53 protein-coding genes, 1 pseudogene and 1 riboswitch (2 of these 55 cut by a window edge) are annotated in these 56,360 nt (G+C 70.6%); of the genes and pseudogenes, 28 read left to right on the plus strand and 26 right to left on the minus strand.

Annotated elements, in window-relative coordinates; genetic code table 11:
* Window positions 1-2,717, minus strand: partial view of an FAD-binding and (Fe-S)-binding domain-containing protein gene (locus tag VJT49_RS00345; protein WP_324161913.1) — the 5' portion only. Its footprint begins 61 nt before the window's first position; only the first 2,717 of its 2,778 coding nucleotides appear in the window; its start codon is at window positions 2,715-2,717; the stop codon falls past the left edge of the window.
* A 167-nt stretch (window positions 2,718-2,884) separates the two neighbouring features.
* On the opposite strand from VJT49_RS00345, the gene VJT49_RS00350 reads away from it, so the two are divergent.
* The 5 genes from VJT49_RS00350 to VJT49_RS00370 all read left to right on the plus strand — a co-directional run bounded on the left by VJT49_RS00350 (window position 2,885) and on the right by VJT49_RS00370 (window position 11,386).
* On the plus strand, window positions 2,885-3,670 hold the full coding sequence (locus tag VJT49_RS00350) for a 2-keto-4-pentenoate hydratase (RefSeq protein WP_324161914.1): 786 nt from the start codon (window positions 2,885-2,887) through the stop codon (window positions 3,668-3,670).
* Window positions 3,671-3,828: 158 nt separating this feature from the next.
* Window positions 3,829-4,089 carry a hypothetical protein gene (locus tag VJT49_RS00355; RefSeq protein ID WP_324161916.1) on the plus strand — a complete coding sequence of 87 codons (261 nt, stop codon included), beginning with the start codon at window positions 3,829-3,831 and terminating at the stop codon, window positions 4,087-4,089.
* Between the two features lie 488 nt (window positions 4,090-4,577).
* Complete coding sequence (gltB, locus tag VJT49_RS00360; protein ID WP_414635759.1) at window positions 4,578-9,074, plus strand: glutamate synthase large subunit; 4,497 nt, start codon at window positions 4,578-4,580, stop codon at window positions 9,072-9,074.
* Window positions 9,067-10,518, plus strand: coding sequence for a glutamate synthase subunit beta (locus VJT49_RS00365; protein ID WP_324161920.1), 1,452 nt, complete (start codon window positions 9,067-9,069; stop codon window positions 10,516-10,518). The genes gltB and VJT49_RS00365 overlap by 8 nt, the downstream gene beginning before the upstream one ends.
* Before the next feature lie 85 nt (window positions 10,519-10,603).
* Window positions 10,604-11,386, plus strand: a complete 783-nt coding sequence (locus VJT49_RS00370) for a DeoR/GlpR family DNA-binding transcription regulator (protein WP_324161921.1) — start codon at window positions 10,604-10,606, stop codon at window positions 11,384-11,386.
* Window positions 11,387-11,414: 28 nt separating this feature from the next.
* Here VJT49_RS00370 and VJT49_RS00375 read toward each other — a convergent pair whose 3' ends face one another.
* Both VJT49_RS00375 and VJT49_RS00380 read right to left on the minus strand, forming a co-directional pair.
* Window positions 11,415-12,851, minus strand: coding sequence for a cobyric acid synthase (locus VJT49_RS00375; protein ID WP_324161923.1), 1,437 nt, complete (start codon window positions 12,849-12,851; stop codon window positions 11,415-11,417).
* Between the two features lie 61 nt (window positions 12,852-12,912).
* Window positions 12,913-13,827, minus strand: a complete 915-nt coding sequence (locus VJT49_RS00380; RefSeq protein ID WP_324162031.1) for a cobalamin biosynthesis protein — start codon at window positions 13,825-13,827, stop codon at window positions 12,913-12,915.
* Window positions 13,828-13,881: 54 nt separating this feature from the next.
* On the opposite strand from VJT49_RS00380, the gene VJT49_RS00385 reads away from it, so the two are divergent.
* The 6 genes from VJT49_RS00385 to hisS all read left to right on the plus strand — a co-directional run bounded on the left by VJT49_RS00385 (window position 13,882) and on the right by hisS (window position 18,058).
* The gene (locus VJT49_RS00385; protein ID WP_324161925.1) at window positions 13,882-14,496 is read left to right on the plus strand and encodes a bifunctional adenosylcobinamide kinase/adenosylcobinamide-phosphate guanylyltransferase; all 615 of its coding nucleotides are present in this window, start codon (window positions 13,882-13,884) and stop codon (window positions 14,494-14,496) included.
* Window positions 14,493-15,521, plus strand: coding sequence for a nicotinate-nucleotide--dimethylbenzimidazole phosphoribosyltransferase (gene cobT / locus VJT49_RS00390; RefSeq protein WP_324161927.1), 1,029 nt, complete (start codon window positions 14,493-14,495; stop codon window positions 15,519-15,521). Before VJT49_RS00385 ends, cobT begins: the two co-directional genes overlap by 4 nt.
* Before the next feature lie 14 nt (window positions 15,522-15,535).
* Window positions 15,536-16,258 carry an adenosylcobinamide-GDP ribazoletransferase gene (locus tag VJT49_RS00395; protein WP_324161929.1) on the plus strand — a complete coding sequence of 241 codons (723 nt, stop codon included), beginning with the start codon at window positions 15,536-15,538 and terminating at the stop codon, window positions 16,256-16,258.
* Window positions 16,259-16,310: 52 nt separating this feature from the next.
* Window positions 16,311-16,460: a hypothetical protein gene (locus VJT49_RS00400; protein ID WP_324161931.1), complete on the plus strand. Its 150-nt coding sequence runs from the start codon at window positions 16,311-16,313 to the stop codon at window positions 16,458-16,460.
* Window positions 16,461-16,548: 88 nt separating this feature from the next.
* Complete coding sequence (locus VJT49_RS00405; protein WP_324161933.1) at window positions 16,549-16,680, plus strand: hypothetical protein; 132 nt, start codon at window positions 16,549-16,551, stop codon at window positions 16,678-16,680.
* A 100-nt stretch (window positions 16,681-16,780) separates the two neighbouring features.
* Entirely contained in the window at window positions 16,781-18,058 is a 1,278-nt protein-coding gene (gene hisS / locus VJT49_RS00410) for a histidine--tRNA ligase (RefSeq protein WP_324162032.1), read from the plus strand.
* 17 nt (window positions 18,059-18,075) lie between these two features.
* On the opposite strand, the pseudogene VJT49_RS00415 reads toward hisS, so the two are convergent.
* Window positions 18,076-18,486, minus strand: a pseudogene (locus VJT49_RS00415) (SDR family oxidoreductase); the annotation flags it as partial.
* 138 nt (window positions 18,487-18,624) lie between these two features.
* Between VJT49_RS00415 and VJT49_RS00420 the strand changes: the two are divergent.
* Window positions 18,625-19,296, plus strand: a complete 672-nt coding sequence (locus tag VJT49_RS00420) for an alpha/beta hydrolase family protein (RefSeq protein WP_324161935.1) — start codon at window positions 18,625-18,627, stop codon at window positions 19,294-19,296.
* Here VJT49_RS00420 and cobC read toward each other — a convergent pair.
* The 4 genes from cobC to VJT49_RS00440 form a co-directional block, all read right to left on the minus strand.
* Complete coding sequence (gene cobC / locus VJT49_RS00425; RefSeq protein WP_324161937.1) at window positions 19,285-20,301, minus strand: Rv2231c family pyridoxal phosphate-dependent protein CobC; 1,017 nt, start codon at window positions 20,299-20,301, stop codon at window positions 19,285-19,287. The genes VJT49_RS00420 and cobC overlap by 12 nt on opposite strands.
* Window positions 20,294-21,619: a cobyrinate a,c-diamide synthase gene (locus VJT49_RS00430; RefSeq protein ID WP_324161939.1), complete on the minus strand. Its 1,326-nt coding sequence runs from the start codon at window positions 21,617-21,619 to the stop codon at window positions 20,294-20,296. Before VJT49_RS00430 ends, cobC begins: the two co-directional genes overlap by 8 nt.
* 4 nt (window positions 21,620-21,623) lie before the next feature.
* Entirely contained in the window at window positions 21,624-22,226 is a 603-nt protein-coding gene (cobO, locus tag VJT49_RS00435) for a cob(I)yrinic acid a,c-diamide adenosyltransferase (RefSeq protein ID WP_324162034.1), read from the minus strand.
* A 149-nt stretch (window positions 22,227-22,375) separates the two neighbouring features.
* Window positions 22,376-24,292, minus strand: a complete 1,917-nt coding sequence (locus tag VJT49_RS00440) for a putative cobaltochelatase (RefSeq protein WP_324161941.1) — start codon at window positions 24,290-24,292, stop codon at window positions 22,376-22,378.
* A 24-nt stretch (window positions 24,293-24,316) separates the two neighbouring features.
* A riboswitch (cobalamin riboswitch) is annotated at window positions 24,317-24,433 on the minus strand.
* 42 nt (window positions 24,434-24,475) lie between these two features.
* Between VJT49_RS00440 and cbiT the strand changes: the two genes are divergently transcribed.
* Both cbiT and cobM read left to right on the plus strand, forming a co-directional pair.
* Window positions 24,476-25,798 carry a precorrin-6Y C5,15-methyltransferase (decarboxylating) subunit CbiT gene (gene cbiT, locus VJT49_RS00445; protein ID WP_324161943.1) on the plus strand — a complete coding sequence of 441 codons (1,323 nt, stop codon included), beginning with the start codon at window positions 24,476-24,478 and terminating at the stop codon, window positions 25,796-25,798.
* Window positions 25,795-26,601: a precorrin-4 C(11)-methyltransferase gene (gene cobM / locus VJT49_RS00450; protein WP_324161945.1), complete on the plus strand. Its 807-nt coding sequence runs from the start codon at window positions 25,795-25,797 to the stop codon at window positions 26,599-26,601. Before cbiT ends, cobM begins: the two co-directional genes overlap by 4 nt.
* A gap of 290 nt (window positions 26,602-26,891) precedes the next feature.
* Here the strand turns inward: cobM and VJT49_RS34985 are convergent, their stop codons facing one another.
* Window positions 26,892-27,113 carry a hypothetical protein gene (locus VJT49_RS34985; RefSeq protein ID WP_414635764.1) on the minus strand — a complete coding sequence of 74 codons (222 nt, stop codon included), beginning with the start codon at window positions 27,111-27,113 and terminating at the stop codon, window positions 26,892-26,894.
* On the opposite strand from VJT49_RS34985, the gene VJT49_RS00455 reads away from it, so the two are divergent.
* Window positions 27,058-27,189: a DUF3761 domain-containing protein gene (locus VJT49_RS00455; RefSeq protein WP_414635763.1), complete on the plus strand. Its 132-nt coding sequence runs from the start codon at window positions 27,058-27,060 to the stop codon at window positions 27,187-27,189. The two genes, VJT49_RS34985 and VJT49_RS00455, sit on opposite strands and share 56 nt — an antisense overlap.
* A gap of 125 nt (window positions 27,190-27,314) precedes the next feature.
* Here VJT49_RS00455 and VJT49_RS00460 read toward each other — a convergent pair whose 3' ends face one another.
* Window positions 27,315-27,695 carry a hypothetical protein gene (locus tag VJT49_RS00460; protein WP_324161947.1) on the minus strand — a complete coding sequence of 127 codons (381 nt, stop codon included), beginning with the start codon at window positions 27,693-27,695 and terminating at the stop codon, window positions 27,315-27,317.
* A gap of 116 nt (window positions 27,696-27,811) precedes the next feature.
* Entirely contained in the window at window positions 27,812-28,897 is a 1,086-nt protein-coding gene (locus tag VJT49_RS00465; protein WP_324161949.1) for a cobalt-precorrin-5B (C(1))-methyltransferase, read from the minus strand.
* On the opposite strand from VJT49_RS00465, the gene VJT49_RS00470 reads away from it, so the two are divergent.
* The gene (locus VJT49_RS00470; RefSeq protein ID WP_324161951.1) at window positions 28,870-29,646 is read left to right on the plus strand and encodes a cobalt-precorrin-6A reductase; all 777 of its coding nucleotides are present in this window, start codon (window positions 28,870-28,872) and stop codon (window positions 29,644-29,646) included. The two genes, VJT49_RS00465 and VJT49_RS00470, sit on opposite strands and share 28 nt — an antisense overlap.
* A 109-nt stretch (window positions 29,647-29,755) precedes the next feature.
* Window positions 29,756-32,968, plus strand: a complete 3,213-nt coding sequence (locus VJT49_RS00475; RefSeq protein ID WP_414635760.1) for an arabinosyltransferase domain-containing protein — start codon at window positions 29,756-29,758, stop codon at window positions 32,966-32,968.
* A gap of 87 nt (window positions 32,969-33,055) precedes the next feature.
* Here VJT49_RS00475 and VJT49_RS00480 read toward each other — a convergent pair whose 3' ends face one another.
* Genes VJT49_RS00480 through VJT49_RS00490 form a run of 3 tightly spaced genes read right to left on the minus strand, consistent with a single transcriptional unit; the run spans window position 33,056 to window position 36,281 of the window.
* Complete coding sequence (locus VJT49_RS00480) at window positions 33,056-34,543, minus strand: precorrin-2 C(20)-methyltransferase (RefSeq protein ID WP_324161953.1); 1,488 nt, start codon at window positions 34,541-34,543, stop codon at window positions 33,056-33,058.
* Window positions 34,540-35,163 (minus strand): precorrin-8X methylmutase, encoded by a 624-nt coding sequence (locus VJT49_RS00485; RefSeq protein ID WP_324161955.1) that lies wholly within the window; start codon window positions 35,161-35,163, stop codon window positions 34,540-34,542. Before VJT49_RS00485 ends, VJT49_RS00480 begins: the two co-directional genes overlap by 4 nt.
* Complete coding sequence (locus VJT49_RS00490) at window positions 35,160-36,281, minus strand: precorrin-3B synthase (RefSeq protein ID WP_324161957.1); 1,122 nt, start codon at window positions 36,279-36,281, stop codon at window positions 35,160-35,162. The genes VJT49_RS00485 and VJT49_RS00490 overlap by 4 nt, the downstream gene beginning before the upstream one ends.
* A 124-nt stretch (window positions 36,282-36,405) precedes the next feature.
* On the opposite strand from VJT49_RS00490, the gene VJT49_RS00495 reads away from it, so the two are divergent.
* The 4 genes from VJT49_RS00495 to cobN are packed head-to-tail and all read left to right on the plus strand — an operon-like array spanning window position 36,406 to window position 42,001.
* Window positions 36,406-37,323, plus strand: coding sequence for an ABC transporter ATP-binding protein (locus VJT49_RS00495; protein WP_324161959.1), 918 nt, complete (start codon window positions 36,406-36,408; stop codon window positions 37,321-37,323).
* Entirely contained in the window at window positions 37,320-38,171 is an 852-nt protein-coding gene (locus tag VJT49_RS00500; RefSeq protein ID WP_324161961.1) for an ABC transporter permease, read from the plus strand. The genes VJT49_RS00495 and VJT49_RS00500 overlap by 4 nt, the downstream gene beginning before the upstream one ends.
* Window positions 38,168-38,401, plus strand: coding sequence for a helix-turn-helix transcriptional regulator (locus tag VJT49_RS00505; protein WP_324161963.1), 234 nt, complete (start codon window positions 38,168-38,170; stop codon window positions 38,399-38,401). Before VJT49_RS00500 ends, VJT49_RS00505 begins: the two co-directional genes overlap by 4 nt.
* Before the next feature lie 9 nt (window positions 38,402-38,410).
* Window positions 38,411-42,001, plus strand: a complete 3,591-nt coding sequence (gene cobN, locus VJT49_RS00510; RefSeq protein ID WP_324161965.1) for a cobaltochelatase subunit CobN — start codon at window positions 38,411-38,413, stop codon at window positions 41,999-42,001.
* A 37-nt stretch (window positions 42,002-42,038) separates the two neighbouring features.
* Here cobN and VJT49_RS00515 read toward each other — a convergent pair whose 3' ends face one another.
* Genes VJT49_RS00515 through VJT49_RS00530 form a run of 4 tightly spaced genes read right to left on the minus strand, consistent with a single transcriptional unit; the run spans window position 42,039 to window position 44,743 of the window.
* A complete protein-coding gene (locus VJT49_RS00515; RefSeq protein WP_324161967.1) occupies window positions 42,039-43,394 on the minus strand; it encodes a HAMP domain-containing sensor histidine kinase in 1,356 nt (451 codons plus the stop codon).
* Complete coding sequence (locus VJT49_RS00520; protein ID WP_324161969.1) at window positions 43,391-44,137, minus strand: response regulator transcription factor; 747 nt, start codon at window positions 44,135-44,137, stop codon at window positions 43,391-43,393. The genes VJT49_RS00515 and VJT49_RS00520 overlap by 4 nt, the downstream gene beginning before the upstream one ends.
* Before the next feature lie 13 nt (window positions 44,138-44,150).
* Entirely contained in the window at window positions 44,151-44,336 is a 186-nt protein-coding gene (locus VJT49_RS00525; protein ID WP_324161971.1) for a hypothetical protein, read from the minus strand.
* On the minus strand, window positions 44,333-44,743 hold the full coding sequence (locus VJT49_RS00530) for a hypothetical protein (protein ID WP_324161972.1): 411 nt from the start codon (window positions 44,741-44,743) through the stop codon (window positions 44,333-44,335). Before VJT49_RS00530 ends, VJT49_RS00525 begins: the two co-directional genes overlap by 4 nt.
* A gap of 158 nt (window positions 44,744-44,901) precedes the next feature.
* Here VJT49_RS00530 and VJT49_RS00535 point away from each other — a divergent pair, with 158 nt between their 5' ends.
* Window positions 44,902-45,651, plus strand: coding sequence for a 5-oxoprolinase subunit PxpA (locus VJT49_RS00535; RefSeq protein ID WP_324162038.1), 750 nt, complete (start codon window positions 44,902-44,904; stop codon window positions 45,649-45,651).
* Here VJT49_RS00535 and VJT49_RS00540 read toward each other — a convergent pair.
* Genes VJT49_RS00540 through VJT49_RS00550 form a run of 3 tightly spaced genes read right to left on the minus strand, consistent with a single transcriptional unit; the run spans window position 45,635 to window position 47,759 of the window.
* Window positions 45,635-46,258 (minus strand): YoaK family protein, encoded by a 624-nt coding sequence (locus VJT49_RS00540; RefSeq protein ID WP_324161974.1) that lies wholly within the window; start codon window positions 46,256-46,258, stop codon window positions 45,635-45,637. The two genes, VJT49_RS00535 and VJT49_RS00540, sit on opposite strands and share 17 nt — an antisense overlap.
* A gap of 3 nt (window positions 46,259-46,261) precedes the next feature.
* On the minus strand, window positions 46,262-47,494 hold the full coding sequence (locus VJT49_RS00545; protein WP_414635762.1) for a cytochrome P450: 1,233 nt from the start codon (window positions 47,492-47,494) through the stop codon (window positions 46,262-46,264).
* 10 nt (window positions 47,495-47,504) lie between these two features.
* Entirely contained in the window at window positions 47,505-47,759 is a 255-nt protein-coding gene (locus tag VJT49_RS00550) for a hypothetical protein (protein ID WP_324161975.1), read from the minus strand.
* A 128-nt stretch (window positions 47,760-47,887) separates the two neighbouring features.
* Here VJT49_RS00550 and VJT49_RS00555 point away from each other — a divergent pair, with 128 nt between their 5' ends.
* From VJT49_RS00555 to VJT49_RS00565, 3 genes are all read left to right on the plus strand, one after another.
* Window positions 47,888-50,251 carry a Tex family protein gene (locus tag VJT49_RS00555; RefSeq protein WP_324161977.1) on the plus strand — a complete coding sequence of 788 codons (2,364 nt, stop codon included), beginning with the start codon at window positions 47,888-47,890 and terminating at the stop codon, window positions 50,249-50,251.
* Between the two features lie 59 nt (window positions 50,252-50,310).
* Entirely contained in the window at window positions 50,311-50,733 is a 423-nt protein-coding gene (locus tag VJT49_RS00560) for a DUF6401 family natural product biosynthesis protein (protein WP_324161979.1), read from the plus strand.
* A 190-nt stretch (window positions 50,734-50,923) separates the two neighbouring features.
* Window positions 50,924-51,556: an SDR family oxidoreductase gene (locus tag VJT49_RS00565; protein WP_324161981.1), complete on the plus strand. Its 633-nt coding sequence runs from the start codon at window positions 50,924-50,926 to the stop codon at window positions 51,554-51,556.
* A 3-nt stretch (window positions 51,557-51,559) separates the two neighbouring features.
* Here VJT49_RS00565 and VJT49_RS00570 read toward each other — a convergent pair whose 3' ends face one another.
* Window positions 51,560-51,700 carry a hypothetical protein gene (locus tag VJT49_RS00570; RefSeq protein WP_324161983.1) on the minus strand — a complete coding sequence of 47 codons (141 nt, stop codon included), beginning with the start codon at window positions 51,698-51,700 and terminating at the stop codon, window positions 51,560-51,562.
* Complete coding sequence (locus VJT49_RS00575) at window positions 51,697-52,191, minus strand: Lrp/AsnC family transcriptional regulator (RefSeq protein ID WP_324161985.1); 495 nt, start codon at window positions 52,189-52,191, stop codon at window positions 51,697-51,699. Before VJT49_RS00575 ends, VJT49_RS00570 begins: the two co-directional genes overlap by 4 nt.
* A 78-nt stretch (window positions 52,192-52,269) precedes the next feature.
* On the opposite strand from VJT49_RS00575, the gene VJT49_RS00580 reads away from it, so the two are divergent.
* Window positions 52,270-53,274, plus strand: a complete 1,005-nt coding sequence (locus tag VJT49_RS00580) for a Glu/Leu/Phe/Val dehydrogenase dimerization domain-containing protein (protein WP_324161987.1) — start codon at window positions 52,270-52,272, stop codon at window positions 53,272-53,274.
* A 4-nt stretch (window positions 53,275-53,278) separates the two neighbouring features.
* Here the strand turns inward: VJT49_RS00580 and VJT49_RS00585 are convergent, their stop codons facing one another.
* Window positions 53,279-54,391 (minus strand): SPFH domain-containing protein, encoded by a 1,113-nt coding sequence (locus VJT49_RS00585; protein ID WP_324161988.1) that lies wholly within the window; start codon window positions 54,389-54,391, stop codon window positions 53,279-53,281.
* 90 nt (window positions 54,392-54,481) lie between these two features.
* Window positions 54,482-54,718, minus strand: a complete 237-nt coding sequence (locus VJT49_RS00590) for a hypothetical protein (RefSeq protein WP_324161990.1) — start codon at window positions 54,716-54,718, stop codon at window positions 54,482-54,484.
* Window positions 54,719-54,919: 201 nt separating this feature from the next.
* Between VJT49_RS00590 and VJT49_RS00595 the strand changes: the two genes are divergently transcribed.
* Window positions 54,920-55,228 carry a hypothetical protein gene (locus tag VJT49_RS00595; protein WP_324161992.1) on the plus strand — a complete coding sequence of 103 codons (309 nt, stop codon included), beginning with the start codon at window positions 54,920-54,922 and terminating at the stop codon, window positions 55,226-55,228.
* A gap of 2 nt (window positions 55,229-55,230) precedes the next feature.
* Window positions 55,231-55,803 carry an NAD(P)H-dependent oxidoreductase gene (locus VJT49_RS00600; protein ID WP_324161994.1) on the plus strand — a complete coding sequence of 191 codons (573 nt, stop codon included), beginning with the start codon at window positions 55,231-55,233 and terminating at the stop codon, window positions 55,801-55,803.
* A gap of 222 nt (window positions 55,804-56,025) precedes the next feature.
* Here VJT49_RS00600 and VJT49_RS00605 read toward each other — a convergent pair whose 3' ends face one another.
* A protein-coding gene (locus VJT49_RS00605) for an FAD-binding oxidoreductase (RefSeq protein WP_324161996.1) crosses the window boundary here: on the minus strand, window positions 56,026-56,360 show its end. The gene runs 1,021 nt beyond the window's last position; only the last 335 of its 1,356 coding nucleotides appear in the window; the start codon falls outside the window, past its right edge — the gene reads right to left on this strand; the stop codon is at window positions 56,026-56,028.

Raw genomic sequence — 56,360 nt, forward strand, 5'->3', positions numbered from 1 at the left:
GCGATCTGGGTCCGGCAACTGAAACCGTCGGAGACTACCACCGTCTCCTCGCTCGCCGCCCGGATCGCGGGCAGCAGGCGGTCTTCGGCGCAGGCCACCGACACCTCGTAATGCCCACGCTCGAACCCGAAGTTCCCGGCCAGCCCGCAGCATCCGGAGTCCAAAGTGGAGTTTCGGACGCCCGCCCTGGCCATCAGCTGCTCGTCGGCGGCGAAGCCGAGCACCGCGTGCTGGTGGCAGTGCACCTGGGTGATCGCGTCCACCCCGAGATCGTCCAACGGCAGATCCGTGTCCGAGAGCAGTTCGGCCAAGGTCCGCGTGCGAGCGGCCAGCAGTCCGGCGACCGGGTCGCCGGGCAGCAGGTTCCCCAGATCACCGCGGAACAGTGCGGTGCAACTCGGTTCGAGGCCGACCACCTGGTAGCCCGCCTCGAGGTGGGGTCGCAGCACCGACAACGTCCGCCGCAGCACCCGCCGCGCCATGCCGAGCTGGCCGGTCGAGACCCAGGTCAGTCCACAGCAGATACCCTTGTCCGGCAGCAGCGCGTCGTAGCCCGCCGCGGTGAGCACTTCCGTGGCCGCTCGGAGCACGTGCGGGGTGAAGAAGTTGTTGAACGTGTCCGGCCACAGGAGGACCGGCTTGCCGCTCCCGCGCCGGCGCCCGGTCCGGGTGAACGGCCGCGGCGCGAAGGCGGGCAGGTCGCGCTCCGGCGCGATACCGCCGAGACGTTTGAGTTTCGGCGCCAGCCGGTTCGCTGGCCCCGGCGCCACCGCCGAAAGTCGCAGCCACAACGGAAGCCAGCCCATCGAATAGTGCGCGGCGGGGCGAAGGCGTCCTTTGTAGTGCTGGTGGTAGAACTCCGCCTTGTAGGTCGCCATGTCGACGTCGACCGGGCAGTCCGACAGGCACCCCTTGCACGACAGGCACAAGTCGAGCGCGTCGAGCACCTCCGCGGACCGCCAGCCACCAGTGATCAGCTCGCCGTTGACCATCTCGGCGAGCAGGTGTGCCCGCCCGCGCGTCGAGTGCTTCTCCTCCCGGGTGACGCGGTAACTCGGGCACATCACACCGCCACCGCTGGTGTTGCGGCATTTGCCGACCCCGACACAGCGCCGCATCGCCTCGCCGAAGCTGCCGTGGTCCTCGGGATAGCCGAGGAGGGTCACCGACTCGATCTCCCGCGGCGCGCGCCGGACCCGCAGGTCCGCGTCCACCGGCCGCGGGTCGACGAGCACGCCGGGGTTCATCATGCCGCCCGGGTCGAAGATCCCCTTGAACCGCGCGAACACCCGCATCATTTCGGGGCTGTACATCCGGGGTAGCAGCTCCGACCGGGACTGGCCGTCGCCGTGCTCCCCGGACAGCGAGCCACCGTGCGCCGCCACGAGATCCGCGGCGTCCTCCACGAAGGACCGGAAGCCGGCCATGCCGGGTTTCGACAGCAGATCGAAGTCGATCCGCATGTGCAGGCAGCCTTCGCCGTAGTGGCCGTACACCACGGTGTGCCTGCCGTGCCGGGCCATCAGCCGCTTGAACTCGCGGAGATACGCGCCGAGGTTCTCCGGCGGCACGGCGGCGTCCTCCCAGCCCGGCCAGGCCTCGGATCCGTCCGCCATGCGGGTGGCCAGCCCGGCGCCCTCCTCTCGGATGCGCCACAACCGGCGCTGCGCCGCCGGATCGGTGAGGATCGCGAACCCCGCCGGCTGGTCGCCGAGCGCGCGGGCCAGTTCGCGGGCGCGGTGCCCGGCTTCGCCGGGTTCGGCGCCGGACAGCTCCACCAGCAGCCACGCCTGTCCCGGCGGCAGGTCGGAGCCGTCACGCACCAGATCGATCAGCCCACGGTCCAGCCCCTCCGCGGTCAGCGGCGCGGACGCCAGGATTTCGGGCACGGCATCGGCCGCCGCGATGTCCGAGTCGAACCCGAACACGGCGAGGACCTTGTGCCGGGGCGTCTCGACCAGCCCGATGGTCGCGTCGAGCACCGTCACGCAGGTGCCTTCACTGCCGACGAGCGCCCTCGCCACGTTGAACCCGTTCTCCGGCAGCAGGTGTTCCAGGCCGTAGCCGGACACCCGGCGTCCCCAGGTCGCCAACTCCGTGCGCAGCAGGGCGAGGTTGCCGTCGACCAGGTCCCGCAGCTCGCGGTACACCCTGCCCTCGGTGCCCGGCAGCGCGGCACGCCTGTCCACTTCAGACCTCGAGGCCGGGCCGACGGCCAGCCGGGTGCCGTCGTAGAGCAGCACCTCCATGCGCTCCAGGTTGTCGGCCGTGCGGCCCCAGGCGACCGAATGCGAGCCGCACGCGTTGTTCCCGATCATCCCGCCGATCGTGCAGCGGCTGTGCGTGGACGGGTCCGGCCCGAACCGCAGCCCGTGCGGCGCGGCCACCGCCTGCAGATCGTCGAGCACCGTGCCGGGCGCGACCCGCGCGCGACGTCCGTCCAGCTCGCGCACTCCGGCGAAGTGGCGTGACAGGTCCAGCACCAGGCCGGGCCCCGTCGAGTTGCCCGCGATGCTCGTGCCGGCGCCGCGCGCGATCAGCGGCACCCCCGCCTCCCGGCAGGCCGCCACCGCGGCCTCCACCTCCTCCGCCGTTCGTGGCCGCACCACGCCCATCGGCGTGTGGCGGTAGTTGGACGCGTCGGTGGTGTAAAGCGCGAGCGTCCCGGCGTCGAAGGCGACCCCGTCGCCCAACCGCTGGCGAAGTATCTCCCGCATAAGCATCAACCGTAGTGATCCGGCGGGCGGTGTTCGCCCTCGGCGAGCGAAGCCGCCGGACTACACCGGCGCCGGACGGGAAGTGAGGGGGCTTCGGTTCGCACCGTGCCGCCCAGCGGGACGGCGGGGTTGCGGTGCCGCCAGGCGAAGAGGCAGAGTCCAGCGCCATGGAACCCTCCGCCATCTCCGACGCGGCCGCCCGGCTGCTGCTCGCCTACGAGAAGGGTGAGCCGATCGCCCCGATCATCCAGGCCCACCCCGATGCGACCGTGGCCGACGCCTACCGCATCCAGCAGGAGCAGGTGCGCGTCTGGACCGAACGGGGCGAGGAGATCAAGGGCCACAAGGTGGGGCTCGCCTCCGCGGCCATGCAGCAGCAGATGGGGGTGGACCAGCCCGACTACGGGCACCTGCTGACCGGCATGTTCCACCTGGAACACCAGCCCATCCGCGCCGACACCTTCCTGCAACCGCGCATCGAGCCGGAGATCGCCTTCGTGCTCGCCAGGAAGCTCTCGGGTCCGGGAGTGACCGTCGCCGACGCCATTCGCGCGGTCGACTTCGTGGTGCCGGCACTGGAGGTCGTGGACTCGCGGATCACCGACTGGAACATCTCCATCGTCGACACCATCGCCGACAACGCGTCCTCGGGCGGAGTGGTGCTCGGCAGCAAGCCGACCGCACTGTCCTCGGTGGACCTCCGGCTGGTCGGCTGCACCCTGCAGATCGGCGGCGACCTCGTGGCCACCGGCGCGGGCGGTGCCGTGCTCGGCTCACCGCTGAACGCACTCGTGTGGCTGGCCAACACGATCGGCCCGCTCGGCATCGACCTCGAACCGGGCCACGTCGTCCTGCCCGGGTCGATGACCCGCGCCTTCCCGGTCCGCCCTGGCGACACCGTGTTCGCGAACATGGGCGAGTTGGGCGGCGTCACCGCGGTATTCGCGAGCTGACAAACGTTCCCGGGTTGGTCTGATCCGCCCGATTTGTAACAGGCGAATATCCGCGTTCCACCATATGGAAATTTGCCGAGACATGGCGCACACCTTCCCGGAATCGCTGGTCAGCCGGGTTTTAATCGGCTAAGGCTGGCGCGGGATGGGAGTCGCACATGGACGTCGAGTTGAATCACCGGGAACGGGCCACTTTGCGCGCGGTGGCCGCGGGGCGCGCGGAGATCACCTGCAGCAGTGAGCCTGACCTGTTCTTCGACGGTCTCGCGTGCGCGGACCAGACGACCGCGCGCCGACTGGCCAACCTCGGGCTGGTCGCCCCCGCCCGGACCGGCCACCCCGGTGAGCGGGTCCCGGCCGTCCTCACCGACGCCGGCAGTGCGACGTTGGACGGTCTCTACCCCTATACCGCGGCCTAGTGACGGAGCGCCGTCCGCGGAAACATTTCGCGGCCGGACCTCCCGCCCGGGTCGTGATTGGGTAACGGCTTGGTTACCGTCACCGGCCCGGGTGAATCGATCAGGTTGGCTCGCGCGGACACGTTTTCCCTGTTCAGGCCCTTTTAGACGCACATGGCCCATGCGTCAACCGGCACGTGGCATTTCCCACGCGTCGACGTCGCCGTATGTCGATAACGTTGCATTCACACTACTGTCATAAGACCGGCGAACCCGGGACCAACCCAAGCGCACACTTTCGACGAACGACCACGGCCATCCATCGACGTGTGGCCTGGCGATGCCGCCTGCGCACTCGCGGGGCGAGCATCGCCGCTCCCTCTCGAGAAGACCATCGCATCGCACGGCGATTCCGTTAACCCTTCCCGCACAGGGGGAAACGCAGGCGGTGCCGACGCCCGAGGAGGCGGCCAGCCGTGAACCGCCACAGCCCGAAGAAGTCTGAGGGCTTGTATGACGCAGAGTTCGAGCACGACGCCTGTGGCGTTGCCTTCGTCGCCGACCTGGCCGGACGGCGAGATCACGACATCGTCCGCAAGGCGCTGGCCGCCCTGCGCAATCTCGAGCACCGTGGCGCCAGAGGAGCGGAACCGGAAACCGGCGACGGTGCGGGCCTGCTGATCCAGGTGCCGGACGCCTTCTACCGCGCGGTGACCGGCTTCGCACTGCCGGAACCGGGCGGGTACGCGGTGGGCACGGCCTTCCTGCCCACGGGCGGAAAAGAGCGCGGCCGCGCGATGAGCGCGATCGAGAGCATCGCCGCCGAGGAGGGCATGTCCGTCCTCGGCTGGCGCGAGCTTCCGGTCGACCCCGAAGGGCTCGGCGCCACCGCCGCGGCCTGTATGCCCCACTTCACCCAACTCTTTCTCGCTCCGCGTGACGAAAAAGTCACCGGACTGGCCCTCGAACGCGCCGCGTTCTGCGTCCGCAAGCGGGTCGAGCACGCGCCGGAGCTCGAAGGCGTCTACTTCCCGAGCCTTTCCTCGCGCACCATCGTCTACAAAGGAATGCTCACCGAGCAGCAGGTCGGGCGGTTCTTCCCCGACCTCGCGGACGAGCGGGTGACCAGCGCCGTCGGCCTGGTCCACTCCCGGTTCTCCACCAACACCTTCCCGTCGTGGCCGCTGGCCCATCCGTACCGCTATGTAGCGCACAATGGCGAGATCAACACGTTGCGTGGCAACCGGAACTGGATGGACGCCCGCGAGTCGATGCTCGCCAGCGACCTCATTCCCGGTGATCTCAAGCGGATCTTCCCCGTCATCACCCGGGACGCGAGCGACTCGGCGACCTTCGACGAGGTGCTGGAACTGCTCCACCTCGGCGGCCGGAGCCTGCCGCACTCGGTGCTCATGATGATCCCGGAAGCCTGGGAGAACCACGAGGAAATGGACCCGGCCCGGCGGGCCTTCTACGAGTTCCACTCCACCCTGATGGAGCCGTGGGACGGGCCGGCGCTGGTCGCGTTCACCGACGGCACCCAGATCGGCGCGGTGCTGGACCGCAACGGGCTGCGCCCCGCGCGTTACTGGGTCACCGAGGACGGGCTCGTGGTGCTCGCCAGCGAGGTCGGCGTCCTGGAGCTCGACCCGGCGAGCATCGTCCGCAAGGGCCGCCTCGAGCCGGGCCGGATGTTCCTCGTCGACACCGCGGCAGGACGGATCATCGACGACGAGGAGATCAAGGACGAACTGGCCGCCGGGCACCCGTACGACGAATGGCTGAACGCCGGTTCGGTGTGCTTGGAGGAATTGCCGGAGCGGGAACGCGAAGTGCCCACGCACGCGTCACTCGTCCGCCGCCAGCAGGCCTTCGGCTACACCCAGGAAGAGCTGGAAACGCTGCTGGAACCGATGGCCCGCGGTGGCGCGGAGCCGATCGGGTCGATGGGCAACGACTCGCCGCTGGCCACCCTGTCCAGTGGGCCGAGGCAGATCTTCGACTACTTCACCCAGCTGTTCGCGCAGGTGACCAACCCGCCGCTGGACGCCATCCGCGAGGAGCTGGTGACTTCGCTGGGCACGCAGCTCGGCGCCGAGCCGAACCTGCTGGCCGCGGGCCCGGAGCACTGTCGCAAGATCGTGCTGCCGTTCCCGGTGCTGGACAACGACGAACTGGCCAAGCTCGTGCACATCAACGACGACGGAGACCTGCCGGAGTTCCAGGCGGTCACCGTGCTCGGCCGGTACGAAGTGGACGGTGGTGGCAAGGCACTGGTGCGCCGGCTGAACGAGATCTGCGCCGAGGTCTCGGAGGCGATCGAGGACGGCGCGCGGCTGATCGTGCTGTCCGACCGGGGCACCGACGCCCGCCACGCCGCGATCCCGTCGCTGCTGCTCACCGGTGCCGTGCACCACCACCTGATCCGGCGGAAGACGCGGACCCAGGTCGGCCTGTTGGTCGAGGCCGGCGACGCCCGCGAGGTCCACCACATCGCACTGCTCATCGGATACGGCGTGGCCGCGGTCAACCCTTACCTGGCGATGGCCACGGTCGAGGAAATGGCGGAGCAGGGCAAGATTCCCGGCGTCACCCCCAGGCAGGCCACCCGGAACCTGATCAAGGCACTGGGCAAGGGCGTGCGCAAGACCATGTCGAAGATGGGAGTGTCCACAGTGGCCTCCTACACCGGCGCGCAGATCTTCGAGGCGATCGGGCTCGGCAAGGAGGTCATCGACACGTGCTTCGCCGGGACCACGTCGCGGCTGGGCGGCGTCGGCTTCGACACCCTGGCCGAGGAGGTCGCGCGGCGGCACCGGCACGCCTATCCGCGGGACGACCGCCGGGCCAGCCACCGCGAGCTGGAGACCGGCGCGGACTACCAGTGGCGGCGCGAGGGCGAGCCGCACCTGTTCAACCCGCACACCGTGTTCAAGCTGCAGCATTCGACGCGCAGCGGCCGGTACGAGGTCTTCAAGGAGTACACCCGCGCGGTCGACGAGCAGTCCGAAAAACTGATGACGCTGCGCGGATTGTTCGAGTTCCGGGAAGGCCTACGGCCACCGGTGCCCCTTGACGAAGTCGAGCCGGTCTCCGAGATCGTCAAGCGGTTCGCCACCGGCGCCATCTCCTACGGCTCGATCTCCCAGGAGATGCACCAGACGCTGGCCATCGCGATGAACCGGCTGGGCGGCAAGTCCAACACCGGTGAGGGCGGCGAGGACCCGGAACGGCTCTACGATCTCGAACGCCGTTCGGCGGTCAAGCAGGTCGCCAGCGGCCGCTTCGGGGTGACCAGTGAATACCTGGTCAACGCCGACGACATCCAGATCAAGATGGCGCAGGGCGCCAAGCCGGGCGAGGGCGGGCAGCTCCCGGGCGCGAAGGTCTATCCGTGGATCGCGAAAACCCGGTATTCCACACCGGGTGTCGGGCTCATCTCTCCCCCGCCGCACCACGACATCTACTCGATCGAGGACCTCGCGCAGCTGATTCACGACCTCAAGAACGCCAACCCGGCCGCGCGGATCCACGTCAAGCTGGTGTCCGAGGTCGGTGTCGGCACGGTAGCGGCCGGCGTGTCCAAGGCGCACGCCGACGTCGTGCTGATCTCCGGGCACGACGGCGGGACCGGCGCCTCGCCGCTGTCGTCGATCAAGCACGCGGGCGGGCCGTGGGAGCTGGGGCTCGCCGAGACCCAGCAGACCCTGCTGGCCAACCGGCTGCGGGACCGGATCGTGGTGCAGACCGACGGGCAGCTCAAGACCGGCCGGGACGTGGTGATCGCCGCGCTGCTCGGCGCGGAGGAGTTCGGCTTCGCCACCGCGCCGCTGGTCGTGTCGGGCTGCGTCATGATGCGGGTGTGTCATCTGGACACCTGCCCGGTCGGGGTGGCCACGCAGAACCCGAAGCTGCGCGCGAAGTTCGACGGCAAGGCCGAATATGTGGTGAACTTCTTCGAGTTCATCGCCCAGGAGGTCCGGGAGTACCTGGCACGCCTGGGTTTCCGGTCGGTCGCCGAGGCGGTCGGGCACGCCGAGCTGCTGGACAAGCGACGCGCGGTCGAGCACTGGAAGGCCACTGGTCTGGATCTATCGCCGATCTTCCACGTACCCGCGCTCCCGCCGCGCGCGGCCAGGCACCAGATCGTGGCGCAGGATCACGGGCTGGACAAGGCGCTGGACAACACGCTGATCCAGCTCGCCGAGGGCGCGCTGAACTCCGGCGACCGGGTACGGCTCGAACTGCCGGTGCGCAACGTGAACCGGACCGTGGGCACCATGCTCGGCTCCGAGCTGACCAAGCGCTGGGGTGGCGAGGGCCTTCCGGACGACACCATCGACGTGACGTTCACCGGGACGGCGGGGCAGTCCTTCGGCGCGTTCGTGCCGCGCGGGATCACCCTGCGGCTGCTCGGCGACGCCAACGACTACGTGGCCAAGGGCCTGTCGGGCGGGCGGATCATCGTGCGGCCGCCGCGGGAGGCGCAGTTCACCGCGGAGGAGCACATCATCGCGGGGAACGTGATCTGCTACGGCGCCACCGGTGGCGAGATCTTCTTGCGCGGCAAGGTGGGCGAGCGGTTCTGCGTGCGGAACTCGGGCGCCGTCGCGGTGGTCGAGGGCGTCGGCGACCACGGTTGTGAGTACATGACCGGGGGCCGCGTGGTGGTGCTCGGGCCGACCGGGCGGAACTTCGCCGCGGGCATGTCGGGCGGGATCGCCTACGTGCTCGGCCTGTCCGCGCTGCGGGTCAACCGCGAAATGGTGGACCTGGATCCGCTCGACGACGAGGACACCGAATTCCTCCGGGACATCGTGGAACGGCACTACGTGGAAACGGAATCGGCGGTGGCGCACGCGTTGCTGGCCGACTGGGACGTGGCGGTGGAACGGTTCGGCAAGGTCATGCCGAAGGACTACAAGCGTGTGTTGTCGGCCCAGGCCGCCGCCGAGCGTGACGGCCGCGACGTGAACGAAGCGATCATGGAGGCGGCACATGGCTGACCCCAAGGGTTTTCTGACCACCAAGCGCCAGACCCCGAAGAGCCGGCCGGTGTTCCTGCGCCTGCAGGACTGGCGGGAGGTCTACGAGGACTTTCCCGCCGACGCCCTGGAAAGGCAGGCCGGGCGCTGCATGGACTGCGGGATCCCGTTCTGCCATCAGGGGTGTCCGCTGGGGAACCTGATTCCCGAGTGGAACACCCTGGTGTGGAGCGAGGACTGGCGGGACGCGAGCGAGCGGCTGCACGCGACGAACAATTTCCCGGAGTTCACCGGCACGCTGTGCCCGGCGCCCTGTGAAACCGCGTGTGTGCTCGGCATCAACGACGATCCGGTCACCATCAAGCGGGTGGAGATCTCGATCGTCGACCGGGCGTGGGAATCCGGCTGGATCCGCCCGGAAGTCCCGGCGGCGAAAACCGGGAAGAAGGTGGCCGTGGTCGGTTCGGGACCGGCCGGACTGGCCGCCGCGCAGCAACTGACCCGTGCCGGGCACGACGTGGTCGTGTTCGAACGGGCGGACGCCATCGGTGGGCTGCTGCGTTACGGAATTCCGGCGTTCAAAATGGAGAAATGGCGGCTGGACCGGCGCCTGGAGCAGATGCGCGAGGAAGGCACCGAATTCCGCGCCGGGGTGAATGCCGGCGTGGACGTCACCGCCGACGAGTTGCGGTCGTCGTTCGACGCGGTGCTGCTGGCCGGTGGCGCCACCCAGTGGCGTGACCTGCCGGTTCCCGGCCGCGAGCTACCGGGCGTGCATCAGGCGATGGAATACCTTCCACCGGCCAACCGGGTCGCCGCCGGGGAGTTGGCGGAGTCGCCGGTTTCCGCGGAAGGCAAGCACGTCGTGGTCATCGGCGGCGGTGACACCGGCGCGGACTGCGTCGGCACCGCGCACCGGCAGGGTGCGGCCTCGGTGACCCAGCTGGAGATCATGCCGAGGCCGCCGGAATCGCGTTCCGAGGCGCACCCGTGGCCGACCTACCCGATGATCTACCGCGTGTCCTCGGCCCACGAGGAGGGCGGCGAGCGGCGCTATTCGGTCAACACGAGTGAGTTCCTCGCCGGTCCCGACGGCCGGGTACGGGCGCTGCGGCTGGTCGAGGTGCGCAACGAAGGCGGGCGGTTCGTGCCGGTCGAAGGCACCGAACAGGAGCTGCCCGCCGGGCTGGTGCTGCTGGCGATGGGTTTCGTCGGCCCGCAGCGCGAAGGCCTGCTGGACGCGCTGGGCGTCGACCTGGACCAGCGCGGCAACGTCGCGCGCGACGCGTCGTTCCGGACGAATCTGGACAACGTGTTCGTGGCCGGCGACATGGGCCGTGGCCAGTCGCTGATCGTCTGGGCGATCGCCGAGGGCCGTTCCGCGGCGGCCACCGTCGACGCTTACCTGACCGGCGACAGCGTGCTGCCCGCCCCGATCGCGCCGACGGATCGGCCGATTTCCTGAAAGATCAACAGGGTGTCATTCCAGATCGCGGTTACCCAACCACGGACGATTTCCCTATGGCGCCGAAGAAGGTGATACTGCACCGATGCATCGGCATCAGAGGCTGAACACGTTGCTCGAGATGCTGGGGCAGCGGGGCCGGATAGAGGTCGACGAGGCGGCCGAAGAGCTGAAGGTCTCCCTCGCGACGATCCGGCGCGATCTTGATCATCTGGCGGAGCGCCAGTTGCTGACCCGCACGCGCGGCGGGGCGGTCACCGGCAACGTCGCCTACGACCTCCCTGGCCGGCACAAGGCACAGCACGCCAGAGAGAAGGAGCGGATCGGCGCGACGGCCGCCCGGTTCGTCCAGCGCGGCATGGTGATCGGGCTCAACGGCGGCACGACCACCAGGGAGGTCAGCCGCGCGATCGCCACCAGGCCCGAGTTCAACGACAGCGGCGCCACGCACGCCCTGACCGTGGTCACGAACGCGCTCAACATCGCGCACGAGCTGACCGTGCGGCAGAACATCAAGATCGTGGCCACCGGCGGCGTGGCCCGGCCCCATTCGTTCGAGCTCACCGGGCCGTACGCGGCCGCGACGCTGAACGAGATCAGCCTGGACATCGCCTTCATCAGTGTCGACGCGATCGATCCGCTGCGCGGGGCGTATTCGGACCACGAGGCCGAGGCGAACGTCAACCGGCTGCTGGTCTCACGCGCGCGGCAGGTGGTCGTGGTGGCCGACGCCTCCAAGCTCGGCGGGTACGCCTTCGCCCGGATCTGCGCCACGCTCGACCTCGACATGTTGATCACGAGCGTGAACGCGGACCCCGATCTGGTGGCCGCCTTCGAAATGGAAGGTGTGAAGGTCCGCGCGGTGTGAACCACGGCTGCCGAGACAGCACGGGGACTCAACCGGCCACAAGCCGGGACAGCGTCCTGGTGTCCAAATGCTCGTCGACGGCGTCGGCGAGCCGGTCCAGCATCGACTCGCGCAACATCGCGAAACCGGGCGCGCCGAGAGCCGGTGACCAGGCGATTCCGGCCTGAGCGGCGGCCTCGGCGAGCCAGGCGCGGCGGAAGCCGTCGTTGTCGAAGGCGCCGTGCCAGGTGGTGCCCCAGACGGCACCGCTGCGCCAGCCGTCCAGGAACGGCTCGGCGTCCCCGGTGGCGACCGCGCTGCCGTGGTGGATCTCGTAGGCCGAAACCTCGTGGCCACGCCAGTGCCCGACGGGCCTGCCGAGGGTCTTTTCGGGGGTGAACGTGACCGTCGTGGGCAGCAGGCCGAGGCCCACGACGGTGCCCACGCCGGACTCCACGTGGTCGGTGATCTCCTGTGCCAGCATCTGGTAGCCGCCGCAGAGGCCGAGCACGGGACGCCCCGCCGCGGCGCGTTCGGTCAGCGCGCCGGCGAGGCCACGGTCGCGGAGCCACCGCAGGTCGTCGACGGTGGCACGCGAACCGGGCAGCACCACGACGTCGCTCGTGCGGACCACGTCCGGCTCGGCGGTGAGGCTGACCGCGACCCCGGGCTCGGCGGCGAGCGCGTCGACATCGGTGGCGTTGGAGGCGCGTGGAAACCGCACCACGGCGACCCGCAGGGAGCCGCCGTGCCGCTCGCGGGTCCAGCCGGCGGCGGCGAGCGCGTCCTCGGAGTCGATCCACACGCCGTGGAGCCACGGCAGGACGCCCAGCACCGGGCGCGCGGTCAGTTCTTCGAGCCGGTCGAGGCCGGGGTGCAGCAGGCCGGGATCGCCACGGAACTTGTTGACGATCCAGCCCTTCACCAGTTCCTGGTCTTCGGCGTCGAGCAGGGCGAGGGTGCCGTACATCGCGGCGAAGACCCCGCCGCGGTCGATGTCGCCGACCACCAGCGTCGGCAGGCCGAACCGGCGGGCCAGGCCCATGTTGACGTAGTCGCCCGCGCGGAGGTTGATCTCGGCGGGGCTCCCGGCGCCTTCGCAGACGACGACGTCGAACCTTGCCCGCAGTTGGGCGAACGCGTCGAAGGCGAGCTGGCCCAGGCCGGCCCGGCCGGTCGCGTACTCGCCCGCTTCCAGGACCCCGAACGGTTTGCCGAGGGCGACGACATGGCTGCGGCGGTCGCTGCCCGGTTTCAGCAGCACGGGGTTCATCGCCGCTTCCGGCTCGACTCCGGCCGCGCGCGCCTGAAGCCACTGGGCGCGCCCGATTTCCGCGCCGTCCGCGCACACCATCGAGTTGTTGGACATGTTCTGCGCCTTGAACGGCGCGACCCGGATGCCCTGTCGTGCCAGCCAACGGCAGATGCCCGCCGTGACCAGGCTCTTGCCCGCGTCCGACGTGGTGCCCGCGACGAGAACGCTCACGCTTCCTCCTCCGCGAGCTTGCTCGCGATCGTGCCGGCAGGGCGCTCCTTCCGCGACCAACTCATCGCACCACCGCGATCGCCAACGCCGCCAGACCGACCGCTCGCGACAGCGCCACCGCTCGCCTCAGGTCAGCGGTTCCCGGCGGGGGGCCGTCGCCGAGCGTGCCGCGGTCTTCGACACGGCCGCCGTAGCTGTTCACGCCGCCCAAGCGGACGCCCAGCGCGCCGGCGAACGCGGACTCGACCTGACCCGCGTTCGGGCTCGGGTGCCGTGAGCCGTCGCGACGCCAGATCCGCCAGGCTCGGCTCGGACGGTCACTCAACACGGCGGCGGCCAGCGCCGCGATCCTCGACGGGACCAGGTTGGCCAAATCGTCCGCACGGGCGGCCGCCCAGCCGAAGCGTTCGTAGCGGGCCGAACGGTGGCCGACCATGGCGTCCAGGGTGTTGAGCGCGCGGTAGCCGAGCAGACCGGGGACGCCCGCGACCGCACCCCACAGCAGCGGCGCCACGACCGCGTCCGAAGTGTTCTCGGCGACCGATTCCGTTGCCGCCCGGGCAAGTTCCCTGACGCCGAGCTCGGTGGCGTCGCGCCCGCACAGATGGCTCAGCCTGCGGCGGGCGGCGGGCAGGTCGCCCGCGTCGAGCAGTTCGGCCATCGCCTCGCCCTCGGCGGCCAGCCCCCGCCCGCCGAGCACGATCCAGGTGGCCAGCGCCGTGGCGGCGAACCGGCTCCTGCGTTGCAGGACCGCGCCAAGGCCCGCGGCCGCACCGGCGCACACGACGGTGTAGACCACCCCGCGGGCGCGCGAATCCGCCCACATCCGGCGCTCCAGTGCGGCCGCCGCGCGGCCGAACAAAGCCACCGGATGACCACGGCGCGGGTCACCCAGCAGCATGTCCAGAGCGTAACCGGCAGCGAGACCCAACGCGTTCGACGATCCGGCGCGGACCTCGCGTTCGGCAAACCGCAACGATCTTCCATCCACCACGGTCGCGACGGTAGCTTGTAGACGACAATGCCCGGTATGACGAAGCTGACCCAGCGGCTCGCGGCCTCGCTCGAGACCGCCGCGCGGCTGCTCCGCCAGCGGGACGAGGCCAAGGTGCTCGTGCTCGGCGGCGTGCGCTCGGGCAAGTCGCGGCATGCCGAGCGGCTGATGAGCTGCCATCCGGAGGTGGTCTACGTCGCGCCCGGGCCGCCGGCGAGCGACGACGACCCGGAGTGGGCGGCGCGGATCGCGCGACACCAGGCCCGCAGGCCCGGCAACTGGCGGACCGTGGAAACGATCGATCTCGCGATTACGCTGCGGAAGGCTTCGAGACCGTTGCTCATCGACTGCCTCGGCACCTGGGTGAGCCGCGTGCTCGGCGAGGTCGGCGCCTGGGATCAGGCCGAGGGCTGGGAACTGCGCCTGGACGAGCGGCTGGAGGACTTCCTCGACGCGTTCACCGTGGCGCATGTGCCGATCGTCGCGGTGAGCAACGAGGTCGGCATGGGTGTGGTACCGGCAACGGTTTCCGGCCGCCTGTTCCGCGACGTGCTGGGCGCGTTGAACAATCGAGTCGGCGCCGAGGCCGACAGCGTGCAACTGGTCGTCGCCGGGCGTGTCCTGTACCTTGACGAGAGGGCCCTGCTGTGATCGAGATCCCGGTTCCGGACGCCGAAGCCTTCGCCACCGCGCAGACCCGGCTGGACGCGCTGGTCAAACCGCTCGGCGCGCTCGGCAGGCTGGAGGAAATCGCGGCGTGGCTGTGCGCCGCGCACGGTGAGGTGCCGCCGCGGCCGCTGGACGACGTGCGTGTGGTGGTGTTCGCCGGTGACCACGGTGTCTCCGGTGTCTCTGGTGTTTCAGCCTATCCGAGGGAGATCACGGCGGCGATGGTCCGCGTCTTCCTGTCCGGCAAGAGCGGGGTCAACGTGCTGGCGGCCGAGGTCGGTGCGGGGGTCCGGGTACTCGACATCGGCGTGGACGACGGTCTCGTCGGCGTCCCCGAAGGGGTGCGGGCGTACAAGATCCGGCGCGGCTCCGGCTCGATCGACGTCACCGACGCGCTCGAACCCGGCGAGGCCGAGCGCGCCTTCGACGCGGGCCGGTCGGTGGCGGACGAGGAGATCGACGCGGGCGCGGACCTGCTGATCCCCGGGGACATGGGCATCGGCAACACCACGATCGCCGCCGCGCTGGTCGCTGCGTGCCTCGGCCTGCCCGCCGAGGAGGTCGTGGGCACCGGCACGGGCATCGACGAGGCGGGACGAGCGCACAAGGTCTCGGTGGTCTCGACCGCGCTCGCCCGGGCGGGTTCGCGGGTTTCCGAGCCGTTCTCGCTGCTGACTTCCCTGGGCAGCGCCTGCGCGGCGGCGACCGCGGGATTCCTGGTGCAGGGCGCCGCGCGCGGGGTTCCGGTGCTGCTGGACGGCGTGTTCTCCGGGGCGGCCGCACTGGTGGCGCACGAGATCGCGCCGGGCGCCGAGCGCTGGTGGCTGGCGGGCCACCGATCCACGGAACCGTCGCAGGCGTTCGCGCTGAAGGCGCTGGGCCTCGAGCCGATCCTCGATCTCAGCCTGCGACTCGGCGAGGGAAGCGGCGCCGTACAGGCCGTGCCGACCCTGCGTGCCGCCCGCGCCATCATCGCCGACATGGGCCTTCTCGCCGACCTCGCGTGAAGGACTCGTTGCGGATGGCGGTCGGGACGCTGACCGCCTTGCCGGTCCGGCCGCCGGGCACGATCGACCGCCGCGTGGCGGGTAGAGCCATGGCCCTGGCCCCCGTCGCGGTCGTTGGGCCGGCGGCCCTGGCCGGCGCGGTAACCTTCCTTCCCCTGCCTCCGCTGGTCAGGGCCGGACTCGCCGTCGGGTCGGTCGCCCTCGCCACCCGCGGCCTGCACCTGGACGGCCTCGCCGACACCGCCGACGGCCTGGGCGCGTCATACGACCGCTCCCGAGCCCTGGAGATCATGCGCCGCGGCGATTCGGGCCCCACCGGAATCGCCACCCTCGTCCTCGTCCTGATCGTCCAATGTGGAGCACTGGCGGGCGCGATCACCGCCGGACACGGCATACCCGCCACGGTGACCACCGTGCTGGCGAGCCGGTGCGTCCTGTCGGCCTGCTGCGTCCGCTTCATACCGTCCGCGCGCCCGTCGGGCCTCGGCGCCACAGTGGCCGGGTCCGTGCCGATTCCCTTGGCGGCAGTCGTCTTCCTGCTGGCTTTGACGTTGTCTTCGTTCGCTCCCGGCCTGCCGTGGTGGCGCGGGCCGATGGCGGTCGCGGTGGCCTACGCGTGCGCCGGGCTGTTGTTGTGGCGCTGCGTGCGCCGGCTTGGCGGTATCACCGGGGATGTCCTCGGCGCCTGCGTGGAAACAGCGGCCACCGCCGCGTTGGTGGCGCTCGCGTCGTACTGACTGCTTGACCACCCCCGTATGCGAGAATTCGAACTGTGCAGAATCTTGTCGCGTGCAGGGAGGCGTGGTGATCAGCCCGTATGTGCGGTGGCTGCGCCTGGCCGCCGAGCTGACCCGGTTGCGCGAGTCCGCGGGGCCGACGCATGAGCAGCCGGCGGCGTGTTCGGCGCCCTCGGGTGGGCCGCACTGGTGCGGGACGTGACCGCCACATCGGGGACAGGCATCGCCACGGCGCAGGCCGGTGGGAACAAGGCGACGGTCCGGTTCGCCCTGGGCCTCGATGCGGCGGTGTGGCGGCGTGGCGGCCGGCGGGACCGGAGGCGGAGTACACGCTGGTCGCCCACACTGATGGCGCCACCCACGTCACCCTGATCGCCGACCGGCGCGCGGAGGCGGTGCGGGAGCCGCGCGAGCGACATTGACCCTCGCCACCTGCCCCAAGCTGCCCGCCGCCCGGCGCCGCGGCCCGGGATTCCCTTGGCTACCAACAACATTTCAGGTGAGGACTCACTCGTGGTGAAGATGGACAACAGCCCCGCGCGGGGTACCCGTGACCTGCTCCCGGCCGCGGTGGCGACCCGGGACCGGGTGCTCGGCCTGATCCAGGACGTCTACCGCCGGTTCGGGTATCAGCGCATCGAAACCCCGGCGCTGGAACGGATCGAGCGGCTGACCGCCGGGCAGGGCGGCGAGAACGAGAAGCTCCTCTTCCGCATCCTCCGGCGCGGCCTGAACGAGCAGCTCCCCGCCGGTACGGCGCTGACCGAGCTGGTGGATCTCGGGTTACGCTACGACCTGACCGTGCCGCTGACCCGCTTCTACGCCCAGTACCGGGCGGAGCTGCCGCAGCCGTTCCGGTCGTTCCAGTTCGGGCCGGTGTGGCGGGCGGAACGCCCGCAGAAGGGCCGGTACCGGCAGTTCTACCAGTGCGACATCGACCTGGTCGGCGAGCCGAGCGTGCTCGCCGAGGCCGAACTGATCGAAGCCACCACCCAGGCGCTGGCCGCCGCCGGGCTCGACGGGACCACCGTGCGGCTGTCCGACCGCCGGTTCCTCGCGGCGCTGGCCACCGCCGCCGGGGTGGGAGTCGAAGCCCAGGCCGGGTTCTTCGTCACCCTGGACAAGCTGGACAAGATCGGTTGGGACGGAGTGAGCGCCGAACTCGTCGACGACCGTGGCCTGCCCGCCGAGGTGGTGGCGGCCGCCCGGGACAAGATCGAATCCCTCACCGACCTCCCCGCCGGGAAGGTCGCCGACGTGCTGGCCGACGTGGTCCCCGGCCTGCCCGAACAGGTCGCCGCCGACCTGGCCACCACCGCCGACTACCTGGCCGCCTTGGACGGGGTGACGTGGGCGTTCGACCCGACCCTGGTGCGTGGCATGGGCTACTACACCGGGCAGATCTTCGAGATCACGCACCCGGCCGCGGCCGGCTCGATCGCCGGAGGGGGCCGCTACGACGAGTTGATCGGCCGCTCCCTGGGCACCGAGGTGCCGGCGTGCGGGTTCTCCATCGGGTTCGAGCGCATCGTCGACCTCGTCGGCACCACTCCCGCCGGCGAGCGGATCGCGGTGCTCTACGAGGCGGACGTACCGGTCGCACGGGCCCTGGCGGCGGCGCGGCGGCTCCGGGAACAGGGTGTGGTGGCCTCGCCGGTGCGGCGCAGCGGGAAGTTCGGGGCCCAGTTGACCCGCCTGGAGAGCTGGGGGTTCACCGCGTTCCTTCCGCTGGTGCCCGGCCAGGACACCGACGAGTTGCCGCAGCCGCGGCCACTCGGACGCGACGGCACCCCCCGGTAACTGCACCCGAGATCAACTCATCCCCGGCTGTCTTGGCCGCCCCCCAACGTGTCAGGAAACGAGTACCGGCCGAGCAGGCAGCCGGCGTCCACCGGTAGTGCCGTGCCCGTCAGGTAGCGGCCCGCGTCGGAGACGAGGAAGAGCAGCGCCTCGGTGATGTCGAGCGGCTCGACCCCGGGTACGGGGAGTGCGTGCATCGCCTGGGAGCGTTCGGCGAAGTCGTCGCGGGTCCGGTTGGGCAGGCCGGGGGGCGAAGAGCCGGAAGGTGTCCTCGTGCATGATCGTCGGCGTCTCGACCTGGGTGGGGGTGGAGTGACCCGGATGTGGTGCGGCGCCAATTCCAGGGCCAGGGTGCTCATGAGGCCGACGACGGCGTGCTTGGCCGAACCGTAGCGCAGCCCGGCGGCGGAGCTGGTGATGACGATGGAGCCGCCCCGGCGTCCAGGGTCTCAAGTCGGTCTCCGCCGCCAGAGTCATCACCTGCTGACGGCACCGCGCCCGCTCCCGATGATTCTGGTCCTGCTCGGCGGTCTTACTCGTTGAGAGCCGACGAGAGCGAGGTTGACGTGAGTGTGTTGTTCGTGCTCATTCCCGGCGCCGGGGGTGCGGCCTGGTTCTGGCATCGGGTGGTGCCCGAGTTGCGGGCCCGCGGCCACCAGGCCGTCGCGGTCGACCTGCCCGGCCCGGACGAGTCCGCAGGGCTGCCCGAGTACGCCGACGCGGTGGGCGGCGCGATGGGCGATCACGACAGCGTTGTGGTGGTGGCCCAGTCTCTGGGCGGCTTCACCGCCGCGATGGCGTGCGCCCGCCGTCCGGTCGACCTCCTTGTGCTGGTCAATGCGATGATCCCGCGGCCTGGCGAAACACCGGGGCAGTGGTGGGGCAACACCGGATCGGAGGCAGCCCGCATCGCGGCGGCTCAAGCGGCCGGGTACCCGACAGAGTTCGACCAGGGCACCTACTTCCTGCATGATGTGCCCGCTGACGTCGTCGTCGCGGGAGAATCGCATGACTACGGCGAGGCCGACATCGTGTTCGGCCAGCCCTGCGATATCCGGCAATGGCCTGACGTGCCCACCCGCGTGGTCGCCGCGGCCGGGGACCGGTTCTTCCCGCTGGAGTTCCAGCGCCGAGTCGCCCGGGACCGCCTCGGTATCGACACCGATGTGGTCCCCGGCGGCCACCTGGCCGCGCTCTCGTATCCAGCGGAGCTGACCGAGTACCTGTTACAGCAGTAGTTCTTCCAGCACGCGAAGAAACCCCGCGATCGTCGGTTCGTCGCGGACGGCGATCCGGAGCCAGTCCGGGCCGAGACCGGGGAAGGTGTCGCCACGGCGGACCGCGTAACCGGCGGTCCGCAAGCGAAGGCGGAGCCGGTCGCCGCCCGGAATGCGGACGAGCACGAACGGGGCCTTTGGTTCTCCCGCGACCTCGACACCCAGGGCGCGCAGGCCGTCGGCAAGATGCTTCCGGTCTCGCTCGGCGGACCAGGTCAGCGCCTCCGCCTCCGCCAGCGCCGCCGGGCGGCAGCAGGCGACGACCGCCCGGGCGGCGAGGGTGGACACCGACCAGGGTGGCTGAACGGCTCGAAGCCGGTCGATCACCGCGGGCTCGCCGAGGACATAGCCCGCGCGCAAACCGGCGAGACCCCACGTCTTCGTCAGGCTCCGGATCACCAGCAGCCCGGAAAGCGCCTGCCCCGCAAGGGATTCCGGCTCGCCGGGCACGGCGTCCAGGAAAGCCTCGTCGACGACGACCAACCGTCCCGGCCGCAGCAGCGCCCGCAGGGTCGACGCCGGATGCAGCACCGACGTCGGGTTCGTCGGGTTGCCGACGAACACCAGGTCCGCGTCCTCGGGCACCAGATCGGCGGCGAGTTGGAACCCGTCCGTGAGCACCACCCGGTGCACGGGATGGCCCGCCGCGCGCAGCGCCGCCTCCGGTTCCGTGAACTGTGGATGGACGACGACCGCGTGCCCGGGCCTCACGGCATTGGCTACCAACGTGAAGGCCTCCGCGGCACCGGCGGTGACCAGGACTTCGTCGGGTGCGCGGCGATGCCGGAGCGCGACGGCCTCGGCGGCGGCAGTGGGGTCCGGGTAGGCGGCGAGGCCGGACAGGGCATCCGCGAGTTCACGGCGCAGCCATTCGGGTGGTTCCGGCAACCGCACGTTGACGGCGAGATCAACGAGACCGGCGCCGACCTCGCGGTCGCCGTGATGATGCAGGTCGTAGTCATCCATGGGCGTGTACCGCCGCGGCGAACCGTCGTGCCAGCGAAGGGTGTCCCGCCCAGTGGACGTGCAGATACGAGGCGTGCAAGGTGGGCGAGGCGAAACCCTCACCGGTGCCGTCCCATACCCAGGCCGCGGTTTTTCCTTGCCGTGGCAGGGTTTCGGTGCGGTGGAACTCATGGCCGGTGACGTGCTGCCCGCCCTCGCCGAGCAGATGCGCGGCGGGCGCGGTCGCCTTCCGGTAGCCGAGCGCGCCACGGTTCGTCATGTGCGCGGTGGCGTCCAGTACCCCGGCCATCGGGAGCCCGTCAAGCTCACCGCACAGGTAGAGCAGGCCCGCGCACTCGGCGACCACCGGCATCCCGGCGGCGGCAACCTTGGCGACCTCCTCCCGCAACGAAACGTTGGCGGACAACTCTTCGGCGTGCACCTCCGGAAACCCGCCACCGAAATAGAGCCCGGCGCAGTCCCTTGGCAAGGCCTTGTCCCGCAACGGATCCAGCTCGACCACGTCGATGCCCAGCCCGTCCAGTAACTCCACCGTCTCGGTGTAGCGGAAGGTGAACGCCGGTCCCCCGGCCGCGGCCACCACCCGTCGAGGCCCTGAAACAGCCGGAGGGCCCCACGGCGAACCGGCAAGGCGAGGCGCCGCGCGCGCAACCCGCGTGATCGCGTCGAGGTCGACACCACCGGCGATCCACGCGGCCAGCTTCGGCAGGAGACGCTGGGACTCCGCGGCCCGCTCCGCCGCCGGGACGAGACCAAGGTGACGGCTCGGCGCGTGGATGTCGTCGCTGCGCCGCAACGCGCCCAGCACCGGAATCCCGGTCGGCCGCAGTGCGGCGCGGATCTCGTCCTCGTGCCGCTCGGAGCCCAGCTTGTTGAGGATCACCCCGGCGAGTTCGAGTTCCGGGTCGTAGTGCGCGAAGCCGAGCACGGTCGCCGCGACACTACGGCTCGCCGCGCTCGCGTCGACCACCAGCACCACCGGTGCGGAGAGCAGCCGCGCCACATGGGCGGTGGACGCGTATCCCTCGGTGCCGAGCGCGCCGTCGAACAACCCCATCACGCCCTCGATCACCGCGAGGTCGGCGGCCCCGTGCAGCAACAGCGGCACCACCAGGTCCTCGCCCTGGAGGAACGGATCCAGGTTGCGCGGCGGGCGTCCGGTGGCGAGCGCGTGGTAACCCGGGTCGATGAAGTCGGGGCCCACCTTGTGCCCGGAAACCCGCAGCCCGCGTGAACGCAACGCCGCCATGAGCCCGGTCGCGACAGTCGTCTTGCCATGTCCCGAACCCGGGGCGGCGATGATCAAACGGTCTACCATGCGGTCACCATTCGATCCCCCGCTGGCCCTTCTGCCCCGCGTCCATCGGATGCTTGATCTTCGTCATCTCCACGACCAGGTCCGCGGCCGCCACCAGCTCCGCCGGCGCGTTCCGGCCGGTGATCACCACGTGCTGGCGGCCGGGCCTGGCCAAGATCGTCTCGACCACCTCGGCGGTGTCGATCCAGCCCCAGTTCAGGGGGTAGGTGAACTCGTCCAGCACGTAGAAGTCGTGCCGCTGCCCGGCCAGCCGGCGCTTGATCTCCGCCCAGCCCTCCCGCGCGTTCGCCGCGTGATCTTCCTCGTTCCCCTGCTTCCGCGACCAGCTCCAGCCTTCGCCCATCTTGTGCCACTCGACGGTGCCACCCTCGTCCAGCGCCCCCAGCGCACGAAACGCCGACTCCTCGCCGACCCGCCACTTCGCCGACTTGACGAACTGGAACACCCCGATCGACCAGCCCTGGTTCCATGCCCGCAAGGCCATCCCGAAGGCGGCCGTCGACTTGCCCTTCATGGCTCCGGTGTGCACGGCGAACACGGGCCGGTTCCGGCGCTGCCGCGTGGTGAGCCCGTCGCCGGGCACGACCTCGGGTTTCCCTTGCGGCATCAGGCCGCCCTCCTGTGCCCTGCGGGACACCCGCACCCGGTCGGACAACCTGAACAGAACTTCGCCACGGTCACCCAGGCCGCCCTCCTGTGCCCTGCGGGACACCCGCACCCGGTCGGACAACCTGAGCGGAGCTTCGCCATGGTCACTCAGGCCGCCCTCCTGATCCTTGTCCGAACCTCATCCACAAGCGACACTTCATCGAGCGGAACGTGCTCCGCGCCGAGGTGTGCGGCCAGTTCGGCGGCCAGGCCCAATCGCATCCGGCCGCTCTCGCAGTCCATCACCACCGACGACACGCTCGCGCCGGCAAGGAGTTCCGCGGCGGCATGCGAACGGCCGACGGCATCCGCACCGCTGGTCGCGCGGCCATCGGTGACCACGACGAGCAGCGGCCGCCGGCGAGGATCCCGGATCGCCTCGACACGCAGGACCCGCGCCGCTTCGAGCAATCCCTCCGCCAGCGGGGTCCGCCCGCCGGTCGGCAGGGCTTCCAGCCGCGCCGCCGCGGCTTCGACACTGATCGTCGGCGGCAGTGCCAGTTCGGCCCCGCCCGCGCGGAAGGTAACCAGACCGACCTTGTCACGCCGTTGGTAAGCGTCGAGCAGCAACGACAGCACGGCCGCCTTCACCTCACGCATCCGCGCCCGCGCACCCATCGACCCCGACGCGTCCACACAGAACAGCACGAGGTTGCCCTCCTTGCCCTCGCGCCGAGCGAACCGCAGATCGCCGGGACGCAGCACAAGGGCGCGGTCCCGGCCCCGCGCCCGCTGGTGCGGGGCGGCCGCCATCAACGTGGCGACAAGATGCGGCCGTCCTTCCCGCGCGCTCGCGGGCTTGACGCCGACCGTGCGGCCGCCCTCGTGCTCGGCCCTGGACCGCCTGCCACGCTCCCCCTCGCCGACCCCGCGGACCCGGAAAACTTTGGCCTGGAACGGTTTCCCGGCCGACTGCGTGTCGGTACGGGTACCGCCTTCGGACTGCTCGCCGTCCGTTTCCGGCGGGGCGTGCTCGGGCGAACCGGGCCCGTCATCGTCGGGGCCGGGATCTTCCGGGGGCTCGGCGTCGCGCAGCGCCTGGTCCAGTTGCTCCTCGTCGATGCCCGGCGCGTCGAAGGGATTGCGCCGGCGCCGGTGTGGCAACGCCAGCCGCGCCGCCACCCGAATGTCCTCTGTGGACACAACTTCCCGGCCGCACCAGGCGGCGTGCGCGACCGCGGTGCGCGCCGTGACGATGTCCGCCCGCATCCCGTCCACCTCGAAGGCCGCACAGACCTCGGCGATCTGCCGCAACGCGTCGTCGGTGAGCGCCACCGAGGGCAGAAGTTCCTGTGCCGCTTGGATTTCCCCGGCCAGCGCAGCGTCCTGGGTGGCGTAGCCGGCGGCGAAGGAGTCCGGGTCGGCCTCGTAGGCGAGACGGCGGCGGACGACTTCGGCCCGCTGCCCGGGATCCCGGCTGGCGGCGACCTCGACGGTCAGCCCGAACCGGTCCAGCAGCTGCGGACGTAACTCGCCTTCCTCCGGGTTCATCGTGCCGATCAGCACGAACCGCGCCGCGTGCGAGACGGAAACCCCCTCCCGCTCGACGGTCGCCCGACCCATCGCCGCCGCGTCCAGCAGGGTGTCGACCAGGTGGTCGTGCAGGAGGTTGACTTCGTCGACGTAGAGCAGCCCCCGATGGGCCGCGGCGAGCAGGCCGGGCTGGTAGTCGGTGACACCCTCGGCCAGCGCGCGTTCCAGGTTGAGCGAGCCGACGACCCGGTCCTCCGCCGCGCCGACCGGTAGTTCGACCAGCCGTGCGGGGCGCCGGACACCTTGGGTGTCCTCGTGCGGGCCGTCCGGGCAGGCGGGATCGGGTTTGCCGGGATCGCAGGAAAACCGGCAGTGCTCGACCACCTCGACCTCGGGCAGCAGCCCCGCCAGCGCGCGGACCATGGTCGACTTCGCCGTGCCCTTCTCGCCGCGGACGAGAACCCCGCCGATCGCCGGGGAAATCGCGGACAGCACGAGCGCGAGCCGCAACTCGTCCATCCCGACGACAGCGCTGAACGGGTACGGCCGCAAGGGCCCTCCTTCGGCTCGGAGCGGGTCTCCACGCCCGCCGGCTACTGGCCGCGTGCCGGGCACGCGACGGCTCGCCCAAGCTCTGGCTCCCGGACATACCGGTCACAGTGGCGGGACCGCCCCGGATTCGCACCGGGTTCCTGAGACGGCCGTCGCAGGCATCATCGCATACGGTTTTGCTTTGTGACGATCGTCGTTGTGGGTATCGGTGCCGACGGATGGGCCGGGCTGGGTGAGCCGGCCAGAGCCGAGATCACCGCGTGCGACGTGCTGTTCGGCGGCCCGCGCCAGCTCGACCTGGTACCCGTCGACGTCGAAAAGGTGCCCTGGCCGAGCCCGCTGCTGCCCGCGCTCGACGAGTTGTTCGCCACACATGCCGGTAAGCGGATCTGTGTGCTGGCCAGCGGCGATCCGTTGCTGTCCGGGATCGGCACGACCCTGCTGAAGCGGTTCACGGAGGGCGGCCCGAGCGACCATCGCGAAGCCACACTCGGGACGCCCGACCGGGTGCGGGTCCCCCGCAAGACACAGCAGGGCGGCCCGAGCGACCATCCCGAAGCCACACCCGAAACGCCCGACCGGGCGCGGGTGTCCCGCAAAACACAGGAGGTCCGGATCCTGCCGGGGGTGTCGTCGGTCGCGCTCGCGCGGGCACGTCTCGGCTGGTCCGCCGAGGAGACCGAAGTGATCAGCGTGGTGGGTCGCAGTGTGCACCGGGTGAGCCGCGCGCTGGCGCCCGGCCGCCGGATCCTCGTGCTCGGTTCCGAACCGGACGAGGTTGCCGCCCTGCTCACCGAACGAGGTTTCGGGGACAGTTCGATGACGGCGCTCGAGCAACTCGCCGGACCGGCCGAACGACGCGTCGAGGCACTGGCACGGGAGTGGTCCGAACCCACCGATCCGCTCACCGTCCTCGCCATCCGGTGCGGTAGCGGCCCGGCGCTGCCCTTGCTCGGCCTGCCCGACGACGTCTTCGAGCACGACGGCCAGCTCACCAAACGGGACATGCGGGCGTCGGCGCTCGCCCGGCTCGCGCCGGTTCCGGGCGAGCTGCTTTGGGACGTCGGCGCGGGCGCCGGCAGCGTGGCGATCGAATGGTCCCGCGCACATCCCCTGAACAGGGCCATCGCGATCGAACGCGACCCCGAGCGCGCCAAGCGGATCGAGCGCAACGCGGAACGCCTTGGCGTGCCGGAACTTCGGGTCATCACCGGGACCGCGCCCGGCGCCCTGGCCGGGCTTCCGACGCCGCAAGCGGTGTTCGTCGGCGGAGGCCTGGCAGCGCTCGACGCCTGCTGGTCCGCGCTGGCACCGGGCGGAAGGCTGGTCGCGCACGCGGTCACCCTTGGGTCGGAGCAGGCGCTGGCGCGCGCCTATACCGAGCACGACGGCGAGCTGATCCGGATCGGCGTCGAGCATGCCGCACCGCTCGGCGGGTTCACCGGCTGGGCACCCGCCAGGACGGTGACCCAGTGGAGCGCGCGCAAACGTTGGGAGACCGCGTGACCGTCTACTTCGTCGGGGCAGGCCCCGGTGCCGCCGACCTGATCACCGTGCGCGGCCGTGACCTGCTCGCGCGCTGCCCGGTCTGCCTCTACCCGGGCAGCCTGACTCCGCCGGACCTGCTGGCGCACTGCCCGCCGGGGGCGAAACTCGTCGACACCGCACGGCTTTCCCTCGACGAGATCGTCGCCGAGTTGGTCGCGGCGAACGGCGACGTGGCCCGGCTGTGCTCGGGCGACCCGTCGATCTACAGCGCGGTCGCCGAGCAGATGCGCAGGCTGGACGCGGCGGGGGTGCCGTACGAGATCGTCCCCGGTGTGCCCGCCTTCGCCGCCGCGGCCGCCGCCCTGGGCCGGGAACTGACCGTGCCGACCGTCGGGCAGAGCCTGGTCATCACCAGGGTGCGGGCGCGCTCGACCCCGATGCCGTCCGGCGAGAACCTGCCTGCCTTCGCGGCGACCGGCGCGACCCTGGCGCTGCACCTGGCGGTCAACCGGATCGAGCAGGTGGTCGAGGACCTGTTGCCGCGTTACGGCGCCGACTGCCCGGCAGCGGTGGTGGCGTGGGCTTCGCAACCCACCCAGCGGATCGTGCGGGGCGTCCTCGGCGACATCGCCGGACGGGTGCGCGCCGCGGGCATCGACCGTGCCGCCGTCATCTTCGTCGGCCGCGTCCTGACCGCCGAGACCTTCCCGGACAGCTACCTTTACTCGGTGTCACGGAATCGACAGAAGCTGACCGCGGAAGAACTACTCACCCGGGACCGGGTCGGAGACGACGACCCCTGGGACCGCCGCGAGAGCTGAAACCGTTTCGCAATCAACCACCTGATACAGCTCGTCGGCCCGCGCCGACTCACCCTTGCACATAGATCAACCAAGGGGTGAGTGAGCGTGAACAACTTCGTGCCGCAAAGACACGGCAAGCGCCGGCCATCGATTACCGCGGCCGTGGCCGGCGCAATACTGCTCGTCAGCGGCTGCGCGGACGTCGGATCGTCGCGTCCGGCCACCCCGGCGCCTGCCATCACCGACACGGTCGTCAGCAGCACCGGTGCGTTGCCCAGCTGGCCCGCGATCCCGCCTACGCCGTCAAGTCAGACGGCCGCCACCATCGGGGCTCCCCCGGTCACCACAGCACCGAAGATCAGCATCGCGCCTCCGCCCGCACCAGCGCCGAACGCCGGCACGGCGCCCTCGGCGGCCACGCGCAGGGCCTCTTCCTGTGGTCCGGACGAGTATGTGAACAGCGACGGGAACTGCGTGCCAAGGCCCGTCCAAGCCGGCTCGCCGCCCCCGGGCGCCACTGCCCGATGCAAGGACGGCACCTACAGCTTCAGCCAGCACCGGCAGGGCACCTGCTCGGGTCACGGTGGCGTGGCCAGCTGGTTGTAATACCCAGGGCCGGCCGGCGCGGCACTGATTCGACCGTTTGGCCAACAAAGGGGCGTTCTTGAGAGTAGCTTCAAAACTCCGCGATGATCAGCTGGATCTTGTGAAAGGTGAGCCGCGATGGGGCGTCACTCGTCCAGACCACCGACCCCACCGCGCGACAGACGCTGGCTGTGGATCGCTGGGAGCTTCGTCGGCGGGCTGATCGTCGTGGCCGCGGTCAGGACCCCGCTCGAGAACACCAGCGTGAACGCCGAGGACCCGGGTTCCCAGTCGGCGCCCGGACGGATCACCGTCGCACCCGCGCCGCCGAGTTTCGACACCCGGCCGACCCCGTCGGAGACCACCGGCACCTCGGGCGAAGCCCCGCCCGCGGTCAGTGCGCCCAGTCCCAGCCCGGCCGCCATGGTGACCGCGCCGAGCACCACCACGACGACCACCATGCCGCCCCCGCCACCGCCCCGGAAGCGGGAAACCCCCACCACGACGGCACCACCGCCGCCCGTCATCCCGCCACCGGTGCCCACCGCACGTCCGCCGGCGCACACACCGCCAAACCCGGACGACAACAGCCGGAGTTGGGGATCTCGGCCGGGGTACGGATACCAGGAACGCCATCCGAGGGTCACTTGTCACTGCTACCACCCGTATTCGTGCCCGTACGCCCCACGATGGTTCCCATACGGTCGATCACGATGACGTCGACCGCCACCGGAGCGTGCGCGAGAACGTCAAGAGCGACCGATCTGGCGCGCACGGCGACAAGGTCGCCGATCGGGAACCCCGCCGCCTGGGACAACTGCAGGGCGTGCAAGGCCGTGTTCGCGTTCTTGATCCGCTCGGCGAGTTCCAGGCGACCGGCTTCCGCGGCGAGCGAGGCCAGCAGGCCGAGATCCACCTGCGAGCGCTGGGAATGCAGGTCGAGATGCCCCGCCGCGAGCTTGGAGAACTTGGCGAATCCACCGGCCAGTGACAGCCGGGGCACGGGATGCCGCCGGAGGTATTTCAGCACCGCGCCCGCGAAATCGCCCATGTCCAGCAACGCGCTTTCCGGCAGCCCGTAGCGCTCCGCGACCACGCGTTCCGAGGTGCTGCCGGTCGCGCCCGCCACGTGCCGGTGCCCCATCGCCCGCGCCACGTCCACGCCCTGCCGGATGCTTTCGATCCAGGCCGAGCACGAATAGGGCACCACGACCCCGGTGGTGCCGAGGATCGACAGCCCGCCGACGATGCCCAGCCGGGGGTTCCAGGTGCGCTCCGCCAGCTTTTCACCACCTGGAATCGAGATTTCGATCACAACATCGCCGCTGCCGTCGTGGGCCCCGGCGACCTGCTCGACGGCCTCGGTCATCAGCCGGCGCGGCACCGGGTTGATCGCGGGCTCGCCGACCGCCAGCGGTAACCCTGGCCGGGTGACCGTGCCCACGCCCTCCCCGGCGCGGAACACCACGCCCGCCCCCGGCTCACCGGGCGACACGGTGGCGAGGACCAGCGCACCGTGCGTCACGTCCGGGTCGTCGCCCGCGTCCTTGATCACCCCGGCCGTCGCCGAGGAACCGGTCAGGCGCTCGGTCGCCAACGCGAAGCTCGGCCGCTTTCCCTTGGGCAGCAGCACCTCGACGGGATCGGGGAACTCACCGGTCAACAGCGCGGTGTAGGCGGCCGTCGTGGCCGCGGTCGCGCATGCTCCGGTGGTCCAGCCATAGCGCACAGGTAATTATTGCTCTCGTGATTCTCGTGCTGGGCGGCACCGCCGAAGCCCGTGAGCTGGCCGCCGCGCTTGCCGGTGAGGTGCGCGTCGTGACGTCGCTCGCCGGGCGTGTGGCCAACCCTCGGCTGCCCGAGGGTGAGGTCCGCGTCGGCGGCTTCGGCGGACCCGACGCACTCGCGCGCTGGCTCACCGACCACGACGTGCGCGCGGTGGTCGACGCGACGCACCCGTTCGCCGAGCGCATCGGCACCTCCGCCGTGACGGCCGCGAAGAAGGCGGGAGTACCGCTGCTCCGGCTCCAGCGACCGGGCTGGCAACCGCAGGACGGTGACGACTGGCGGTGGGTCGACACGCTCGACGAGGCCGCGGGCCTGGTCGGCACGCTCGGCGAGCGGGCCTTCCTCACCAGCGGCCGGCAGGGCCTCGCGGCCTTCGCCGGATGCACCGGAACCTGGTTCCTGGCCCGCTGCGTCGACCCGCCCGAGCCCCCGCTGCCGCCGAAGATCGAAATCCTGCTCGACCGCGGCCCCTATCCGCTGGCGAAGGAAAAAGCCCTGCTCAGCGACTATCGGATCGACGTGCTGGTGACCAAGGACAGCGGCGGTTCGATGACCGCCGCCAAGCTCGTGGCCGCCAGGGAACGCGGCATCCCGGTCGTGGTCGTCCGGCGCCCGCCCCGGCCCGCCGCGCCCGCGGTCGCGGACGTGACCGCCGCGCTGGACTGGGTGCGTCGCACGGCGGCGTCGTGATCGCCGGCCAGCACGGACCTGACCAGGTTCACCGGCGGTAAGCGGGCATAATTCCGTGAGCATCGAGCCCGAAGAAGATCCGACACCCCAAGGCGATAGCGTTCGACCAATGAGGATGGCCAGCAGGACGCCGACCGTCACCTCGGACGAGGTGAGTGCCGATGATCAGCCACGTCGTCAAACCACCGGCGCCCGGCCGCGCACCCTGCTGTGGCGGACGCTGGCCGTCGTGCTCGGGTTGTTCGCGGCCATCTGCGCGATCGCGTACCCGTTGCTCCCGGTGGTCCAGGACACCGCCAAGATCATGTGGCCCGTTGGCACCGACACCAGGCCGGTCAACGCCCCGCTGACCGGCTACTGGGCACAGGACCTTCAGGTCACCGTGCCGTGCGCGACGATCAAGTCGATCGGCGCCCGCCAGCCCGGCGGCGCGCTGCTGTTCTCCACGATTCCCGGCGCACGCACCGAACAGGGCGCCGGCATGCAGCTCCGGGTGGAAAACGGCGTGCTCAGCGCGTTCAGCCGGGGCCAGCAGGTGGCCAGGCAGCCGTTGCCGGCGGCGGGCTGTGACGTCCAGTTCGGCTCGACCGCCACGCACACCACGCTCAAGGTCGCCGGCACCCCGGTCTACGACTCGGGCGGCGACGTCCGGCCCCGCGTGGTCGGCATCTACACCGACATCGCCTCGGGCAAGGACCCGATCGACGGGCTGAACGTAACGATCACCACGGACACCCGGTACCAGTCCTCACCGACCGGCTTCAAGGTCGGTATCGGCGTGTTCGCGGTGCTGTCGCTGATCGGCTGCCTGCTGGCGGTCAACCGGCTGGACGCCAAGGGCGCGCGGCGGGCGCCCCGGTGGGCCCCGATCGGCTGGTGGAAGCTGAGCCCGCGCGACCTGTCCGTGTTCGGCGTGCTCGGAATCTGGGTGGTCATCGGCCCGGTGACCTCCGACGACGGCTACATCCTCACCATGGCCAGGGTCGCGGGCGCGGTCGGCTACCTGACCAACTACCACCGCTGGTTCGGGGTGGCCGAGGCGCCGTTCGGCTGGAACGACCACATCTACGAGCTGATGGCGCAGGTGTCCACGGTGCCGCCGTGGATCCGGCTGCCCTCGTTCCTGCTGGGCGTGATCAGCTGGCTGCTGATCAGCCGTGAGGTGATGCCCCGGCTGGGCACCCAGGTCCGCAACAGCCGTGCCGCCGGCTGGGCGGCGGCCGTGGTGTTCCTGGTGTGGTGGATGCCGTTCAACAACGGTGTCCGCCCCGAGCCGTGGGCCGCGCTCGGCTCACTGGTCGCGCTGTGCGCGGTGGAACGGAGCCTGGTCACCCGGCGGCTGCTGCCGTTGTGCCTGGGCCTGATCGGTGCGGCGCTGGCACTGGCCGCCACCCCCACCGCGCTGATCGCCGTGGCGCCGTTCCTGGTCGCCGCCCGACCGCTGTTCCAGATGCTGCGCAGCCGCGCCCGCGAAGGCGGGTGGCTGCCGGTGCTCGCGCCCATGGCGGCCGCCGGGTTCATCGTGCTGATCGTCGTGTTCGTGGACCAGACGCTGGCCACGGTCATGGAGGCCACCCGGTTGCGGGGCCTGGTCGGTCCCAACGAACCCTGGTACAACGAACTTTCGCGGTACGAGCTGCTGTTCGCCAACAGCGCCGACGGCGCGATGACCCGGCGGTTCCCGGTGCTGCTGCTCATGCTGTGCACCGGCACCTGCCTGGTCGTGCTGCTGCGCCGGGGCCGGATCCAGGGTGCCGCGCTGGGCCCCGCCCGGCGGCTGATCGGCACCGTGGCGCTGTTCTTCCTGCTGCTGGCGCTGACCCCGACCAAGTGGACCCACCACTTCGGCGCGTTCGCGGCGGTGGGCTCGGCGATGGCCGCGCTGACCGCGCTCGCCACCAGCACCACCGTGCTGCGGTCCAAGCGCAACCGCGCGGCGTTCACCGCGGGGCTGCTGGTGGTCGCCGCGCTGGCCGCGACCGGACCGAACGCGTACTGGTTCGTCTCCGGGCTCGGCGTGCCGTGGTTCGACAAGGCGCCTTCGATCCACGGCTACCACCTGTCCACGGTGCTGCTGCTGGCCGCCGCCGTGGCGGCGGTGATCGCGTTCGTGGAGAACGTGCGCGCCCAGCGGCCTGACCTGCCGCCGCCGGTGACCGAGCGCCGGGGTCGCGCGCTGCGGCTCGGGTCGATGTCGCTGGTCGTGGTGTGTGGCCTGGTGGTCGCCTTCGAGTTCGCGAGCATGGGCAAGGCGATCCAGAAGCAGTGGGGCAGCTACAGCCTCGCCACGGCGAACGTGGCGCACATCTTCGGCAGGAGCTGCAACCTGTCCGATCACGTGATGGTCGAGCAGGACCCGGTGGCCAGCGTGCTCAAGCCGGTCGCCGCGCGGACCTTGCCCGAAACGCCGCCCCAGGCCAACCCCGGCCTGCCCACGACCGACGACGACAACGGCACGACCTCGGCCGGTTTCCACGACACCCCCAAGGGTGAGAGCGGCGAGCCGCTGGGCGACCCGCCGCACGGCTACACCACGGCCACGGTGCCGATGTGGAGCAGCTTCCACGACCCCAAGGGACCGACAAGCCGGCTGCGCACCGACTGGTACGCGCTGCCGGCGAGCCACTCCGGAGCTCAGGTCGCGGTCGCGGTCGCGGCCCCGCCGGGCAAGGCGACGAGCGTGTCGCTGGAGTTCGGCACGCGGACCCCGGAGGGGGTGCGGGTGACCAAGAACGTGCAGGTGCTCGCGCCCAGCACGGGCACCGCGCAGAAGACCGGCGACGACCGGGGCAAGTGGAAGTGGGCCGACCAGCGGGTGCAGATCGGCGACCTGCCCCAGGACGTGACCCTCGTGCGGGTGGTGGCCAAGGACGACGACGTCACCGACGACGGCTGGGTCGCGGTGAGCGCGCCGCGGGTACCGACCTTCACCACGCTCACCCAGCGCGTCGGCAACGCCCCGGTGTACATGGACTGGCCGGCGGCCTTCGTCTACCCGTGCATGAACCCGGTGGTCTCCCACGACGGCATCTCCGAGATCCCGGCCTACCGGATCACCGCCGGTGACCTGGCGGCGGAGGCCAACTGGGCGGACAACGTGGGCGGCGGCCCGAACGGCTGGCTCGAGGAACTCGCCGACGAACCCGAGGTGCCGAGTTACCTGCAGGGCCAGCCCACCCAGTCGTGGGGCCAGCTGATGCAGATCGAGCCCTACACCGAGGGCGTCGCTCCGCACGTGGTGCGCGGAGAGAAGGTCGAGTGGGGCTGGTGGTCCCCCGGCCCCGGCCCGCAGCAACCCAACGGCTCCACCCCCACCCGCTGACCCGGACTCGCACGTCGCGAAAGCCCGACTCGCCCGTCACGAAAGCCCGACTCGCGGTGCATCCGCGAGTCCGGCTTTCGCGGGCGGCTAGTATGTGCGCGGGGTCCAGACCATTCCGTGGCTGAGCCGGGTACGGGACGAGCCGACGATCAGCAGGCAGCGCATGTCCACAGTGGAGGGATCGAGCCCGGCGAGGGTGGTCACCCGCACGGATTCCTCCGGGCCGCCGATATCGCGGGCGACCACGACCGGCGTCTCCGGGGCCCGGTGGCGCAGCAGGACCTCCCGTGCCCGCGCCAGTTGTGTGGTGCGGCTGCGCGACGCCGGGTTGTAGATCGCCAGTACCAGGTCCGCCGCACCCGCCGCGTCGAGGCGGCGCTCGATGATCTCCCACGGCTTGAGCCGGTCGGACAGTGAGAGCACGCAGTAGTCGTGGCCGAGCGGCGCGCCGACCCGCGACGCGGCCGCCTGCGCCGCGGTCACGCCGGGGAGGACACGCACGGAAACCGGGTCGTCCGCCAGCGCGGCCTGCTCCAGCACCGCGGACGCCATCGCGAACACCCCCGGATCGCCGGAGGAGACCACGGCGACGCGCGCCCCGGACCGGGCCAGTTCCAGCGCCGCGGCGGCGCGGTCGGCCTCCACCCGATTGCCCGACGCGTGCCGCACCTGGCCTTTCCGCTGGGGCACCTTCGCCAGATAGGGCCCGTACCCGACCAGGTGCTCCGCGTCGGCCAGCGCCTCGGCCGCCTCCGGGGTCAGCCACCGCGGGCCGGCCGGCCCCAGGCCGACGACCACCACCTCCCCGGCGTCCCGCCCGGGCTCAGCCTTGGCCGGCCCCGACTTCCTTGCCGCGTAAGCAGGACTCGTCACGAGCGCGAGGGAGAAGTACGGCACGGTCTCCGGATCGACGTCGGCGAACGGCACCACGCGCTGGGTCTGCCATGTCGCACGCTCGACATAACAAGCGTCGTCGAGCTTCCCGGCCTCACTCAGCGCCTCGCGCACATTCCCGAAGGTGCGGCCGAGTTTGAGCACCGCCGCCGCGTCGGTGTCGGCGAGCCGGCGGGCCAGTTCGGGCACGGGAAGCGTGCCGGGAAGCACGGTCAGCACCTCGTCGCGCTGGGCCAGCGGCCGGCCCAGCACGGCGGACGCGGCGCTCACCGACGTCACGCCCGGCACCGCCTCGGCCTCGTAACGGTCGGCGAGCCGTTCGTGCATGTACATGTAGGAGCCGTAGAAGAACGGGTCCCCTTCGCAGAGCAGGACCACATCGCGTCCGGCGTCCAGATGCTCGGCGAGCCGCTTCGCGCTCAGCTCGTAGAACTCCGCGATCGCGCCTTCGTAGCCGCCGGGATGGTCGGTGGTCTCCGTGGTGACCGGGTAGACCAGTCTCTCCTCGATCTGCCCCGCACGCAGATAGGGCTCGGCGACCGAACGTGCGATGCTCCGGCCGTGCCGCGCGCTGTGGTAGGCGATCACGTCCGCCTCGCCGATCAGCCGTGCCGCCTTGACGGTCATCAGCTCGGGGTCGCCCGGTCCGAGGCCGACACCCCACAGCTTCCCGGTCCTCATTCGGCCTCGCTCGCGAGCGCGTTCACCGCGGCGACGGCCATCGCGCTGCCGCCCCGCCTGCCGTACACGGTGAGATACGGCGCCGGCGCCCGCTTGGCCAATTCCACTTTGGACTCCGCGGCGCCCACGAAACCCACCGGCACACCGATGATCGCGGCCGGCACCCCGGCGCCCTCGGCGATCAGCTCCAGCAGCCGGAACAGCGCGGTCGGCGCGTTGCCGACGGCCACCACGGCCCCGGCCAGCCGCTCCCGCCACAGTTCCAGCGCGGCGGCCGAACGGGTGGTGCCCATCCGCTCGGCCAGCGCGGGCACCCGGGGGTCGGACAGCGTGCACAGCACGTCATTGGCCGCCGGGAGCCGCCGCCGGGTGACGCCGCTGGCGATCATCTGGGCGTCGCACAGCACCGGCGCGCCGCCGGCCAGCGCGACCCTCGCCGATTCGGCGAAATCCAGTGAGTAGGCGAGATCGTCGACGAGATCGACCATGCCGCACGAATGGATCATGCGGACCGCCACCGGTTCCAGGTCCCCGGGCAGGATCGCGAGGTCGGCCTCCTCCCGGATGGTGGCGAACGAGTGGCGGTAGATCTCCGCCCCGTCCCGGATGTAGTCGATCACTGCGTTTCCCTTCCTGCAGTGGTGGTTGAACTCGCCCACGTGTCCTGACCCGGGCCGGCCACGACATCCACGTAGGGTCCTCGCGGTTTGCCGCACCGGCGTTCGCATCCGGAGAAATGAACCCGGTCCCGCACGGGCAGTGCGTCCAGTACCCGCCTGGCTTCCGCCCGCACGTCCGCCCGGGATCTGGCGCAACCGGGGCGGCCGATGCACGCGCTGACCCGCGCGCCCGGGGCGTCGGGATCGGTCAGCAGCCCGGTGCCATGAAGATCACCGAGATCACCGAGATCACCGAGATCACCGTCCGACGGCAGCACGATCGACCGCCACGGCGTGACCACCGCCCACTCGGCGATCTCCGCGATCCGGCGCGCCTGCCGCGCGGTCAGTTCCCCCAGCAACGGCGCCCCGGCCACGCCCCACTCGAAAACGCCAAGCCCCACCGCCCCTTCGCCGCGCGGCGGGGCCGTCCGGGCCATGCCCGGGTGGAGGACACTCAACTCGGGTAACTCCCTGACTCGCCAGGCCGGACCACGAACGGCCAGGAAGCGAAGGGCCATGTCAACGAGGGCGGACACCGCTTCCTGGACCTCCACCCGCAAACCGGTGTCGAAACTTGCGAGAAGCAGGGCGCCGGTGGACGGGGAGAGCGCGTGCCAGCAGACATCCGGATCCTCGGCGGACACATCGCCACGGCCGTCGTCGAAGGCGAACAGGAACCGGCCCGGAAGCCCGGCCAACTCGGGTCGCGCGCACACGGCGGCATCGAGCGCGGTGACCAGCGGCCGGACATCCAGCAGCCCACCGGCCAGCCCGCTCAGCGGCGAAGCGAGGAAGTTGCGCACCCGCTCGTGACTCGGCGCGGGCAGCAGGCCGGCGTCGGAAAGCCGCCGGACCAGCGAGCCGTCGTCGCGATTCAGCCCGCGTAGCTGCACGTTGCCACGAGAAGTCAGGTGCAGCGAGCCGTCACCGAGATCCTCCGCGCACCCGGCGAGCACGTGCAGCTGTCCCGCGGTCAACCGGCCACCCGGCAGGCGCACCCGGGCCAGGGCGCCATCCGCGGCATCGTGAGTGGCGAAGACGCCTGGACACGCGTCGGCACGAGCACGGATCGCCATGAAGCTCACTTTAGGGGAGGCGAGGCCGAAAACCGCGTGAGCGGCGTGACGTCGAAAGACTTGGACGAAATATAGCACACCTGCTACATTTCGTTGCAATACATCGACATTGGGGAGAAGGCCTATGACAACCTTGAGCGGGCCCCGAGGGGTCGTCCAGCACACGGAACCGGCCGGTGCCGTGCTCGACGTGCAGGACCTGCGCATGCGCTACGGCACGAACGACGTGCTGGACGGCGTGAGCTTCACGGCGACCCGCGGGGAGGTGCTGGCGCTGCTGGGGCCGAACGGCGCCGGCAAGACCACCACGATCGAGATCCTGGAAGGCTTCCGCATGCGCTCGGCGGGGCACGTCCAGGTGCTCGGCACGGACCCGGCGAAGGGCGACGAGGCATGGCGGGCCCGGCTCGGCGTCGTCCTGCAATCCTGGCGCGACCACGCGAAATGGGGCGTCCGGGAGCTGCTGGCGCACTTCGCCACTTACTACCGCAACTACCGCGAGCCGTGGGACGTCGACGAACTCGTCAAGGCCGTCGGGCTGACCGAGCACGCGCACAAGCGGGTCGGCCGGCTCTCCGGCGGCCAGCGGCGGCGGCTCGACGTGGCGATCGGCATCGTCGGCCGCCCCGAACTGCTCTTCCTCGACGAGCCGACCGCCGGGTTCGACCCGGAGGCGCGCCGGGAGTTCCACGACCTGGTGCACCGGCTCGCCGACGACGACAACACCACGATTCTGCTCACCACACACGACCTCGACGAGGCCGAAAAGCTCGCGGACCGCATCCTCATCCTGGCCGGTGGCTCGATCATCGCGAACGGCTCGGCCGACGAGCTGTCGCGGGAGATGGCCACGGAGGCCGAGGTCAAGTGGACCCGGGACGGGCAGCGCTTCGTGCACACGACGACCGAGGCCACGAAGTTCGTGCACCAGCTGTTCCTGCAGTACGGCGAGGAAATCGGCGACCTGGAGGTCCGCCGCGGCGGCCTGGAAGACACCTACATGGCGCTCGTGCGCCGATTCGAACAGGGGGAAGGGAAATGAGCGCGCTGGTGACCACCGCCCGGGCCGGGCTGGACCGGGGCCGGATCGAGCTGAAGCAGACCTTCACCACCGCCCAGGACCTGTGGGCCTATCTGTTTCCCGCGGTGATCCTGACCGTGGTCATGGTGTTCATGCGCGGCGCCACCGTGCCGGGCATGGCCTTCTCGCTCAGCTCGCGGACCCTGCCCGGCGTGCTCGGCATGAACATCGCCTTCGGCGGCCTGGTGAACGTCGCGCAGGCGCTGACCACCGAACGCGAGGACGGCACGCTGCTGCGGGCCAAGGCCATCCCGAACGGGATGCTGGGCTACCTGATCGGCAAGATCATCCAGGTGTCGGGCATGTCCCTGATCGGGTGCGTGCTGGTGCTGATCCCGGGAGTCTTCGTGACGGACGGCCTCGACTTCGGTGTCGGCGCCTGGCTGACCCTGGCCTGGGTGATCGTGCTGGGTTTTCTGGGCACCATGCCGATCGGCGCGATCCTCGGCTCGCTGATCAGCAGTCCGCGCGCCATGGGCATCGTGATGCTGCCGATCATGGGCCTGGTGGCGATCTCCGGGATCTTCTACCCCGGCTCGGCACTGCCCGGCTGGCTGCAGGTGATCGGCCAGTTCTTCCCGATCTACTGGCTGGGCCTCGGCATGCGCTCGGCGCTGCTGCCCGACGCCGCGGCGGCCGCCGAGATCGGGCACTCCTGGCGGCATCTGGAGACCGTCGCGGCACTCGGCGCGTGGGCGGTGCTCGGGCTGGTGGTGGCCCCGATAGTCTTGCGGAAGATGGCGCGCCGCGAGTCGGGCTCGGCCGTGGCCGCCCGCCGGGAGAAGGCACTACAACGGATGCCCCGATGAGCGAGACGATCTACAACCGCATCGCCATGTTGCGGGCGGAACGCGGGATCTCGCGACGGCAGCTCGCCGAAGCGCTCGGGGTGCACTATCAGACGATCGGGTACCTGGAACGCGGCGAGTACAGCCCCAGCCTCCACCTGGCCCTGCGGATCGCGCAGTATTTCGAGGTGGGCGTGGAGGTGATTTTCTCCACCGAACCGTTCCCTCGGTTGGGGGAGCGATCCGCCTAAGGTGGAAGCGTGACGATCCTGCTGCTGTCCACTTCGGACACCGACCTGCTGAGCGCGCGCGCGTCCGGGGCGGGTTACCGGATGGCCAACCCGTCCCGGCTCGAGCTCGGCGAGTTACCGACCCTGCTGGACGGTGTGGACATCGTCGTGGTCCGGATCCTGGGCTCGGCGAGGACGTGGCAGCAGGGGCTCGACACGGTCCTCGCGCACGGGGGGCACGTGGTGGTCCTCGGCGGCGAGCAGACGGAGAACGCCGAGCTGATGAGCCTCTCGACCGTCCCGGCGGGCATCGCCACCGAGGCGCACGCGTACCTGGCGCAGGGCGGTCCGGACAACCTCACCCAGCTGTACCGGTTCCTGTCCGACACCCTGCTGCTCACCGGGGACGGCTTCGACCCGCCCGCGCCGCAGCCGCTCTGGGGCGTCCTCGTACGCCCCCCGACGGAAGCGCTTCGCGCTGCGGTCACTCCACGGCGAAGCACGGTACCGCGGCAAAGGCCCGTCATCGCGATTCTCTACTACCGCGCTCACCACCTCGCCGGGAACACGGCCTTCGTCGAGGCACTGTCGGACGCCATCGAGGACGCCGGTGGCCGGGCGCTGCCGGTCTACTGCGCGTCCCTGCGGTCACGGGAGCCGGAAATGATGGCCGAACTGGCCAGGGCCGACGCGCTGCTGGTCACCGTGCTCGCCGCGGGCGGGACCCGGCCGTCCACCGCCGGTGGCGGTGGCGATGACGCGGCATGGGACGTGGCCGAACTCGCCGCGCTGGACGTGCCCGTCCTGCAGGCGCTCTGCCTGACCAGTGACCGCGAGACCTGGCGGGCCGGCGACGAAGGACTGTCCCCTTTGGACGCCGGGAACCAGATGGCGGTGCCGGAGTTCGACGGGCGGCTCATCACAGTCCCGTTCTCCTTCAAGGAAGTAGACGACGGTCTTCCCCGTTATGTCCCCGACCGCGAGCGTGCGGCACGGGTCGCCGGGATCGCGCTCGCGCACGCGCGCCTGCGCCACACCCCGCCCGCCGAACGGCGGGTCGCGTTGATGCTCTCGGCGTATCCGACGAAACACGCCAGGGTCGGCAACGCGGTCGGCCTCGACACCCCGGCCTCGGCGGTGAAACTGCTGTGCCGGATGGCCGAGCTCGGGTACGACCTCGGGCCGAAACCGTTCCCCGGCTTGGCATCGCAGGACGGCGACGAGCTGATCCACGCGCTCATCGCGGCCGGGGGGCAGGATCCGGAATGGCTGACCGAAGACCAGCTGGCCGGCAATCCGGTCCGGGTTCCGGCCGAGACCTACCGCACATGGTTCGCCACGCTTCCCGAGGACCTGCGCGCGGACATGGAACAGCACTGGGGGCCGCCACCGGGCGAGCTCTATGTGGACGGCGGCGACATCGTGCTGGCGTGCCTGCGAGCCGGAAACGTGGTGCTGATGATCCAGCCGCCGCGCGGGTTCGGGGAGAATCCCGTGGCGATCTACCACAATCCGGACCTGCCACCGAGCCACCATTATCTCGCCGCCTACCGCTGGCTGGAACACGAGTTCGGCGCGCACGCGGTGGTGCACCTGGGCAAGCACGGTTCGTTGGAGTGGCTGCCGGGCAAGACAGCCGGCCTTTCGGCGTCGTGCGCGCCGGACGCCGTGCTGGGTGATCTTCCGCTGATCTACCCGTTCCTGATCAACGACCCCGGCGAAGGCGCGCAAGCCAAGCGACGTGCGCACGCCACGATCGTCGACCACCTCATCCCGCCGATGGCCCGCGCCGAGAGCTATGGCGACCTCGCGCGGCTCGAGCAGTTACTCGACGAGCACGCCAACATCGCCGCAATGGACCCGGCGAAGCTGCCCGCCATCCGCGCGCAGATCTGGACGCTGATCCAGGCCGCGAAGCTGGACCACGACCTCGGGGTCGGCGAACGGCCGCACGACGCCGAGTTCGACGACTTCCTGCTGCACATCGACGGCTGGCTGTGCGAGGTCAAGGACGCGCAGATCCGGGACGGCCTGCACGTGCTCGGCGAGGCGCCGGCCGGCGAGGCGCGGGTCAACCTGGTGCTGGCGATGTTGCGCGCGCAGCAGATGTGGGGCGGGCAGGCCGGTGCCGTGCCCGGTCTGCGTTCCGCGCTGGGCCTCGGGGAGAACGCCACGCTGTCCGAAGTGGACGCTGTCGAGCGGTCGGCCCGGTCGCTGGTCGAAGCCATGGAGGCGGGCGGCTGGTCGGTGGAAGCCATTCCCGGGGTCACCGGCGACGAAGCCGTGGCACGGGTGCTCCGGTTCGCGGCCGAGGAGATCGTGCCGCGCCTGGCGGGCACGCGCGGGGAAATCGACGCGGTGCTGCACGCGCTCGACGGCGGGTACATCCCGGCCGGACCGAGTGGGTCACCGCTGCGCGGCCTGGTCAACGTGCTGCCGACCGGCCGGAACTTCTACACCGTGGACCCCAAGGCCATCCCGAGCAGGCTCGCCTGGGAAACCGGGCAGGCGCTGGCGGACTCGCTGCTGCGGCGCTATCGCGAGGACACCGGAGAATGGCCGCGTTCGGTGGGCCTGTCGGTGTGGGGCACCTCGGCCATGCGAACCTCGGGCGACGACGCCGCGGAAGTGCTCGCGCTGCTGGGCGTGCAACCGGTGTGGGACGAGGCTTCCCGGCGGGTCACCGGCCTGGAGCCCGTTGCGCTCGCCGAACTCGGCAGGCCCCGGATCGACGTGACCGTCCGGATCAGCGGATTCTTCCGGGACGCCTTCCCGCATGTCATCGACCTGCTCGACGACGCGGTGCGGCTGGTCGCCGGGCTCGACGAGCCGGAGTCGGAGAACTTCGTCCGGGCGCACACGCGGGCCGACCTCGCCGCGCACGGAAACGAACGCCGTGCCACGACCCGTATTTTCGGCTCGAAACCCGGCGCCTACGGGGCCGGACTGCTGCCGCTGATGGACTCCGGCAACTGGCGCGACGACGCCGACCTGGCCGAGGTGTACGCGACGTGGGGCGGCTACGCCTACGGCCGCGACCTCGACGGTGAACCGGCGCGCGCGGACATGGAAAACTCGTACTCGAGGATCGCCGTCGCCGCGAAGAACACCGACACCCGCGAGCACGACATCGCCGACTCGGACGACTATTTCCAGTACCACGGCGGCATGATCGCCTTCACCCGGGCGCTCACCGGCCGCGCGCCCGCGTCCTATGTGGGCGACTCGACGAGTCCCGACGCCGTGCGCACGCGGAGCCTGTCCGAGGAGACCGCCCGCGTTTTCCGTGCCCGCGTGGTGAATCCGCGCTGGCTGGCGGCGATGCGCCGGCACGGCTACAAGGGCGCCTTCGAGCTGGCGGCCACAGTGGACTACCTGTTCGGCTTCGACGCGACAGCCGGCGTGGTCGACGACTGGATGTACGAGCAGCTTTCCCGGTCGTACGTGCTGGACCGGCAGAACCAGGATTTCTTGGCGAAGTCCAACCCCTGGGCCTTGCGCGGCATCATCGAGCGTCTCACCGAGGCCGCCGACCGCGGCCTGTGGTCCGACCCCGACCCCGACCTGCTCGCCCAACTCCGCGAGGTCTACCTCCGTACCGAAGGCGACCTCGAAGACTGAGTTGGGCCGCGCGAGGACACCCGTCGAGCACGGCGGCTCAGGTCACCGGCCGAAGCGTGATGGTGAAGGCCGCACCGCCTTCGGGCGCGGGGCCCGCAGTGATGGCGCCGCCCATGCGGGTGGCCAGGCCGTGGGCGAGCGCGAGACCGACTCCGGAACCAACCGGTCGCTTGCCGCGGTACTTCGCGTTGAGCACACCCCTCTCGAAAGCGACCGCGTAGTCCTCCGGGGCGAGACCTGGGCCGCCGTCCCGCACCTGGAGGACGGCGGGGGCGGTCAACCCGAGTGTGATCGGGGCGCCGGGCGGCGTGACGCGAAGGGCGTTCTCGCACAGGCCGTCGAGGACCTGCCGCAACCGGCGCGCGTCGGCCACGCCACGCACCGGACCGGGCGGCAGCTCCACCTGGAACCGCACGCCTTCCCGTGCACACCGCGCGTGCCATACCTCGGCGCTCGCACGGACGGTGTCGGCCAGGTCGATCTCGGCCAGGTCGAGCCGGAACTCGTCGGCGCCCAGCCTGGCCAGGTCGAGGAGGTCGCTGACGAGCCGGTCGAGCCGTTGCGACTCCCGCTGGATGGTCTGCCCTGCCCGGCGGGCGTCCTCACCGGTGACCACGCCGTCCGCCAGCGATTCGGCGAAGCCGTGCACGGCGGTGAGCGGAGTCCGCAGCTCATGCGAAACCGAGAGCAGGAACTCCCGCTGGCGTGACTCACTGTGCTGCAAAGCGGCGGCCAGTTCGTTGACGGCGGTGGCCACCTCGGCGACCTCGGCCGGGCCTTCGACGGGGGCACGCAGGTCCCGGCGGCCCTGACGCATGGTGGCCGCGACCCCCGCCGTGCGCCGCAGCGGGCGGGCCAGCAGCCTCCCCAGCAGGAGACCGGCGACCGCGGCGACCAGCAGCCCCGCCGCGAGCGCGAACAGGACGTTGCGCACGAGCACGCGCTGGGTGGTCGCGGCCATCTGCACCGGCTCGACGAGTGCGAACGCGCCACCGTTCACGCCGCGAGCCTCGACCAGGTACTCCTGCCCCGCGATGGTCTTGGCGACCGAGATCGACCCCCCTTGGCCGAGCCGCGTCAACCCGGCGTCGGCCGCGGCCAGCACCGCGTTGGGATCGCCCGCGAGCGCGCCGCGCGGCCGGGCGGTCACCACGGAGATCCCCTGCCCACGCACCACCTGCGCGACCTTGGTCAAGCCGAGCCGGGAACCCAGCCCGGTCTCGTCGACCTGGCCGGCCAGCACGTCGGCCTGGGCGGACAAGGACCGCCGCAGCACGTCCTGTCCCGTCCGCCGCACGAGGCTCACCGCGACGACCCCTGCCACGATCGCCGCGACCGCGGCGACGACGAGACAGACGGCCGTGATCCGCGCGGCCAGCGAGGACCGCCTCATCCGGCGTCCGCCGCGTAGCCCACCCCGCGAACTGTCCTGATCGGACTGTCAGGCCCGAGTTTCGCCCGCAGCTGTGCGATGTGGACGTCGACCGTGCGGGTCCCGGCCTCGGCGTGATAACCCCACACCGAGCTCAGCAACTGCCCGCGCTCGAAAACCCGCCCCGGCTGCCGCAGCAACTGGGCGAGCAGGTCGAACTCGGTCGAAGTGAGCACGACCTCGCGATCGCCCGCCCACGCCCGCCGCCGGGCCACGTCCAGCCGGACCGCGCCCGCCGACAGCACCTCGGCCTGCGGGCTCCCCGCGCCCCGCCGCAACACCGTCCGCACCCTGGCCGCCAGCTCACGCGGGCTGAACGGCTTGGTCACGTAGTCGTCGGCCCCGAGCTCCAGCCCGAGCAGCCGGTCCACTTCCTCGTCGCGGGCGGTGACGAACAGCACGGGCGTCCAGTCTCCGGCGGCCCGCATGGTCCGGCACACCTCGATCCCGTCCAGGGTTGCCTGGGGGTGCGATCCCCAGACCCTGCCTGGGGGCAAGCCTCCGGACCCGCTTCCCGAAAGGCCGATGTCGAGCACCACGGCGACGGGCTTGAGCTTGCGCACCGCGGCCAGCGCGGCCTCGCCGTCCGACTCGACGTGCACACCGAACCCGTCGCGCCGCAGGTACAGCGCGATGAGCTCGGCGATCGCGGTCTCGTCCTCGACGACCAGGACGAGACCGCGGGACGCGGGAGATTCAGCCATCCGGGGCATCTTGTCAGCCCGAGCCGTCGCCCGCCATCTCCGAGTCGATGGCGTCCAATGTGGTCTTGATGTCATTCAGCTCCTGTGACGCGCCTTGTGAAGACGGCGCGGGCTGGGCGGTTTGGCCACGGCAGGCCGAGGCGCCGAAGGAAAGAGCGAGCAGCACCGCCACGGCAGCGACCGTCCCGCGGGTGGTCACGAGGTCACCTTGCAGTGGTTGGTCCTGAAGGTGTCCAGCCGCTGTTGGATCGATTTGAGGTCGTTCGCCCGGTCCGCCCGCCGCTGCGCGCGCTGGTCCAGTTGGTCGGCGATCTGGTCGTGGCCCTTGGTCCGCTGGGTCTGGGCGCGTGCCTTCAACCACGCCACCGATCCCCGCTCGTCCGCGCCACCGTTGATCCGATCGACCAGTTTGGTGGTGCGGTTGGCGAGCCTGGGCAGCAGGTCGGCGCACAGCTGCTGCGCCTCCTGCGGGCTGAGGGTGATCGGCGCGTAGCCAGGTGTCGCCGGATCCGTGGTGTCGGCGGACGCGACGGGCATGACCGCCAGCATCGCCGCGACGCCACAACCCGCGATGGCCGCCCGCCGACCCCACACGCTGAAACGCATTGCCAGCTCCTTCGAAAGTCTTCGGCTTGGACATCGCAGAGGCTGGCCGACCCGGGTTCGAAGGCCGTGAGAGCTTTGTTCGGGTTCGGTAAAGATCGCGCCCACGGTCGAATAGGCTCCAGGAGCACGCCGGAACGGACCGTGGAGCGAAGACGTTGATCGACCTGAACAGCGATCTCGGTGAAGGCTTCGGGGTATGGCCGTTGACCCAGGACGACGCCCTGCTCGACATCGTGACCAGCGCGAACGTGGCCTGCGGCTTCCACGCGGGCGACCCGAGCGTGCTGCGCCGCGTCACCGAGCTGGCCACCGCGCGGGGCGTGCGGGTCGGGGCGCAGGTCGGTTATCGGGACCTGGCCGGCTTCGGCCGCCGGTTCATCGACATGGACCCGGCCGAGCTGGTCAACGACGTGATCTACCAGATCGGCGCGCTCGACGCGTTCGCCCGCATCGCCGGTACCCGGGTCAGCTACGTGAAGCCACACGGCGCGCTCTACAACGCGATCGTCACGCACGCCGAGCAGGCCGCGGCGGTCGTGGACGCGGTCAAGCGCTACGACGCGAGCCTGCCGGTGCTCGGGCTTCCCGGTTCCGAGTGGCTGAAGCAGGCCGAAGCCGCCGGGCTGACCCCGGTTCACGAGGCGTTCGCCGACCGCGCCTATACCCCCGAGGGAACGCTCGTGTCGCGACGGCTCCCCGGCGCGGTGGTGCACGATCCCGGCGAGGTGGTGCGCCGCAGCGTACGAATGGCGACCGAGGGCACGGTGACGGCGGTCGACGGCAGTGCGGTCAAGGTCGAACCGCACTCGCTGTGCGTGCACGGGGACACGCCGGGGGCGGTGGAAATCGCGCGCCGCGTCCGCGAAGGGCTGATCCAGGCCGGGGTCGAAATCACTCCGTTCTCGTGAGCGCACAGGCGGAAACGCTGACGGCGGCGAGCACGAGTGACGCGAGCCCGATGGTGACCGCGAGGTGCGCGAAAGTGACCAGCAGCCCGCCGATCACCGCGCCCGCGAACATGGCGACCACCGAGACGAGCCTGCGCCCGGCACGCCCACCCTGGCCGAGCGCCGGCTCGACCATCAGCGCGGTCATCGTCGAGGTGAGCACGGTCGTGTTCAAATGCGGCACACCGAGCCTGCGCACCAGGGCGTTCTGCAACCCCATGGCGAGTCCCAACGGGACAATCGCGAAGTACCCGGTGAGCCGCAGGAGCACAGCGGCAAGAGCCCCCGCGAAGAGCACACACTCGACGGCCGCCCCCAGCGCGAGCACCCGATGGTGCGGCAGCCGCCGCCCGGCCAGCGCGCCGAGCAGAAAGGACACCAGCGCGGACAAGGAGGCGGGCACGGACAACCCGGCCGCGGCGTCGCCCACGGCGAAACCGAGCAGGACCACGTTCCCGGTCTGGTTCGCCACGAACACGTGCCCGAGACCGAGATAGCTCGCCGCGTCCACCAGGCCGGTGACCACGGTCAACGCCACCAGCAGCGGAATCAGCGGTCGCTCGCGCACGGGCTACCAACGTAGCGGGAGGTGGGTGATCCCATTGATGAAGTTGGAGGTCAGGTGCCGGGCTTCGCCGTCGATCCGCACTTCGGGCAACTGCGCCAGGAATTCCCGGAAGAAGACCTGCAACTGGATCCTGCCGAACTGCGCGCCGAGACACAGATGCGGTCCCTGCCCGAAGGCGAGATGGTCGTTGGGCTCCCGCGCGATGTCGAAAGTGGACGGATCGGGAAAGGCGCGCTCGTCGAAATGCGCCGACGCGAAATAGACGACCACCTTGTCGCCGGCCCGGACGCGCTGCCCGGACAGTTCGGTGTCCCGGGCCGCGGTGCGGCGGAACGTGAGCACGGGTGGGTGCCAGCGCAGCATCTCCTCGATCGCGGCCGGCAGCAGTTCCGGACGCCGCCGCAGCCTGCGGTACTGCTCGGGATGTTCGGCCAGCGCGAGCACCCCACCGGGCAAAGCGCTCCGGACGGTGTCGTTGCCCGCGATCACCACGAGGAAGAAGAACATTTCCAGTTCGGCATCGTCGAGCGCGCGCCCGTCGACCGAGGCGTGCACCAGTGCGGTCATCAGATCGTCGGCCGGATGTTTCCGTTTCTCCGCCGCGAGTTGTTGCGCGTAGGCGAACATGTCGGAGAGCATCGCGGGAGACCGCGGGTTGATCGGCTTCCCGTCGGGCCCGCGAACCACCTCGGCGTGCTCGGGATCCTGGTACCCGATGACCCGGTTGGTCCACCCGAGCAGCAGGCCCCGGTCGGCGGGCGGCACGCCGAGCAGGTCGGCGAGATTCATCAGCGGATAGTCGTCGGTGACCTCCACCGGCAGGTCGCAGTGTCCGCGTGGGGCAACCGCGGCGAGCAGTTCCCTGGCGCGGTCGGCGATCCGGTCGGCGAACTGTGCCAACCGGCGCCGGGTGAAGACGCCGGAGACGATCCTGCGTAACCGCTGATGGTCGGGCGGGTCCATGTTGAGGATCATGCGGCGGATGAACGCCAGGTCGTCCGGCTCGGGATCGCGGATCTGCGTCGCGCCGAGCCAGGACGAGAAGATCTCCGGGGTGCGCAACACGTGTTTGACGTCGGCATAGCGGGTGATCGCCCAGTAGCCCGGCCCGGCGGGCCAGTCGAGGACCTCGTGTTCCTCCTGCCAGGACACCGGCTCCGTGTCACGTAACCGCCGGAACGCCTCGTGCGGCAGCCCTCGCGAGAACACCCGCGGATCGAAGATGTCGATGCTCACCCTGACAATATCACCACGGGTGCTCCCCGTTCTGCCAGAGGAACGCTTCGTGCAGAGCCTCGATCAGCCGCTCGTCGTCGGCCTGGGAGGACTCCGCCCCGAGCGGCACCCATTTCTCGTGAACCTTCTCCCCGTCCTCGTACGCGGCGAGCAGGACCCCCGGATAGGACAGCGTCGCCCGCTTGCCGTCGGGCAACTCGACCGTCACCCGCTGGCAGTGCAGGGTGACCCGCACCGAGCGTTCCGCTCTTTGCGAGCCGTCCATGAAGCACCCAACCGACCGAGACGAGCAGATGACGACAAGATACTGACGAGTCGCTGGGAGACCCCTTTTGGTTACTACACAAGTCCGAGTGCAGAATGCACAGGCCGGCTTGGAGCAGGGAGTGATCAGTGAGGAACGTTGTGTCGATCGAGCGGAGGATCGCCGAGGAGCTCGGCGTGCGCGAAGGGCAGGTGAAGGCGGCCGTCGAACTCCTCGACGGCGGCTCGACCGTGCCGTTCATCGCGCGCTACCGCAAGGAAGTCACCGGGATGCTCGACGACGCGCAGCTGCGCACGCTCGAGGACCGGCTGCGCTACCTGCGTGAGCTCGACGAGCGGCGCGAAGCGATCCTGGAGTCGATCTCCGGCCAGGGCAAGCTCACCGACGAGCTGACGGACCAGATCATGGCCGCGGACACCAAGGCGCGGCTGGAGGACATCTACCTGCCCTACAAGCCGAAACGGCGGACCAAGGCGCAGATCGCGCGGGAGGCGGGCCTCGAACCGCTGGCCGACGACCTGCTGAACGACCCGTCGACCGAGCCGCTGGCCGCGGCGGCGGTGTTCGTGGACGCGGAGAAGGGCGTCGCCGACCCTCAGGCCGCGCTGGACGGTGCGCGGGCGATCCTGGTCGAGCGGTTCGGTGAGGACGCCGACCTCATCGGCGAGCTGCGCGAGAAGATGTGGTCGCAGGGCCGGCTGGCCTCGAAGGTGCGCTCCGGCAAGGAAACCGAGGGCGCGAAGTTCTCCGACTACTTCCACTTCTCCGAGCCCTTCACCAAGATGCCCTCGCACCGGGTGCTCGCGATGTTCCGCGGCGAGAAGGAGGAGGTCCTCGACCTCACCATCGAGCCCGACGCGCCCGCCGGCGCCGAAGGCTCGGACACAGCGGTGGAACCGCGCGTCGGCCCGAGTGAATACGAGCAACGGATCGCGCAGCGTTTCGGTATCGCCGATCAACGCCGCCCGGCCGACAAATGGCTGCTCGACACCGTTCGCTGGGCTTGGCGCACCAAGATCCTCCTGCACCTGGGCATCGACCTGCGGCTGCGGTTGCGCCAGAAGGCCGAGGACGACGCGGTGCGCGTGTTCGCCGCCAACCTCCGTGACCTGCTGCTGGCCGCACCCGCGGGCACCCGCGCCACGATGGGCCTCGACCCCGGCTTCCGCACGGGCGTGAAGGTCGCCGTGGTGGACGCGACCGGCAAGGTGGTGGCCACCCACACGATCTACCCGCACCAGCCGGCCAACCGGTGGGACGAGTCGATCGCGGCGCTGGCGAAGCTCGCCGCCGAGCACAAGGTCGACCTGATCGCGATCGGCAACGGCACCGCCTCCCGCGAGACCGACAAGCTGGCCATCGAGCTGATCAAGAAGCACCCCGAGCTGAGGCTCACCAAGGCCGTGGTGTCCGAGGCGGGCGCTTCGGTGTACTCGGCGTCGGCCTTCGCTTCGCAGGAGCTGCCCGAGCTGGACGTGTCGCTGCGCGGCGCGGTGTCGATCGCCCGCCGCCTGCAGGACCCGCTGGCGGAGCTGGTCAAGATCGACCCGAAGTCGATCGGTGTCGGGCAGTACCAGCACGACGTGTCCGAGGTGTCGCTGTCCCGCTCGCTCGACGCGGTGGTCGAGGACTGTGTGAACGCCGTCGGGGTGGATGTCAACACCGCCTCGGCCCCGCTCCTGACCCGGGTTTCCGGGATCACCTCCGGGCTGGCCGAGAACATCGTCAGCCACCGCGACCAGCACGGGCCGTTTCGCTCCCGTGGGGTGCTCAAGGAGGTGCCGCGGCTGGGGCCGAAGGCGTTCGAGCAGTGCGCGGGCTTCCTGCGCATCCCCGGTGGCGACGACCCGCTCGACTCCTCCAGCGTGCACCCCGAGGCCTACCCCGTCGTGCGCCGGATCCTCGCCTCGACCGGCAAGGACCTGCGGGAGATGATCGGCAACACGCGGGTGCTCAAGTCGCTCGAGGCCGGCCGGTTCGTGGACGAGCAGTTCGGCCTGCCGACCGTCACCGACATCCTCGCCGAGTTGGAGAAGCCCGGCCGCGACCCGCGCCCGGCGTTCAAGACCGCGACCTTCGCCGAGGGCGTGGAGAAGCTCGGCGACCTCGAGCCGGGCATGCGGCTGGAGGGCGTGGTGACCAACGTGGCGGCGTTCGGCGCGTTCGTCGACATCGGCGTGCACCAGGACGGTCTCGTGCACGTGTCGGCGATGTCGAAGAACTTCGTCAAGGACCCGCGCGACGTGGTCAAGCCGGGCGACATCGTCAAGGTCAAGGTGCTGGAGGTGGACATCCCGCGCAAGCGGATCTCGCTCACCCTGCGCCTGGACGACGAGCCGACGGCCGGAAAGCCCGCCGCCGGGGGTGGTGGCGGCCGCCAGCAGGGCCAGCGCAAGGGCGGCGGGCAGCAGCAGCGGCGCCGTGACTCCGGCGGGTCCGGGGGCGGCGGTGCCCTCGCCGACGCCCTGCGCCGCGCGGGGTACGGAAGGTAGTTGATCCGGACAGGTGACCCCGGGTAGCGCGACGGGAGTAGCAGGCTCATCATCGAAGAGTGCATTGGGCGGACTTCCTGGCTGAACGCTCCGCGCGCCGCTGGCTGCGCGGCATGGCCGGGCAGTTGGAACCAGGCTGGCATGCGCTGGCCTGGGATCCCGCCCTGTGGCCCGTCTTCGAGCGGCACCTGTCCGCGGTGCACGACGCCGTGCGGGTCGAGGACGAAATGGTCGAGCGGGCCGAGCCGGTCAGCGACCTGATACTGATCGCGGGCCACGCCCATGACGTGTGGACCGAGGCGGTGTCGTCGGGTTGGCGGGCGCCCGAGCAGCCGGCCGGGTGGACCGCCAAGGAGTGGAGCGGCCTGCGCCTGCTCGCGTGCTACCGCCTGGCCGCGGCCGAGCCGCACGGTCCGCGGCTGCCGCAGGCCGCCGAGGGTCTCCGGCCCGCCCTCCCCGACCTGCGCCGCCACGTCCGGTAGCCCCTGCCCATCGGCCAGCCCACGACGGCCTTCAACGGACCCGGTTCGCACGAGGCGTCGCTATCCGGGAACGCGCAGATACCCCGCCCCACGCAACCGGCCTGAACAGCGGGAACCGTTTGCGGGCCTCCGTTTGACCATGATCGGGCATGGGTGGATCCTGTTCCAATCCAGCTATCGGGGAGGACCGATGAGCACCTTCATCGTGGTCGGTGGCGCCGGCCGGACGGGCCGGCGCATCACCGAACGGCTCACCAAGGACGGCCACCGGGTGATCGTGGCCAGCCGCGACCCCGAAGGTGAGGAAACCGTGACACTCGACCTCGCCGGCCGGGTGGACCCCGCGGTGTTCGCCGGCGCGGACGGCATCGTGATCACCGTCGAACCGCCGAAAGACCCGGACGAGGCCGAGGCGGTGATGCACGCCGGGGTCGCCGCGGTCGCCGGAATCGCCGCCCACGAGGACATCCCGGTGGTCCTGGTTTCGCAGATCTACCTGACCCGGGCCTCCGAACATCCCGAGATGGCCGACCGCATCGCGGCGCGCGCCCGCGGTGAGCAGGCGCTGCGGACCAGTGGCGCGCAGTACACGATCGTGCGGGCGAGCTGGCTGCATGACGTGGGCACCGACGGCGTGCGTGTCGAGCAAGGCGACACCGGCGAGGGCCGCATCAGCCGGGAGGCCGTGGCCAAGGCGGTCGTGGCCGCGCTGTTCGACCCGTCGGCTTCGGGCAAGACCTTCGAACTCTACGACGACCCGGAGTCCACCGAGCCCGACTGGTCGACCCTCTTCGCCGCCCTCTCGCCGGACCCGGAATCCTGAAAGTCACCGGAGGCTGCCCGGGTCGGCCCACGGCTGGGCCAGCAACTCGACCAGTCGCGTCACGTCCCCGCCGGTGCTGATGTCGACCGTCTCACCGCCCGGCACGCCGTTGCGGAACGTGGGAACGGCCGCCACGCCTGTCATTCGGATCCCGGTACCTTCCCGGTACGAGTGGTCACTGGCGGGAGCGGTTCCAGCACTTGTCTGCTCAGGTGCTGGAAGATGATCGAGGTGCGGAAGCCGACGATTTCGCGGCGGCTGGTGAACCGGTCGAGCAGGAACGCGTGCAGGTGGTCGATGTCCTGTACGGTGACGTGCACGAGGAAGTCGTCGCTGCCGGCCATCGTGTACACCGAAAGCACCTCGGGCATCGCCGCCACCGATTCCTCGAACGCCGCCACAACGTCCCGGTTCAACGGCCGCACCTGCACGGCCACGATCGCCTGGACACCGCGGTTCAGCGCGGCCAGGTCGATGTCGGCGTGGTAGCCGCGGATCACCCCGCGGGCGCGCAGCAGCCGGATGCGCTCGAGGCAGGTCGAGGGCGCGATCCCGACCTTGCGCGCGATGTCCCGGTTGGACTGCCGCGCGTCCTCCTGCAACTGCCGGACGATCGCCGAATCAAGTTCGTCCACGTTCCTTTTCCCACCTGACAGACCGAATTTCGTTCGGCTGAACGGTCGATCCCTCGGTCATCAGCCTAGCTTTCGGGCATGGACCACGAAGAGGTGGCAATCCGGCGGGGCCGCCGATCCGGCCTGACGATGGTGATCGCCGCGCATTCCCGCGTGCTGGGCCCGGCCGTGGGCGGGGTGCGGTTGCGGAGATACGACGACTGGCGCGACGGCGTCGAGGACGCGCTTCGGTTGTCGGAGGCGATGACGTACAAGTGCGCGGCGGCGAACCTGCCCTTCGGCGGCGGGAAAAGCGTGCTCGTGGCGGACGGCGCCATCATCGGTGACGCTCGGGAGGCCGCGCTTGCCGACCTCGGCGAGTTCATCGCCGACCTGGACGGCTCGTATCTCGCGGGACCGGACGTCGGCACCGGGCCTGCCGACATGGCCGTTCTGCGCCGCTGGACTCCACACGTGTTCTGCCTGCCCGAAGACCAGGGCGGCACGGGATCGTCGAGCGGCCCCACCGCGCTCGGCGTGCTGGCCGCCTTGCGCGCGGGTACGCGGGCCGTGTTCGGCGACGACTCGCTCGCGGCCCGGACCGTCGTGATCAGCGGTCTCGGCTCGGTCGGCACCTACTTGGCCCGCCATCTCGCCGCGGCGGGCGCCAAGGTCCTGGTGTCCGATGTAGACGATCGGAAGCGCGCTCTGGCCGAGGAATGGGGGCTCGGCTGGGTCGAGCCCACCGAGGCGCTGAGTACGTCCGCGGACATCCTCGTCCCCGCCGGGGTCGGCGGGGTGGTGGGCCTCGACACCGAGTTCCCGCTCATCGTCGGCCCGGCGAACAACCAGCTCACCCTCGAAGCAGTGGCCGACGAGCTGGCCCGCCGGGGCGTGGTGTGGATTCCGGACTTCGTGGCGAGCGCGGGCGGTGTGGTCTATACCCTTGGCCGCGAGGTCGAGCGCCTGACGCACGACCAGGCACTGGCGCGGGTGGCGGCGATCGAGTCCACTGTGGACGAGCTACTCGCCGCCGCCCGCGCCCGCGGCACCACTCCCCTCGCCGAAGCCATGGGCCTGGCGCGGGACCGCCTCGAAGGCTGAGTGCTCAGCCTTCGAGTTCGCCGCGGTTCTCCGGCTCGCCGCCGTTCATGCCCTTCTTCACCGAGTCGAGGATCGCCATGCCCTGGCTGACCAGGCCGGACGCGAGTTCACCGAGCCCGTCGGCACCGTTCAGGATGTTGACGTTCGCGCCCGACAGGCCCTGCGCCGCCTCCCGGACGATCAGCGGAAGCTGATCGATCAGCATCCGGTCGAGCGCGACCCGGTTGTGCGAGGCGGCGGCCTCGGCCTGGATCCGCATCTTCTCCGCGTCGGCCTGCGCGAGGATGCGTACCCGTTCGGCGTCGGCGTCCGCGGGCTTGATGACCTCGGCGACGAGTTGCTGCTGGCGCAGTTCGGCCTCGCGCTGCGCCAACTCGGTCTGCATCGCGATGACCTCGCGCTGGGCCTGTGCCTGGGCCAGCGGGCCGGCCTGGGACGCCTCCGCCTGCGCGCGGTCCACTTCGGCCTTGTACTGGGCCTGGACGACTGCCGTTTGCCTGGCGTACTCCGCCTGGCGGCGCTGGGACTCCTGCTCCGCCTCGGCGGCCGCCTGGTTGGCCTGCGCCTGGGCGATCTGCGCCTCCCGCTGGATGGCGGCGTTGTGCGGGGCCGCCATCGCGGCGATGTAGCCGAGCTTCATGTCGTCGATCGACTGGATCTGCAGCGAGTCCACGCTGAGCCCGATCTTGGCCATTTCGGCTTTCGAACCGTCGAGCACCTCGGTGGCCAGCTTCTGCCGCTCGGTCACGATCTCTTCGACCGTCATCGAGCCGATGATCGAGCGCAGATGCCCGGAGAAGATCCGGCCGGTCAGCACGGACATCTCGTCCTGCGACGACAGGAACCGTTGCGCGGCGTTGACGATGCTCTCCTCGTCGTTGCCGACCTTGAACGCGATGACCGCACGGACGGTGAGCGCGATCCCCTGCTTGGTCACGCACACCTCGGAAACCTCGGCCTCCGCCATGGCCAGGGTGAGGAACCGGACTTTCCGGAAGACCGGCAGGACGAACGTGCCGTGCCCGACCACCACCCGGAACGGGGTGCCCTCCCGGCTGGACTTCCCGCCCGAGATGAGCATCGCCTCATCGGGCGCCGGAACGCGATAACCGAACATTCTTGCCTCCACTGTGCCGATAGCTACTAACCCAGCCGAAAGCGTCGTGGAGTCCCAAACGTAGGTCGGTCGGCGGTTGTGCCGGCTGACTCACTTTCGGTCTCCCTGGTATTCGCCGAATGGCTCGGACCAGGGCACGACGTCGACGTTCCGGGCACCACGGGATTCCACGACCAGCACCGACGTGCCGGCCGGGAGTGGCTGGTCGGACCAGGCCAGGAAGTATTCCAAGCCACCCCGGAACCTGATCTTGACCTCCCCGGGGCCGTCCTCGCCACGCGTGGCGTGCACGAGTTCGCCCATCCGCCCCACGGCCTCCCGGGCCATGGCACCCCGCCCCTCTCCCCGCTCGACCTTGACCGGAAGCCAACTTACCCCCTGGCTTCGCTCCTCGAACGGGAATCGGGCGAAGCCGGTTCCCGTGTTATTTCTCGCCCAGATCAGGGGTCGACGGGCGCGGCCGGATCCTCGTGCCCGCCCTGCGCCGCCAGGGGATTCCGGTCGTGGGTGCCTCCGGCGTTTTGGGGCATGATCGATCGCGGCGGTCCGGTCGTCATTCCCCTTTACGTCGGTTCTTTTGTGGCTGAGGTAAGCGCTTTCTTGGCTCGCGAAAGGCCTGGGCCTGCTCTTGTCAGCCCTTCGGGTGACTTCGGCCGCGAAGGTGACCGGTTCGGGCGGTACCGGATCGCCGTCCACGGCAATGCCGAGAACCGGATCCCCTACCCGGATTTCGCGTTTCCCCTGCTCGACGAGGTCGACACGGCCAGGTATCACCGGGAGCATGTCGCCCGTCACATGGCCTTGACATCAAGTAACGTCGAGGTTCCATCCTCCTAACCATGAACGATGAGAATCTGAACCTCGCGGTGATCGTGGGCAGCACGCGGGAAGGCCGGTTCGGGCCCGTGGTGGCGAACTGGCTCGCCGGGCAGGCCCGGCAGCACGACGGCATGGACGTCGACGTGATCGACCTGGCCGAAGCCCGGCTGCCCGGCGAGCTGAGCAAGGCGCCCACACCGGAGGTCACGGCGGTGACCGAGCGGCTCGAGGCCGCCGACGCCTTCGTCGTGGTGACGCCCGAATACAACCACAGTTTCCCAGCGTCACTGAAGACCGTGATCGACTGGCATTACACCGAGTGGCAGGCCAAGCCGGTGGGGTTCGTGTCCTACGGCGGGCTCGCGGGAGGCCTGCGCGCCGTGGAACACCTGCGCGTCGTCTTCGCCGAACTGCACGCCGTCACGATCCGCGACACGGTCAGCTTCCACGGTGTGTGGGGCCAGTTCAACGACAGCGGCCGGCTGCTGAACCCGGATGGCCCCAACGCCGCCGCGAAGACCATGCTCGACCAGCTCGCCTGGTGGGGCTTCACCCTCCGCGAGGCCCGCGCCACCCACCCCTACCGCACCTGACCCCAACGCGAGTCCCACACTCACCGCGCCCGAGTCCCGACGCTTCCGGTGGCTACCCCTACTTCATCCAGGCCTCTGCCAAGGCCGCCTGGGACGCCGCGACCGCCGACCCCATCACGCCACAGTCAGCGCGCGAGTCCCGCTCGCCCTACGCGCAAGCCGAACTCGGGCGCGGTGACCATGGAACTCGGGCGACGCGAGTGTGGGGCACGGCCGCGCTGGTCACTCTTTCTCCTGGCTGACGACCTTGCCTGGGTTGAGGATGCCGCGCGGGTCGAACGCCTGCTTGACCGCCCGGTGCACGGACAGCCCCACCTCGCCCAGCTCGGTCTCCAGCCAGGCGCGTTTGAGCGTGCCCACGCCGTGCTCGCCGGTGATCGTCCCGCCGAGCCGCAAGCCGAGCGCCATGATCGCGTCGAAAGCCGCCTGCCCGCGCCGCACGGAGTCAGGATCGCCACCGTCGAAGATCACGTTGGGATGCATGTTCCCGTCACCGGCGTGCCCGCAACACGGCACCGGCACGCCGTGCTCGGCGGCGATCGCGGCCATCCCCTCGA

The sequence above is a fragment of the Amycolatopsis sp. genome, from assembly GCF_035276945.1.
In the GTDB taxonomy this organism is placed as follows: Bacteria; Actinomycetota; Actinomycetes; order Mycobacteriales; family Pseudonocardiaceae; genus Amycolatopsis_E.

Excerpts from the sequence above, each read along its gene's own strand:
- VJT49_RS00350 (WP_324161914.1), top strand. The coding sequence starts at position 2,885 with ATGGAACCCTCCGCCATCTCCGACGCGGCCGCCCGGCTGCTGCTCGCC.
- VJT49_RS00355 (WP_324161916.1), top strand. The coding sequence starts at position 3,829 with ATGGACGTCGAGTTGAATCACCGGGAACGGGCCACTTTGCGCGCGGTG.
- VJT49_RS00365 (WP_324161920.1), top strand. The coding sequence starts at position 9,067 with ATGGCTGACCCCAAGGGTTTTCTGACCACCAAGCGCCAGACCCCGAAG.
- VJT49_RS00370 (WP_324161921.1), top strand. The coding sequence starts at position 10,604 with ATGCATCGGCATCAGAGGCTGAACACGTTGCTCGAGATGCTGGGGCAG.
- VJT49_RS00385 (WP_324161925.1), top strand. The coding sequence starts at position 13,882 with ATGACGAAGCTGACCCAGCGGCTCGCGGCCTCGCTCGAGACCGCCGCG.
- VJT49_RS00395 (WP_324161929.1), top strand. The coding sequence starts at position 15,536 with ATGGCGGTCGGGACGCTGACCGCCTTGCCGGTCCGGCCGCCGGGCACG.
- hisS (WP_324162032.1), top strand. The coding sequence starts at position 16,781 with ATGGACAACAGCCCCGCGCGGGGTACCCGTGACCTGCTCCCGGCCGCG.
- cobC (WP_324161937.1), bottom strand. The coding sequence starts at position 20,301 with ATGGATGACTACGACCTGCATCATCACGGCGACCGCGAGGTCGGCGCC.
- VJT49_RS00430 (WP_324161939.1), bottom strand. The coding sequence starts at position 21,619 with ATGGTAGACCGTTTGATCATCGCCGCCCCGGGTTCGGGACATGGCAAG.
- cobO (WP_324162034.1), bottom strand. The coding sequence starts at position 22,226 with ATGCCGCAAGGGAAACCCGAGGTCGTGCCCGGCGACGGGCTCACCACG.
- VJT49_RS00460 (WP_324161947.1), bottom strand. The coding sequence starts at position 27,695 with ATGACGGGCGGCGGTGGTGCCGTCGTGGTGGGGGTTTCCCGCTTCCGG.
- VJT49_RS00470 (WP_324161951.1), top strand. The coding sequence starts at position 28,870 with ATGCTCCGGTGGTCCAGCCATAGCGCACAGGTAATTATTGCTCTCGTG.
- VJT49_RS00475 (WP_414635760.1), top strand. The coding sequence starts at position 29,756 with ATGAGGATGGCCAGCAGGACGCCGACCGTCACCTCGGACGAGGTGAGT.
- VJT49_RS00480 (WP_324161953.1), bottom strand. The coding sequence starts at position 34,543 with ATGAGGACCGGGAAGCTGTGGGGTGTCGGCCTCGGACCGGGCGACCCC.
- VJT49_RS00490 (WP_324161957.1), bottom strand. The coding sequence starts at position 36,281 with ATGGCGATCCGTGCTCGTGCCGACGCGTGTCCAGGCGTCTTCGCCACT.
- VJT49_RS00495 (WP_324161959.1), top strand. The coding sequence starts at position 36,406 with ATGACAACCTTGAGCGGGCCCCGAGGGGTCGTCCAGCACACGGAACCG.
- VJT49_RS00500 (WP_324161961.1), top strand. The coding sequence starts at position 37,320 with ATGAGCGCGCTGGTGACCACCGCCCGGGCCGGGCTGGACCGGGGCCGG.
- VJT49_RS00505 (WP_324161963.1), top strand. The coding sequence starts at position 38,168 with ATGAGCGAGACGATCTACAACCGCATCGCCATGTTGCGGGCGGAACGC.
- VJT49_RS00515 (WP_324161967.1), bottom strand. The coding sequence starts at position 43,394 with ATGAGGCGGTCCTCGCTGGCCGCGCGGATCACGGCCGTCTGTCTCGTC.
- VJT49_RS00520 (WP_324161969.1), bottom strand. The coding sequence starts at position 44,137 with ATGGCTGAATCTCCCGCGTCCCGCGGTCTCGTCCTGGTCGTCGAGGAC.
- VJT49_RS00530 (WP_324161972.1), bottom strand. The coding sequence starts at position 44,743 with ATGCGTTTCAGCGTGTGGGGTCGGCGGGCGGCCATCGCGGGTTGTGGC.
- VJT49_RS00550 (WP_324161975.1), bottom strand. The coding sequence starts at position 47,759 with ATGGACGGCTCGCAAAGAGCGGAACGCTCGGTGCGGGTCACCCTGCAC.
- VJT49_RS00565 (WP_324161981.1), top strand. The coding sequence starts at position 50,924 with ATGAGCACCTTCATCGTGGTCGGTGGCGCCGGCCGGACGGGCCGGCGC.
- VJT49_RS00570 (WP_324161983.1), bottom strand. The coding sequence starts at position 51,700 with ATGACAGGCGTGGCGGCCGTTCCCACGTTCCGCAACGGCGTGCCGGGC.
- VJT49_RS00580 (WP_324161987.1), top strand. The coding sequence starts at position 52,270 with ATGGACCACGAAGAGGTGGCAATCCGGCGGGGCCGCCGATCCGGCCTG.
- VJT49_RS00585 (WP_324161988.1), bottom strand. The coding sequence starts at position 54,391 with ATGTTCGGTTATCGCGTTCCGGCGCCCGATGAGGCGATGCTCATCTCG.
- VJT49_RS00590 (WP_324161990.1), bottom strand. The coding sequence starts at position 54,718 with ATGGCCCGGGAGGCCGTGGGGCGGATGGGCGAACTCGTGCACGCCACG.
- VJT49_RS00595 (WP_324161992.1), top strand. The coding sequence starts at position 54,920 with ATGATCGATCGCGGCGGTCCGGTCGTCATTCCCCTTTACGTCGGTTCT.
- VJT49_RS00600 (WP_324161994.1), top strand. The coding sequence starts at position 55,231 with ATGAACGATGAGAATCTGAACCTCGCGGTGATCGTGGGCAGCACGCGG.